The sequence below is a fragment of the Novosphingobium sp. SG707 genome (assembly GCF_012275515.1).
In the GTDB taxonomy this organism is placed as follows: domain Bacteria; phylum Pseudomonadota; class Alphaproteobacteria; order Sphingomonadales; family Sphingomonadaceae; genus Novosphingobium.
Window position 1 is genome coordinate 114,331 of sequence record NZ_JAAZQL010000007.1, and the last position, 56,529, is coordinate 170,859.

The 56,529-nt window shown below is 64.2% G+C and carries 51 protein-coding genes (2 of these 51 cut by a window edge); 23 read left to right on the forward strand and 28 right to left on the reverse strand.

Translation table 11 applies throughout. The annotated features are described in order from the left end of the window. From FHW92_RS18845 to FHW92_RS18875, 7 genes are all read left to right on the forward strand, one after another. Positions 1-1,049 carry the 3' end of a catalase gene (locus FHW92_RS18845; protein ID WP_168604821.1) on the forward strand. The gene continues 1,063 nt to the left of window position 1, outside the view, so the window shows 1,049 of its 2,112 coding nt (coding positions 1,064-2,112); its start codon lies beyond the left edge, outside the window; the stop codon is at positions 1,047-1,049. A gap of 12 nt (positions 1,050-1,061) precedes the next feature. Then, positions 1,062-1,367, forward strand: a complete 306-nt coding sequence (locus FHW92_RS18850; RefSeq protein ID WP_168604822.1) for a plasmid stabilization protein — start codon at positions 1,062-1,064, stop codon at positions 1,365-1,367. Between the two features lie 253 nt (positions 1,368-1,620). Then, positions 1,621-1,971, forward strand: a complete 351-nt coding sequence (locus FHW92_RS18855; protein ID WP_168604823.1) for a hypothetical protein — start codon at positions 1,621-1,623, stop codon at positions 1,969-1,971. A gap of 161 nt (positions 1,972-2,132) precedes the next feature. Next, positions 2,133-2,888: a trehalose-phosphatase gene (gene otsB, locus FHW92_RS18860; protein ID WP_168604824.1), complete on the forward strand. Its 756-nt coding sequence runs from the start codon at positions 2,133-2,135 to the stop codon at positions 2,886-2,888. Beyond that, positions 2,885-4,681: a glycoside hydrolase family 15 protein gene (locus FHW92_RS18865; RefSeq protein ID WP_168604825.1), complete on the forward strand. Its 1,797-nt coding sequence runs from the start codon at positions 2,885-2,887 to the stop codon at positions 4,679-4,681. The genes otsB and FHW92_RS18865 overlap by 4 nt, the downstream gene beginning before the upstream one ends. Continuing rightward, positions 4,678-6,090: a trehalose-6-phosphate synthase gene (locus FHW92_RS18870; protein WP_292689824.1), complete on the forward strand. Its 1,413-nt coding sequence runs from the start codon at positions 4,678-4,680 to the stop codon at positions 6,088-6,090. The genes FHW92_RS18865 and FHW92_RS18870 overlap by 4 nt, the downstream gene beginning before the upstream one ends. A 34-nt stretch (positions 6,091-6,124) precedes the next feature. After that, positions 6,125-7,177: a PHB depolymerase family esterase gene (locus FHW92_RS18875; RefSeq protein ID WP_168604827.1), complete on the forward strand. Its 1,053-nt coding sequence runs from the start codon at positions 6,125-6,127 to the stop codon at positions 7,175-7,177. On the opposite strand, the gene FHW92_RS18880 is transcribed toward FHW92_RS18875, so the two are convergent. The 7 genes from FHW92_RS18880 to FHW92_RS18910 are packed head-to-tail and all read right to left on the reverse strand — an operon-like array spanning position 7,152 to position 16,997. Next, on the reverse strand, positions 7,152-7,607 hold the full coding sequence (locus tag FHW92_RS18880) for a DUF126 domain-containing protein (RefSeq protein WP_246870276.1): 456 nt from the start codon (positions 7,605-7,607) through the stop codon (positions 7,152-7,154). The two genes, FHW92_RS18875 and FHW92_RS18880, sit on opposite strands and share 26 nt — an antisense overlap. Continuing rightward, on the reverse strand, positions 7,604-8,890 hold the full coding sequence (locus FHW92_RS18885; RefSeq protein WP_168604828.1) for an aconitase X catalytic domain-containing protein: 1,287 nt from the start codon (positions 8,888-8,890) through the stop codon (positions 7,604-7,606). The genes FHW92_RS18880 and FHW92_RS18885 overlap by 4 nt, the downstream gene beginning before the upstream one ends. A 58-nt stretch (positions 8,891-8,948) precedes the next feature. Further along, positions 8,949-9,656, reverse strand: coding sequence for a MarR family transcriptional regulator (locus tag FHW92_RS18890; RefSeq protein WP_168604829.1), 708 nt, complete (start codon positions 9,654-9,656; stop codon positions 8,949-8,951). Positions 9,657-9,663: 7 nt separating this feature from the next. After that, positions 9,664-11,340 carry a dihydroxy-acid dehydratase gene (ilvD, locus tag FHW92_RS18895; protein WP_168604830.1) on the reverse strand — a complete coding sequence of 559 codons (1,677 nt, stop codon included), beginning with the start codon at positions 11,338-11,340 and terminating at the stop codon, positions 9,664-9,666. 11 nt (positions 11,341-11,351) lie between these two features. Then, the gene (locus FHW92_RS18900) at positions 11,352-12,719 is read right to left on the reverse strand and encodes an MFS transporter (RefSeq protein ID WP_168604831.1); all 1,368 of its coding nucleotides are present in this window, start codon (positions 12,717-12,719) and stop codon (positions 11,352-11,354) included. Between the two features lie 39 nt (positions 12,720-12,758). Beyond that, on the reverse strand, positions 12,759-14,054 hold the full coding sequence (locus FHW92_RS18905) for an FAD-dependent oxidoreductase (RefSeq protein ID WP_168604832.1): 1,296 nt from the start codon (positions 14,052-14,054) through the stop codon (positions 12,759-12,761). Positions 14,055-14,087: 33 nt separating this feature from the next. Then, complete coding sequence (locus FHW92_RS18910; RefSeq protein WP_168604833.1) at positions 14,088-16,997, reverse strand: TonB-dependent receptor; 2,910 nt, start codon at positions 16,995-16,997, stop codon at positions 14,088-14,090. A gap of 383 nt (positions 16,998-17,380) precedes the next feature. Here FHW92_RS18910 and FHW92_RS18915 point away from each other — a divergent pair, with 383 nt between their 5' ends. After that, positions 17,381-17,707: a DUF1153 domain-containing protein gene (locus FHW92_RS18915; RefSeq protein WP_168604834.1), complete on the forward strand. Its 327-nt coding sequence runs from the start codon at positions 17,381-17,383 to the stop codon at positions 17,705-17,707. A 40-nt stretch (positions 17,708-17,747) separates the two neighbouring features. Here FHW92_RS18915 and FHW92_RS18920 read toward each other — a convergent pair whose 3' ends face one another. The 3 genes from FHW92_RS18920 to FHW92_RS18930 form a co-directional block, all read right to left on the reverse strand. Beyond that, positions 17,748-18,188, reverse strand: coding sequence for a BLUF domain-containing protein (locus tag FHW92_RS18920; protein ID WP_168604835.1), 441 nt, complete (start codon positions 18,186-18,188; stop codon positions 17,748-17,750). A gap of 19 nt (positions 18,189-18,207) precedes the next feature. After that, entirely contained in the window at positions 18,208-18,876 is a 669-nt protein-coding gene (locus tag FHW92_RS18925; RefSeq protein WP_168604836.1) for a LuxR C-terminal-related transcriptional regulator, read from the reverse strand. Positions 18,877-19,014: 138 nt separating this feature from the next. Continuing rightward, positions 19,015-20,934, reverse strand: a complete 1,920-nt coding sequence (locus FHW92_RS18930) for a mechanosensitive ion channel domain-containing protein (RefSeq protein ID WP_168604837.1) — start codon at positions 20,932-20,934, stop codon at positions 19,015-19,017. Between the two features lie 228 nt (positions 20,935-21,162). Here FHW92_RS18930 and FHW92_RS18935 point away from each other — a divergent pair, with 228 nt between their 5' ends. The 4 genes from FHW92_RS18935 (at position 21,163) to FHW92_RS18950 (ending at position 25,004) form a co-directional block, all read left to right on the forward strand. After that, positions 21,163-21,678, forward strand: coding sequence for a ferritin-like domain-containing protein (locus FHW92_RS18935; RefSeq protein WP_246870277.1), 516 nt, complete (start codon positions 21,163-21,165; stop codon positions 21,676-21,678). Between the two features lie 342 nt (positions 21,679-22,020). Next, positions 22,021-23,019, forward strand: a complete 999-nt coding sequence (locus FHW92_RS18940) for a PAS domain S-box protein (protein ID WP_168604839.1) — start codon at positions 22,021-22,023, stop codon at positions 23,017-23,019. Positions 23,020-23,053: 34 nt separating this feature from the next. After that, positions 23,054-24,046, forward strand: coding sequence for a methyltransferase (locus FHW92_RS18945; protein ID WP_168604840.1), 993 nt, complete (start codon positions 23,054-23,056; stop codon positions 24,044-24,046). 55 nt (positions 24,047-24,101) lie between these two features. Then, on the forward strand, positions 24,102-25,004 hold the full coding sequence (locus FHW92_RS18950; RefSeq protein WP_168604841.1) for an iron-containing redox enzyme family protein: 903 nt from the start codon (positions 24,102-24,104) through the stop codon (positions 25,002-25,004). A 22-nt stretch (positions 25,005-25,026) separates the two neighbouring features. Here FHW92_RS18950 and FHW92_RS18955 read toward each other — a convergent pair whose 3' ends face one another. The 4 genes from FHW92_RS18955 to FHW92_RS18970 form a co-directional block, all read right to left on the reverse strand. Further along, positions 25,027-25,827 carry a cyanophycinase gene (locus tag FHW92_RS18955; protein ID WP_168604842.1) on the reverse strand — a complete coding sequence of 267 codons (801 nt, stop codon included), beginning with the start codon at positions 25,825-25,827 and terminating at the stop codon, positions 25,027-25,029. Then, positions 25,817-26,692, reverse strand: a complete 876-nt coding sequence (locus FHW92_RS18960; protein WP_168604843.1) for an isoaspartyl peptidase/L-asparaginase — start codon at positions 26,690-26,692, stop codon at positions 25,817-25,819. Before FHW92_RS18960 ends, FHW92_RS18955 begins: the two co-directional genes overlap by 11 nt. After that, positions 26,689-29,439, reverse strand: a complete 2,751-nt coding sequence (cphA, locus tag FHW92_RS18965) for a cyanophycin synthetase (protein ID WP_168604844.1) — start codon at positions 29,437-29,439, stop codon at positions 26,689-26,691. Before cphA ends, FHW92_RS18960 begins: the two co-directional genes overlap by 4 nt. A 117-nt stretch (positions 29,440-29,556) precedes the next feature. After that, entirely contained in the window at positions 29,557-30,189 is a 633-nt protein-coding gene (locus tag FHW92_RS18970; RefSeq protein WP_168604845.1) for a Crp/Fnr family transcriptional regulator, read from the reverse strand. A gap of 161 nt (positions 30,190-30,350) precedes the next feature. On the opposite strand from FHW92_RS18970, the gene FHW92_RS18975 reads away from it, so the two are divergent. Next, positions 30,351-30,779, forward strand: coding sequence for a BLUF domain-containing protein (locus tag FHW92_RS18975; RefSeq protein WP_168604846.1), 429 nt, complete (start codon positions 30,351-30,353; stop codon positions 30,777-30,779). A 91-nt stretch (positions 30,780-30,870) separates the two neighbouring features. On the opposite strand, the gene FHW92_RS18980 is transcribed toward FHW92_RS18975, so the two are convergent. Together FHW92_RS18980 and FHW92_RS18985 are read right to left on the reverse strand one after the other, a co-directional pair. After that, on the reverse strand, positions 30,871-31,299 hold the full coding sequence (locus FHW92_RS18980; protein ID WP_168604847.1) for an organic hydroperoxide resistance protein: 429 nt from the start codon (positions 31,297-31,299) through the stop codon (positions 30,871-30,873). 82 nt (positions 31,300-31,381) lie between these two features. Then, the gene (locus FHW92_RS18985; RefSeq protein WP_168604848.1) at positions 31,382-32,128 is read right to left on the reverse strand and encodes a glucose 1-dehydrogenase; all 747 of its coding nucleotides are present in this window, start codon (positions 32,126-32,128) and stop codon (positions 31,382-31,384) included. A gap of 118 nt (positions 32,129-32,246) precedes the next feature. On the opposite strand from FHW92_RS18985, the gene FHW92_RS18990 reads away from it, so the two are divergent. Beyond that, positions 32,247-33,143 carry a LysR family transcriptional regulator gene (locus tag FHW92_RS18990; RefSeq protein WP_246870278.1) on the forward strand — a complete coding sequence of 299 codons (897 nt, stop codon included), beginning with the start codon at positions 32,247-32,249 and terminating at the stop codon, positions 33,141-33,143. A gap of 58 nt (positions 33,144-33,201) precedes the next feature. Here the strand turns inward: FHW92_RS18990 and FHW92_RS18995 are convergent, their stop codons facing one another. From FHW92_RS18995 to FHW92_RS19005, 3 genes are all read right to left on the reverse strand, one after another. Continuing rightward, a complete protein-coding gene (locus tag FHW92_RS18995; protein ID WP_168604849.1) occupies positions 33,202-33,903 on the reverse strand; it encodes a hypothetical protein in 702 nt (233 codons plus the stop codon). Positions 33,904-33,953: 50 nt separating this feature from the next. Next, entirely contained in the window at positions 33,954-34,796 is an 843-nt protein-coding gene (locus FHW92_RS19000) for a transporter (protein ID WP_168604850.1), read from the reverse strand. A gap of 105 nt (positions 34,797-34,901) precedes the next feature. Further along, positions 34,902-36,245 carry a S8 family serine peptidase gene (locus FHW92_RS19005; protein WP_168604851.1) on the reverse strand — a complete coding sequence of 448 codons (1,344 nt, stop codon included), beginning with the start codon at positions 36,243-36,245 and terminating at the stop codon, positions 34,902-34,904. A 114-nt stretch (positions 36,246-36,359) separates the two neighbouring features. On the opposite strand from FHW92_RS19005, the gene FHW92_RS19010 reads away from it, so the two are divergent. The 3 genes from FHW92_RS19010 to FHW92_RS19020 all read left to right on the forward strand — a co-directional run bounded on the left by FHW92_RS19010 (position 36,360) and on the right by FHW92_RS19020 (position 39,241). Continuing rightward, positions 36,360-36,863, forward strand: coding sequence for an RNA polymerase sigma factor (locus tag FHW92_RS19010; protein WP_282599804.1), 504 nt, complete (start codon positions 36,360-36,362; stop codon positions 36,861-36,863). Then, positions 36,860-37,588, forward strand: coding sequence for a hypothetical protein (locus FHW92_RS19015; RefSeq protein ID WP_168604853.1), 729 nt, complete (start codon positions 36,860-36,862; stop codon positions 37,586-37,588). The genes FHW92_RS19010 and FHW92_RS19015 overlap by 4 nt, the downstream gene beginning before the upstream one ends. 216 nt (positions 37,589-37,804) lie before the next feature. Then, positions 37,805-39,241, forward strand: coding sequence for a glucan biosynthesis protein D (locus FHW92_RS19020; protein WP_168604854.1), 1,437 nt, complete (start codon positions 37,805-37,807; stop codon positions 39,239-39,241). Between the two features lie 38 nt (positions 39,242-39,279). Here FHW92_RS19020 and FHW92_RS19025 read toward each other — a convergent pair whose 3' ends face one another. After that, a complete protein-coding gene (locus FHW92_RS19025; protein ID WP_168604855.1) occupies positions 39,280-40,473 on the reverse strand; it encodes an MFS transporter in 1,194 nt (397 codons plus the stop codon). A 95-nt stretch (positions 40,474-40,568) separates the two neighbouring features. On the opposite strand from FHW92_RS19025, the gene FHW92_RS19030 reads away from it, so the two are divergent. After that, a complete protein-coding gene (locus FHW92_RS19030; protein WP_168604856.1) occupies positions 40,569-41,345 on the forward strand; it encodes a helix-turn-helix transcriptional regulator in 777 nt (258 codons plus the stop codon). A gap of 3 nt (positions 41,346-41,348) precedes the next feature. Here FHW92_RS19030 and hmpA read toward each other — a convergent pair whose 3' ends face one another. Together hmpA and FHW92_RS19040 are read right to left on the reverse strand one after the other, a co-directional pair. Continuing rightward, a complete protein-coding gene (gene hmpA, locus FHW92_RS19035; protein WP_168604857.1) occupies positions 41,349-42,515 on the reverse strand; it encodes an NO-inducible flavohemoprotein in 1,167 nt (388 codons plus the stop codon). Positions 42,516-42,536: 21 nt separating this feature from the next. Next, positions 42,537-42,962 carry a group III truncated hemoglobin gene (locus FHW92_RS19040; protein WP_168604858.1) on the reverse strand — a complete coding sequence of 142 codons (426 nt, stop codon included), beginning with the start codon at positions 42,960-42,962 and terminating at the stop codon, positions 42,537-42,539. Positions 42,963-43,050: 88 nt separating this feature from the next. On the opposite strand from FHW92_RS19040, the gene FHW92_RS19045 reads away from it, so the two are divergent. Next, positions 43,051-43,476 (forward strand): Rrf2 family transcriptional regulator, encoded by a 426-nt coding sequence (locus FHW92_RS19045; protein WP_168604859.1) that lies wholly within the window; start codon positions 43,051-43,053, stop codon positions 43,474-43,476. A gap of 215 nt (positions 43,477-43,691) precedes the next feature. Further along, positions 43,692-44,687 (forward strand): aromatic ring-hydroxylating dioxygenase subunit alpha, encoded by a 996-nt coding sequence (locus FHW92_RS19050; protein ID WP_168604860.1) that lies wholly within the window; start codon positions 43,692-43,694, stop codon positions 44,685-44,687. A 16-nt stretch (positions 44,688-44,703) separates the two neighbouring features. Here FHW92_RS19050 and FHW92_RS19055 read toward each other — a convergent pair whose 3' ends face one another. Next, a complete protein-coding gene (locus FHW92_RS19055) occupies positions 44,704-45,996 on the reverse strand; it encodes an MFS transporter (RefSeq protein ID WP_168604861.1) in 1,293 nt (430 codons plus the stop codon). A 330-nt stretch (positions 45,997-46,326) separates the two neighbouring features. Between FHW92_RS19055 and copC the strand changes: the two genes are divergently transcribed. Together copC and copD are read left to right on the forward strand one after the other, a co-directional pair. Then, the gene (copC, locus tag FHW92_RS19060; protein ID WP_168604862.1) at positions 46,327-46,716 is read left to right on the forward strand and encodes a copper homeostasis periplasmic binding protein CopC; all 390 of its coding nucleotides are present in this window, start codon (positions 46,327-46,329) and stop codon (positions 46,714-46,716) included. Next, the gene (gene copD / locus FHW92_RS19065) at positions 46,716-47,621 is read left to right on the forward strand and encodes a copper homeostasis membrane protein CopD (RefSeq protein ID WP_168604863.1); all 906 of its coding nucleotides are present in this window, start codon (positions 46,716-46,718) and stop codon (positions 47,619-47,621) included. Before copC ends, copD begins: the two co-directional genes overlap by 1 nt. Before the next feature lie 37 nt (positions 47,622-47,658). Here copD and FHW92_RS19070 read toward each other — a convergent pair whose 3' ends face one another. Further along, positions 47,659-49,866 (reverse strand): xanthine dehydrogenase family protein molybdopterin-binding subunit, encoded by a 2,208-nt coding sequence (locus FHW92_RS19070; protein ID WP_168604864.1) that lies wholly within the window; start codon positions 49,864-49,866, stop codon positions 47,659-47,661. Next, the gene (locus FHW92_RS19075; RefSeq protein ID WP_349237717.1) at positions 49,863-50,327 is read right to left on the reverse strand and encodes a (2Fe-2S)-binding protein; all 465 of its coding nucleotides are present in this window, start codon (positions 50,325-50,327) and stop codon (positions 49,863-49,865) included. Before FHW92_RS19075 ends, FHW92_RS19070 begins: the two co-directional genes overlap by 4 nt. A 189-nt stretch (positions 50,328-50,516) precedes the next feature. On the opposite strand from FHW92_RS19075, the gene FHW92_RS19080 reads away from it, so the two are divergent. Further along, positions 50,517-51,365, forward strand: a complete 849-nt coding sequence (locus tag FHW92_RS19080; protein ID WP_168604866.1) for an aldose 1-epimerase — start codon at positions 50,517-50,519, stop codon at positions 51,363-51,365. Here FHW92_RS19080 and FHW92_RS19085 read toward each other — a convergent pair. The 3 genes from FHW92_RS19085 to FHW92_RS19095 form a co-directional block, all read right to left on the reverse strand. Continuing rightward, positions 51,356-52,732, reverse strand: a complete 1,377-nt coding sequence (locus FHW92_RS19085; RefSeq protein ID WP_168604867.1) for a putative 2OG-Fe(II) oxygenase — start codon at positions 52,730-52,732, stop codon at positions 51,356-51,358. The genes FHW92_RS19080 and FHW92_RS19085 overlap by 10 nt on opposite strands. Continuing rightward, a complete protein-coding gene (locus FHW92_RS19090) occupies positions 52,729-54,243 on the reverse strand; it encodes a tryptophan halogenase family protein (RefSeq protein ID WP_168604868.1) in 1,515 nt (504 codons plus the stop codon). Before FHW92_RS19090 ends, FHW92_RS19085 begins: the two co-directional genes overlap by 4 nt. Positions 54,244-54,353: 110 nt before the next feature. Further along, positions 54,354-56,529, reverse strand: the 3' portion of a protein-coding gene (locus tag FHW92_RS19095; RefSeq protein ID WP_168604869.1) for a TonB-dependent receptor. The gene runs 317 nt beyond the window's last position; only the last 2,176 of its 2,493 coding nucleotides appear in the window; the start codon falls outside the window, past its right edge — the gene reads right to left on this strand; the stop codon is at positions 54,354-54,356.

Genomic DNA, 56,529 nt, shown 5'->3' on the forward strand with positions numbered 1-56,529 from the left:
ACATCGTGCCCGGCATCGATTTCACCCCCGACCCCCTGCTGCAGGGGCGGCTGTTCTCTTATCTCGACACCCAGAAATCGCGGCTGGGCACGGCCAATTTCCACCAATTGCCGATCAACGCGCCCAAATGCCCGATGCGCAATTTCCAACGCGACGGCATGATGCAGATGGACATTCCCAAGGGCCGCGCCAATTACGAGCCCAACAGCCTGAACGAAGCGGGCGAGCCCACCGGCCCGCGCGAATGCCCGGCCACCGGCTTTACGACCTTTGCGCGCGGCATGTTGCCCAACAATGGCGAACAGCATCTGCGGGTGCGCCCCGCCCTGTTTGCCGACCATTATTCGCAGGCCCGCCTGTTCTATCGCTCGCAAACCCCGGTCGAACAGGCCCATCTGGCCAATGCCTTTGTGTTCGAATTGTCCAAGGTGGGGCTGGAACATGTCCGCCACCGGATGCTGACCCTGCTGGGCGCGGTGGACGAGGATCTGGCGCGGCGCGTGGCGGGCGGGCTGGCGATGGAATTGCCGCCGCCCGCCGATGTGGCGGCCCCGATTGTCGAGATGGAGCCCTCACCCGCGCTTTCCATCCTGAACCATGGCCAGCCGCCGATGGAGGGACGCAAGATCGGCATCCTGTTTGCCGAAGGGTCTAGCCTGAAGGGCATCGAAGCAATGAAAGCCGCCATCGAGAGCAAGGGCGGCAAGGCCGTGCTGGTCGCGCAAAAGGTGGGCGGGATTCCGGTCGATGACGGCATGCTCAAGGCCGATGGACAGTTGATGGGCAATCCGTCGGCGCTGTTCGATGCGGTCGCCTCGATTATCCATCCCGATGCGCTCGATCATCTGCGGTCGGACCATACGGTTCATGCCTGGTTTGCCGATGCCTATGCCCATTGCAAAACCATTGGCGCCTGTCCCGCCACGAACCGCCTGCTGGAGGAATGGGGCATCGCCCGCGATGACGGCATCGCAAGTCTCGAAGAATTCCCCGAGCTTGCCCCGGCGCGCCACTGGGACCGTGAACCCAAGGTCAGCCTGCTGCCATAAAGGAGACACGATATGCCGCGTGGAGACAAAAGCGCCTATACCGCCAAGCAGAAGCGTCAGGCCCGCCATATTGCCGAAGGCTATGAAGAGCGCGGCGTGCCCCATGACGAGGCCGAAGCGCGCGGCTGGGCCACGGTGAACAAGGAGACCGGCGGAGGCAATCTGTCGGGCTCCGGCCGGGGCAAGCCCGATACGCATGTTTCCTCCTCACGCGGGGGTCGGGCGCATAAATCGGGTTCGCCCGAACAGCGCAGCGCGGCGGCCCGCAAAGGCTGGGACACGCGCCGCGCGCGCGAACGCGCCGCCCGGCACGCATGATTGGGCATGAGCGGCAAAGGTCATCGTTCCGCCTCGCAAATTTCCGCATTTGCGAAGGAACCTTTCACCGCCGCCGACCATTACATCCATGAACCATCTGAAGAAATTCAGATTATGTCCCCGCCGCTCCGGCCCGCGCCTCGTCATCCACCCGTGACGCCAAGGCAAGGCCAGAGCCATTTGGCACCGCCCCCCCGGGGATACCGGCAACAGGTTCTTTCCATCCGGGGGGACAATAACCGGAGAAACGACGATGAAAATCTTCCAATATGCGATCGCTGCGGCCTTTGTTGCCGCGATGCCCCATGGCGCGCTGGCCCAGACCGTCCCGCAGACTGCGCAACCGTCGCAGGAAACCGCGCCGGCCGAGGCGCCCGCCCCTCAGGCGGTCAAGCCATTGGTAGGCGATATTGTCTATGACAAGAACGCTGAACAGATCGGCACCGTGGCCAGCACCAACGGCCAGCAGGTCGTAGTGACCACCACCAAGGGCAAGGTCACGATTCCGCTGGCCTCGCTGTTTGCGGGCACCAAGGGTCTGGCCATCAACATGACCAAGGAAGAAGTGGACGCCGCGATCCAGTCTGCCCATCCGGGCGCCTGACGGCGGCGGACCACAGGGATGGTCCACGGATAATGCTGGGCCTGCGGGCAGGACCGCCCCCGGATGAATGTCCTGCCCCTCCCTTTGCAACCGCCCCTTCCCTCCATCGCAAGGCGCCATCTGCGCGCCGCGCATCGGAGAAAGCCGCTCTGGAGACAGTGATGCCGACAGCCCCGATTGCCGATCTGCTGGCTCCGCCCCCGCCTTTGCCCGGGGGTGCCAGCCTGTTTCTTGATTTCGACGGGACGCTGGTGGAAATTGCCGACAGGCCCGACGAAGTGGCTGTTCCGCGTGGACTGGCGGATCTGCTTTTCGCCATGGCGGCCCGCCTTCACGGTCGCCTCGCTCTGGTCAGCGGGCGCTCCATTGCCCAGATCGACACGCTGTTCGGCCGCTCGATGCATGGGCTGGCCATCTCGGGCAGCCATGGTTGTGAATACCGCTGGGAGGACCAGCTGGTCCATCCCCCCCGCCCGGTCGAGGAACTGGAACATGCCGCGCGCAAGTTCGACGATTTCGCCTTTGGCCATCCTGGCACGCTGGTCGAGATCAAGACTTATGGCGTCGCGCTTCACTATCGCGGCGATCCCACCTGCGCGCCCTATGCACAGCGACTGGCCGAGCATCTGGCCACGGAAAGCGGACTTGTGGTGGAAAATGGCAAGATGGTGGTCGAGCTGCGCTTTGGCGGCGGCGACAAGGGCACGGCGGTGCGCAACCTGATGGGATGCGCGCCGATGGTGGGGGGAACGCCGGTCTATCTGGGCGATGACCTGACCGATGAATCCGCCTTTTCAGCAGTCAACGCGCTTGGCGGCCTTTCGGTTCTGGTCGGCCCGGCGCGGGCGACCAACGCGCAATTCAACCTGGCCGGTCCGGCCGCCGTGCTGGCCTGGCTGGCAAGGCCGGCCGCATGAGTGCGACGCTTGACCTCTGGCCCATCGGTAATTGCCAGATCTCGGCGCTGATCGATCGCGACGGCACTTTCCTGTGGGGGTGCCTGCCCCGCGTCGATGGCCCTCCCGCCTTCAGCGCCCTGCTCGACGATGGCGTCAGCCATGCGGCGGATGGGCATGGCTTCTGGGCCATTGATCTGGATGGCCGCACCAAGACCACGCAGCGCTATCTGCGCAACACGCCCGTGCTGGAAACCCGCTATGAGGATGAAGCGGGCAATGCCATCGTGGTGACCGATTTCTGCCCCCGCTTTCATCGGCATGGGCGGATTTACCGGCCGGTGGCCTATGCCCGGATTGTGCGCCCCGTGGCGGGCAGCCCGCGCATTCGCATACGCCTGCGTCCGACGCGCGACTGGGCCCGGCGAGAGGTGGAGCGCACACGCGGCTCGAACCACATCCGCTATATGCTGGGCCATATGACGCTGCGCCTTTCCACCTCGGCGCCGATCGGGTGGATCGAGGACGAGCAGGTGTTCCGGCTCGAACGTCCGCTGCATTTCTTCCTTGGCCCCGATGAAGGTTTTGAGGGCAATATCGCCACCACAGTCGAGGAAATGCTCGATCTGACCGTCCGCGAATGGCGGCATTGGGTGCGCGGTCTGGCCATCCCACTCGAGTGGCAGGATGCGGTGATCCGCTCGGCCATCACGCTCAAACTGTGCCAGCATGAGGAAACGGGCGCGATTGTGGCCGCGCTCACCACCTCGATCCCCGAACATGCCGGGTCGGGGCGCAATTGGGACTATCGCTTCTGCTGGATCCGCGACGCCTATTACACCACACAGGCGCTCAACCGGCTGGGCGCGCTCGATGTGCTGGAATCCTACCTCGAATATCTGCGCAACATCGTCGACAATGCCCGATCAGGCCATATCCAGCCGCTCTATGGCGTGGGCGGCGAGGCGCGGCTGGAGGAAAGGATCGAGGTCGGGCTGGCGGGCTATCGCGGCATGGGGCCGGTGCGCGTGGGCAATCAGGCCTATGCCCAGATGCAGCATGATGCCTATGGCCAGATCGTCCTGTCCAACGTTCAGGCATTCTTCGACCAGAGGCTGTATCGCATGGCGGGCGAGGAAGATTTTCGCGCGCTTGAACGGGTGGGCGAAAGGGCGTGGCTTTCCTACGATCAGGCCGATTCCGGCCTTTGGGAATTGCGCGGCCGGTTTCATGTCCACACCTATTCGGCGGCCATGTGCTGGGCGGCCTGCGACCGCTTGGCCAAGGCGGCGCATCATCTGGGCCTGCATGACCGCCAGACCTTATGGCAGGAGCGAGCGGATCGCATGGGCCGGGTTATCGTCGATGCGGCATGGCGCCCGGATACCCAAAGAATGTCGGCCACCTTCGACGCCGATCTGCTCGACGCCAGCCTGATTCAGTTGCTCGACCTGCGCTTTCTCGCGCCCGACGATCCGCGCTTTCTGGGCACGCTGCGCGCGGTCGAACACGGGCTGCGCCGGGGATCGCACATGCTGCGCTATGCCGATGAGGACGATTTCGGCCTGCCGCACAGCGCTTTCAACATCTGCACCTTCTGGCTGATCGAGGCGCTTCACGCCACTGGTCGCCATAGCGATGCGCGAAACCTTTTCGAGGAAATGCTGGCCCGCCGGACCCCGGCGGGTCTGCTGTCGGAAGACACCAATCCACACACGGGGGAACTATGGGGCAATTATCCGCAAACCTACTCACTCGTCGGCCTGATCAACTGCGCGACGCTGCTCAGCAAACCATGGAGCGCGGTCAGGTGAACCGCCTGATCGTCATCTCAAACCGAGTGTCGCCGCCAACCGGCGATGGCCCCGGCAATCAGGGCGGCCTGGCCGTCGCGCTGTCGGCGGCGCTGCGGGAAAGCAGCGGTATCTGGTTCGGCTGGTCGGGCGAGGAAACCGAGGCCTTTACCGGCCACATCAATTTCCAGCGCAGCTATGGCGTGACCACCGCCACCGTCGATCTGGAGGCGCAGGACGTTGAGGAATATTACAACGGCTATGCCAACTGCACCCTTTGGCCGCTGTTTCACAACCGGCTCGATCTGGCCGAATTCGAGCGCGGCTTTGCGGGGGGCTATGAAAGGGTCAATGACCGTCTGGCCGAAACCGTGGCGCCGCTGATCGAGGACAGCGATCTGATCTGGGTGCATGATTATCACCTCATGCTGCTGGGGCGAAACCTGCGGACGCGGGGCGTGAAAAACCGCATCGGCTTTTTCCTGCATATCCCCTGGCCCCCCGCGCGGCTGCTGGAATCGCTGCCCGGGCATGGCGAATTGTTCGATGCGATGCTGGATTACGACGTCATCGGTTTCCAATCGGAACATTGGCGCGAATCCTTCGTCAGATATGTTCAGACCCATACCGACGCCACGATCGACCAGGACGGCACCATCACCCTTGGCGAGCGTCGCTCTCGGATTGTGGTATGCCCGATCGGCATTGATTTTGCCGAATTTCACGAGGCCGCCAATGGTCAGACCGCGCGCGAATTCTGCGAACGCATGGGGCGCAGCGCGAATGGGCGCACGATGATCGTGGGCGTCGACCGGCTCGATTATTCCAAGGGCCTGCCCGAACGCTTTCTGGGCTATGAGCGCCTGCTCGCCTCGCGCCCGGATCTGCATGGACAGCTCTTCCTGCTCCAGATCGCCCCGCCCTCGCGCGAACAGGTGCGCACATATCAGCAGATACGCGCCACGCTCGACAGCCTCTCGGGGCGTATCAACGGCGAATTCGCCGATGCCGAATGGGTGCCGCTGCGCTATATCAACAAAGGCTATCCGCGCGATGCGCTGGCGGGCATTTACCGGGCCTCGCGCATCGGTTTGGTGACGCCCCTGTGCGACGGAATGAATCTGGTGGCCAAGGAATATGTGGCGGCGCAGGATCCGGAAGATCCCGGCGTCCTCATCCTGTCGCAATTCGCGGGGGCTGCGCGCCAATTGACCGATGCGCTGATCGTCAATCCCCACAGTCCCGACGAATTGGCCGAGGCCATCGACCGGGCGCTGCAAATGGATCTGCAGGAGCGCAAGGACCGCTGGCATTCGATGATGGACAGCATCCGCCACGAGGACGTCCGCTGGTGGCAGGAATGTTTTACCAAAGCGCTGGCGGGCGGCGACCATCATGCCCAGCCGGAGGACGATCCGCAGCTGTCCTAGTGGACACACATTCGCCCGGCGCTGCGCAAAGATCATGACGAATTTCCTCAAGACCCTTGCCAAGGCCTCGCGTCTGGCGCGCAAGGCCCGCCCGCTGGCCGCCGCCGCAAAGGTCCAGCAAGCGCTTTTAAGCCTCGCGCCAGCCAGCCTCGCGCCAGCCAGGGCCAAAAAACCTGCGCCGCGTACCCGATCGAATTTGCCCCGCCCCGCCCCGGGTAGTTTCATCAGCGGCGAGTTTCAAAACCGGCATGGCGCGCTCGCCTATCGGCTTTACACGCCGGTGGGCTCGCCGCGCCGCCGCATGCCGCTGGTGGTGATGCTGCACGGATGCGGCCAGACTGCCGCCGACTTCGCATTGGGTACCCATATGAACCGTCTGGCCGATCAACTGGGTTTCCTCGTGCTCTATCCGCAACAGAACCAGGGCGCGAACCTTGCGCGATGCTGGAACTGGCACGATCCGCAGCATCAGTTGCGCGGACGCGGAGAGCCGGCGCTGATCGCGGGATTGACCCGCCATGCCGTCGCGCTGGCCCGCGCCAACCCGTCGCGCGTCTATGTCGCGGGGCTTTCGGCGGGGGCCGGGGCGGCGGCCATCATGGGCTCGGCCTATCCGGATATTTTCGTGGCGGTGGGCATTCATTCGGGCGTGGCGCTGGGTCAGGCCCATTCGCTGGGCTCGGCCATGTCGGCCATGCGCGGTCAGGCCACACCAAGACCGGCGGCCAAAATGCGCCGCCCCTTGCCCATGATCGTTTTTCAGGGCGACCGCGACCGCGTGGTCCATCCTTCGAATGCGGCTGAATTCCTTGCCAATCTGGAAAATTCGCGCCCCGGTCCGCTCGTCTCCCAAAGCTTTTCCGGCCAATCGGCCAAAGGGCGCGATTTCACCCGCAAGGTTTACAAATCCGCCGCCGGAGATGTCCTGCTCGAAGTCTGGACCATTCACGGCAGCGGCCATGGATGGTCGGGCGGCCATGCGGCGGGTTCCTATACGGACCCCGCCGGGCCGGATGCGTCGCGCGAAATGCTCCGCTTCTTTCTGGCGCGAAAACGCAAGATCACGCCATCGGGCGCCACCCGCTGATCTGCCCCTGCGTCGCATCAACGCGCAGCAGATCACCGCTGCGGATGATCTCGAGCGGATCGCGGTCGAAATCGGTGAGCGTGGGAACCCGCAGCACAACCGCGCCCAGCGCCGCCTTGGTGGTCATCACATTGAACAGCAGCGCCAGCGGCGCGGTTCCGGCAAGGCGCGTCATGTGGAATATGCTGGACCAGCCCGAGGAACCCTTGGCGCCGGGAAACACCAGCACCTTGCCCGCGAAGCTGACGCCGTTCAATTCGTGCCTGCTCTCGATGATCTTGCCGGTCATCGGGCTGACCCCGCCCCAGCCCGAGATCGTGTCGCGCGTCACCAGCGCCTCGCCCTCGACGCAGCCGGGCACGACGCAGCGGCCGCGGATGATGTAATCGGGGGTCTGGCCCCTCGCCTGCGCCATGGCCGCCCCGCTCATGCCAGCCTCCCGCGCCATTTGCCGCTGCAGGCCGCGTCGATGCAATCGGCGGTCGTGCCGTACCAGCCCTCTATCCCCATCATCGCGGGCAGGTAATGCACCTGTTTGGCGCTGTCGAGTGCGGCCACGCGGGTGCCTTCGGGCACGGCCTGAGAGATCGCGGAACAGGTGTCGGTCATCAGCAAAGCCCCGGCCTTGCGCAGGGTTTCGGTATGGCCATTGGCATCGGCCAGCGCCTTGACCGAACGGCTGGTGAATATCCACAAGGCGCTGTTGCTGTGAACCTTGCGCCCCTCGATCAGGCTGGCAGCGTGGGCGATCTGTTCGATAGAATAATGCGGACAGCCCAGCATGACATAATCGACATCCTCGCATTGGCCCACGCTGTTGAGCGTTTCATAGGTGCGCCTGCGCGCAGCCGCGTCATAGCGGAATGTCTCGCCCCGCCGCGCGCCGCCAAAGGCCGCCTCCACGCCGGGCGCCTCGGGGGTGATCCCGACCATGTGATACATTTCCACCCCGCCCGACGAGGCCGCCGCCGCACCGAAATGCTTGTGCCGGATCAGCGATGGCGCGGCGATGGCGCCCTCGATCACGGGTATCGTGTCCTGCACCTCCCCACCCACGAAATAGCCCAGCATACCCCATTCAAACACATCATCGACCGGTACGGCGACATTCACGCTGTGCTGTCCCTTGCGATATTCGTCGCGGTGAAAGCCCCAGTTGGGAATGCGCCGCGCCAACATGGCCGCGCTGGTGGATTCGCGGCCCTCGCAATTGGTGCGCCCGCCGATCACCGAATTGCAGAAGATCACCGCGCTCGATTCCATCCATGCGCAATGTTCACCCATCACCGGCACATTGCCCGCCAGATAGGGCGTGCAGGTCTTGAGCAACTGGATGCCATGCTCGGCCACCTGCTGCTCGTCGGAGCGGAAATTGTCGAAGGCGGCCTCGCTCATCCCCTGTTCGCGCCACAGCATCGGGTCCATGCCCCCTTGCAGATGGCAACTGAAGGCGTTCATGCGCGGAATATCGACCACTTCATCGGCATCAAGGTCAAAGCGCGAAAAGACCGCCCGGTAATCGCCGCCATCGGCCGCGTAATATTGCTTGATCCACGGCGGCGCGGAACCGGGCACACCGGCAACATTATTGGTCTCGACAAAATCCTCCGCGCCCAGCGCGTCGGCATAACGGATCAGCAATTCCATCGCCTTCTGCACCGCCGCGCCTTCTTCGCCCGCCAGCATGGCTTCTTCCCGGCCTGTCAATTTCACCACAGCGCATCCTCCTGTAATTTCCATAGTATCGCGCCGGGGGCCGGATCGCCCGCCCCTAGCGCATCTGGCCCAGCCGCTTGAGGATCTGACTCAGCACCTCATAGGTCACGGCCAGCCTCTCGGGTTCGATGTCTTCCAGTATCTCGCCGCGCAGATCATTGGTGATCGCCATGATCTCCTGGATGGCCTTCTCGCCCGCAGGCGTGATCCGGTTGACCGTCACGCGGCGGTCCTGCGCGCTCTGTTCACGGTCGATCAGGCCGTCGCGCGCCAGGGAATCGAGCATCCGCACCATCGTCGGCCCCTCGACATTGATCATGCGGGCCAGCTCGCTCTGCGTCAGGTCGGCGCCGGAATAGGCGACATGAAACAGCGTCTCCCACCGCGCCATCGTCTGGTTGAGCGGCTTGATCCGCTCATTGGCCACCTTGCGCCACAGCCGCGCGGCCACCACCAGCGAGCGGGTGATGCGGAAATGCCGGTCGCTCGACTGATCCCCGCTCGACCGGCGATAGTTCATCAGGTGCCGGTCCGCATCATCGGGCGAAAAGCTGGTGAGGCGCACCGGCTTGGGCGGGGCAACCTTGGGCGGGGCCGCCTTGGGGCCGCGTTTGCGCGCGCTGCGCCCGCTCTGCACCTCCTCGCCCTTATGCTGATCCGCGTGGTTCCCGTCGCCGTTCTGCTCGTCTGTCATGTCCCGATCCATGCCCGAGGCCGGATCGGAAGTATAGCCGGCAGGCCGTGCGGGAGAAGGCTTCACCATCGCCGCTTCAATCCAGATCGATCAGCACGGCGCCGGTCGACATCGGCTGAACGTCGCGGCGATAGACCCCCAGCCAACCCGAGGCGGGCACGGCAAAGGCATTGCCCGGCCCCGGACGCCGGGCCAGTTCCTCGGCGGGGATCATCACATCCATCCGCCGCGCCGCCACGTCGATCTCGATGGGATCGCCATCGCGCAACCGCCCGATGGGGCCGCCCACCGCCGCCTCGGGCGCCACCTCCGCAATGGTCAGCCCTTTCAGGCACAGGCCCGACAATTGCCCGTCGGTGACAAAAGCGACGTCCTTGGCCAGCCCCGCCGCATCAATCGCGAACAGCACCAGCGAGGCTCCGCCGCCCATCGCCGGGCCGCCCTTAAGGCCCTGTCCGCGTAGGACCAGCACGTCGCCCTTGCGCAATTGGCCATCGGCAATGGCCTTCATCGCGCTGGCCGTATCCTCGAACACGCGGGCCTTGCCGGTGAAGGCTTCGGGCCGCGAACCATCGCGGATGCCCAGTTTCACCACCGCGCTTTCGGGCGCCAGCGATCCCTTGAGAATGGCGATGGAAGGCCCGTCCGAAATCGGCCGGTCAAGCGGACGGATGATCTCGGCATCCTCCACCCCGGCCTCGCCCAGATCGTCGCCCATTGTCCGGCCCGAGGCGACCAGCACATCGCGGTCGAGCAGGCTCTCAAGCTGTTTGAGCATCGCACGCGCGCCGCCCGCATCCTCAAACCCTTCGATCCGCACCGGCCCATTGGGGCGCACAGCCGACAGGACAGGCACCTTGCGGCCCATCTCCTCCCAGATCGCGAAAAGATCGATGTCGAGTTCGCCCTCGACGGCAGTGGCCTGAAGATGCTTGATCGCATTGATCGAGCCCGACACCGCCAGCACCATCGCCGCCGCATTGCGAAAGGCGCCCGCCGTCATGATCCGGCGCGGGGTCAACCCTTCATGCACCATATCGACGATGCGCGCGCCCGCCGCGCGGGCCGCTTCAAACATCTTGCCGCTGTTGGCGCGTACCGGGGCCGATCCGGCGATGCACATGCCCAGCGCCTCGACCACGCAATGCATCGTGTTGGCCGTGGCCATTCCCGCGCAGACGCCGGGGCCGCGAATGGCTTGTTTGGCCACTTCCTCAACCGGATGTCTGCCCGGCTTGCCCAGCTTTTCGCCCACGCCGCCCGAGAACAGGTCCTCGATATCGACCGGATCGCCGTCGATCTCGCCCGAGGCCTGATAGCCGCCGATGACCAGCAGGGTGGGAATATCCAGCCGCATCGCCGCCATCAGATGGCCCGGCGGCGTCTTGTCGCAACTGGTCAGGCACACCATGCCGTCTAGCATCGCGGCCTCGACCTGCGCCTCGATATCATTGGTCACCAGATCGCGCGCGGCCAGAATATAGCTGCCCTGTCGCCCGGCGCCGGTGATGAAATCGGAGGGCGCGGTCGTACGCACCTCGAAAGGCACGCCGCCCGCCGCGCGGATCGCTTCCTTCACCACGCGCGCAACGCCGTCGAGATGGGCAAAGCAGACCGCCAGTTCGGACGAGGAATTGACCACAGCAATCTTGGGCTTGAGCATGTCCTCCTCGCTCAGCCCCAGCGCGAGCCAATGCGCACGGCGGACGGGGGAATTGGCGGCAAGACTGCGCAGAGGGGCAGGATGGGGCATGGGACGACCTTTCACGAAGCGGGAACAGGAAGGGGAGCACGAGCGCCATCGCCGCGCCGCCGGACCGTGACGGCAATGCCCAGCGCGCAGAGCGCCAGCACGATGGGGCAGATAGCCAGAATGGCAAAACTCTTGACGATGGGCAGGCCCGAGCTGAGCACCCAGCCGCCGATCAACGGCCCCGCGATCCCGCCGATCTTGGCGATGGATGTGGCCCACCCCGCCCCATTGGCGCGGATCGCGGTGGCGTAATAGATGCCCGCGATGGACAGGATGCCGAAATGCGCGCCGCCCACCAGACTGGTCGAAAGCACCGAGAGGATCAGGAACGTATCGCGCCCCACCGGCGCCAGACCGATCAGCAGCAAAGCGGGCGCAGCAAGAGCCGGAAAGAAGGCCACCGCCAGCGCGCCCTTGCGGTCGGTATAGCGCATCAGCGCCAGCCCTAGGACCGCCCCCAGCAGCCCCGAAAAGGAGGAGACATAGGCCGCCGTGGCGCGCGGGAAATGCAGATCCTCATAGACGATGGGCCCCCAGTTGGCCTTGAAATAGACCGCCAGCGTGCTGGCGATATAGCCGAGCCAGAGCAGCGGGGTGATCCAGCGCAGATCGCCTTCGAACAATTGCGGCAGGGTGAAATGGCGCGGCGCCTGCGCCTCGTCGCCCAGCACGAAGCGGTCCTGCATGCGCGCCTCCAGCGCCGGATCGAGGCGATTGAGCGTGGCGGCCAGAAGCGGCGCATTACCCCCGCGCGCCACCAGAAAGCGCACCGATTCAGGCAGCCATGCCAACAACCCCGCAGCAATCACCAGCGTGGCCAGCCCTCCGCACAGGAACACCGCCCGCCAGCCGAAACCGGGCGCCAGCCAGACCGTGACCGGCCCCGCCATGGCCGTGCCCAGACTGTAGCCCATCATGATGACCGTCACGACAGTCGCGCGCAGGCGCACGGGCACATATTCAATATTGAGCGCCCAGGCGAGCGGCAGCATCCCGCCGATCGCGCAGCCATCGAGAAAGCGCAGCAGCAGCAACGCCTCATAGCTGTGCGCCATCGCCGTTGCCGCCGTCAGCAGGCCAAAAGCCATGGCGGCCAGCGTGATCGTCAACCGGCGGCCATAGCGGTCGCCGATATAGGCCAGCACAAACCCGCCCACCATCATGCCGAACAGGCCCGAAGAAAACACATTGCCCAGCATCGGCTTGGACAGGCCCAGCTCATCGCGCATATAGGGCGCGGTAAAGCTGATCATCATCATGTCGAACCCGTCGAAAACGGTGATCAGCCATGACAGGACGATCAGCCGATAATGGAACGGGCCAAGGCCGCGCTGGTCGATTATCCGGGCAACATCGATGGTTCTGGGTGCCTGACTCACAGGGGTTTCCTCTCGCGGCTGGGTTGGCCTTTGCGGCGCTTATCCCTCTAGGTTTGCGGCGATTTTCCGGCGCAATTGCCCGATGTCAATCTGATGCACGCTGCCCGATCCGGCCAGGGTCAGCGCATGGGCGGCCGCGGCCCCCATCGCCATGCACGGCCCCATCACCCGCACCGAGGAAAGCGCGGCGGAATCGGCATCTATGCACCGCCCCACCGCCAGCAGATTATCCGCCCCCGCCACCGTCAGCGAACCCAGCGGGATGGTGTGAACATGATCCTCGGGGAAGACCTCCCAGACATAGCCCTCGCGGTTGTGATGCTGTTCAAGCGGCCACGAACAGCGCGCGATGGCATCGTCGAACTGCACCGCATCGCGCACCTCCTGCGTGGTCAGATGATGCGTGCCCACGATCCATCGGGTCTGGCGCACCCCGGGCAGGCCATAGACGCGCACCTTCGCCTTGCCGAAAGCATCGGGGAATTCATGGCGCAGGAAGACCAGCGTGCGGTCGGCCTGCTCCTTGCCGTCGATCTGCTTTTCGGCGGCCTCGAACGGGTCGAGCGGAGTTTCGATATGGGTCATGTTGACCATGGCGATGTCGGTTCCGGGGAAAGTCGCGGCAAAGCCGTCGCGCCGCATCATGCCGTAATGCTCGCCGCGCTCGGCAATGCGCTTGGCCATCGTGTCCCAATCGGGTTTGTGGGCATCATTGATCCCCTCAACGATCAGCATCTGCGAGCCGTAGATCTGTCCATTGCCATGCACGCGGCAATCGAACCCGGCCTGCCATGTCAGCGCCGCATCGCCAGAAGCGTCGATGAAGCCATTGGCGGTGATGCGCACGTCGCCGTGGCGCGTGGCCACATCGATCGAACGCACCCGCCGTCCGTCCAGATTGACCTTGCGGATGATCGCCCCGGTCAGCGGGCGCACACCGGCCTTGATCACCGCATTTTCCACCCAGCGGCCCAGCGCCACCTCATTATACATGACCACCTTCATCACTCCGCCCTGGATGATGTGGGCATCGCCCTGCGCGGTCAGTTCGGCGATGATCTCATCGGCGATGCCATGGGTGAGTTGGCGCCCGTTCAGCCCCGGCGCATAAAGGCCGCAGAACATGCCGATGATCGAATTGACCGCCTGACCGCCCAGCGTGGGCAGGCCATCGACCAGAATGACCCGGTTGCCCGCGCGGGCCGCCTCAATGGCGGCCGAAATGCCCGAGGCGCCGGATCCCACGACGCAGATGTCGCATTCCTGCTCGATGACGGGGGGCGCGTCGCGGCGCGATACGATACGGGTTTCCGGGTCGAAGGGGCGATCAAGCATGAGCAATATCCGTTGATGGAAGGAGGAAAAGGATCAGAAACTGGCCCGCACGCCGGCCTTGAAATACTGGCCGACCGGGTTGAACAGGATGTTGTTGCCCGAACCGTTGGCGCCGGGGAAATTGGGCGGATCGACGTCGAAAACATTGTCGACGCCGACATAGAAGTCGAACTTGCGCCCTTCCCCAGCCTTCACCTTGAAGGTGGCCATCAGATCGACATAGGTGCGCGAGGGCACGCTGTTGGTGTTCGAACTGGTGGCCGAGGCGATCGAATAGCCGCTTTGATCCGGGCCGACGAAGGCGGAGTTGTAAAAGCCTGCGTTGATCCAGCGCACATGGGTGGAAAAGCTCATCCGCTCACCCAGATCGAGGGTGAGCATACCATCAAGCGTCCAGTCGGGAATGCCCGGCGGCGTGCCCGCGCGCAGGCCCGTCTGGCCCGCGCGTTCGGTCGGGCCGATGGCATCGACGGTGATCAGGTTCATCACATTGCTGGCCAGCAGGCGCGCGCTCAATGCATTGTCGCGGCCCAATGGCTGGCGATAGGATGCCTCGATATCGATGCCGCGCACGATCAGCCGGTTCACATTCTGCTGCGTGTCGGTGATATTGGTGATGATGCCCGAGGCGTCGCGCGTCACCAGCGAGCAACTGAGCGGATCGCCCTGATAGCAGCGGGTAACGATGTTCTGTTGGCCCAGCGTGCTGATAGCATCCTTGATCTGGATATTGTAATAATCGACCGAGGCGCGGAACCGGCGCGCAAAACCAGTCTTGGGCTGGACCACCATGCCCACGGTAAACGTATCGGCCTTTTCAGGCTGGAGTCTGGGGTTTGATCCGGAGGTGATCGGCGCCACGGTCTGTACGCCGCCGCGCGCCGGGTCGGTCAAAATACCCTGACTTTGCGTGGTCGGGCCGAAGAGTTCGGAGACATTGGGCGCACGGATGTCGCGCGATTTGGTGATGCGGAAACGGAGGAAATCGAGCGGCGCCCAGACGCCCCCCACTTTCCATGTTGTCACGCCCAGTGAACTGGAGGCGAAGAAATCGCTCGACCGGTTGTACTGCGTGCGGCGCACCGCCCCGTTAAAGCTCAGCTCATGGATGAAGGGCAGATCGCGCAGGACCGGCGCCTCCAGTTCGCCATAGCCTTCGAGCACCCCGATCCGGCCCGAAATGAGCGAGCCGCCTCCGGAGAAAAACTGATTGGCCTGCGAGAGCGCATCGGTGCTGCCCCTCACGCTGTCATGGCGATATTCCGCGCCAAAGGCCACGCCCAGCGGCCCGCCCGGCAATTGAAACGGCGAGCCGGTGATATTGGCCGCCACGACATGCTCGGTGGTGATGTTGGTCTGATAGCCGTTGGCGGTGACATAGGCGCGGGCGGCGGCAAAATTGGGCCCGTTGGCATAGCCAAAGGGGTTGAGCGCGACGCAGGCCGGATCGTCATTGGCGGTGCCGGCATCGGCATTGACGCGGCAGGTGGGCGTGCCGTTCACCGAAACCGCATCAATCGCCTTGAGCAGGCGCGAGGTGACGGTGCCCCCGGTCAGATCGCTGCGGAAACTGTTGCGGCCGAACTGGTAATAGGCATCCGCCTTCCATCCGCCGCCCAGTTGATAGGATGCCTGAAGCACCGAGCGAATGACATCGTTGCGCACGCGCAATTGTCCCGGCCCGATATCGTCAAACCCCTTGCCCAGCGTAAAGCTGGGCAGTCCGCTGTTGGCAAGGATGGTGGGAATATCCAGCGTCGGATCGCTTGATCGCGGCAGGAAGGGGTTGTCCGAACGGATCGTGAGCGCTGTATTGCGATAGGCGACTGCCCGGTGATAGCCCTCGCCATGGCCGTAATTGGCGGTCCATTCCACCGTCAGCGCCGGGGTCACATCCCAGCTCAGATGCGCCATCGCATTATAGCGCGTGGTGGGCGAAACGATGGGAAAGTCGAAATAGACATTCTGTCCCGGCCCGTCGCTTTCGCCGCCCACCTGATAGAGCGAATTGGCCATCGAGCCGAACTGAAAGCGACGCGGTGTGCCGTCGCGGTTGAAGGTGATGCCGTCGATGGCGCGCAAGGTGGGCAGCAGATTGCCGGTATAGGCCGAGGACGGCGGCGTGGTGACGCCATTGTACGAGGCCGTCCAGGGGTGGACGTTGGACAGGATATTGTTGGCGGGCATGTTCGAAATGCCCGGATTGCGGCCCCAGTTGATCAGGCCGTTGGCGCACCAGTCGCGCACCCGACAGGCCTCGACGCCGGTGTTCTTTTCATATTCGCCGCCGATGACCAGATGCGCGTTGCTGCCCAAATTCCACCCGCCCGCACCGCCGATCTGGGTGGTGCGATTGTCGCCATATTTGGAAATCCCAGCCTGCATATTCATGCGATAACCGGTCAGCTTCTTGTCGATCAGCAGATTGACCACGCCCGACACCGCATCCGACCCATAGACCGCCGAAGCCCCGCCGGTGACCACTTCGGCCCTTTGCAGCAGGATCGAGGGGATCATGTTGGTATCGACCGTCGCCTGCGTGGTGGAGGGCACAAAGCGCTTGCCATCGACCAGCGTGAGCGTGCGCACCGAGCCAAGGCCGCGCAGATCGAGAATGCGCCCGCCAATATAGCCCGCCGCCGCCGACAGGCCGGTCGAGGCAGGCGTCTGGGTAGAACGGAAGGCGGGCAATTCGTTGAGCGCGTCGCCGATATTGGCCGCGCCGCGCTCGGCCATGCGTTGGGTATTCAGCACCGAAACCGGCGTTGGCGCATCAAATCCGGTGGCGATGCGCGAGCCGGTGACGACGATGGGTTGGGCCGGTTCCGCCGCCTCGGGCGGATTGGGGGCCGCCTGTTGTGCATGTGCCGCGTTCGACGCCCAGGCCAAAGCCAAGGCCGACACGATCCTGCCGCAGGGCAGGCCGCCTTTCGCCTTCCTCATACCTCTTCCTTTATGTTTTTCTGGATTCGTTGGACGCAGGCTACTAATTTTATTTTTTAGTAGCAAGGTACTTTTTATCAAAGATCTGCAGATAGAGATTTTTATATAATACGTTGAAATACAATAAATATCATGAAAGACGCCCCAATGTCGGCCGCCATCTCAATCAGCAAATCCCAAAACATAAAGCCATCGCCAGCGAACAATCGACTCCGGCCCCCACCGATGCGGCAACTGTCCGGCGCAAAATCGCAACGCTTGGTGGCACGCTGCGCCGCCGTTCAGGCACTAAACGGCGACTAGGTGGTATACCGTATATGCCGAATGCCCGGCTTAGGCATGAATGAAGCATTGCGACTGCAGAATATCCCCGGAGGTGCCGCATGGTCGAAAATCAGAAAATCCGTCCGGGCACGGTGCTGGGTCCGCTGGGCGAACCGCTCACTCTCGAAACCCTGCCCTCGCCCGATACCCGCCGCTGGGTGCCCCGCCGCAAGGCCGAGGTTGTGGCGGCGGTCAATGGCGGTCTGTTGACGGTTGAGGAGGCGTGCCGCCGCTATTCCCTCTCGCTGGAGGAATTTGCCGGTTGGCAACGCGCTGTTCATCGCAATGGCCTGAGCGGGCTGCGCGCAACGCGGGCGCAATATTATCGCGACCTCTACACGCGCCAGCTCCGCAGGGAGAACCATTGGGAGCACGACGAGCCCTGACAGGCATGAGCGAGCACATGGCCCCGCACATGGCCCCCGATCAGGGCTTGTTGGCCTCGGAAATAATGACAAACTGTTCCAGCAGGTCGATGATCTCCGCCGTGTGCCGGATGCCGATATGGAAGAGGTTTTCCACCTTGTCGGCCACGAACAGCGAAGGCCCGGCATAGGCCAGCGACCAGTTGCTGAAAACCCTTTCGGCCCGGCCGCCGCTCAGGAATGTCACAATGTCATGATGCCGCCTGTCGGCCAGAATATTCTGGCGGATGGCCACTATGCTCTCGGCGGGCCCCTCCAGAAACTGGACGAAGCGGGCGCCGGTGAAAAGCAAAGCCCCCGTCACATCCAGCGCCGCATTGCGCGGGACCGATTTGGCCACAATGTCATCCACGGCCCGTTGCGCCCATGCCGAGGGCAAAGCGCAACGACTGGCATAAAGCCACCCGGCCAGCCCGGTGCCTTGCAGAGGCAGTTGTGTCATGGGATGAACAATCCTCTCTTCATGCAGCATCTTCATCGGAACCGGCAATCCCCGCCAGCGTGGCAAAGCGGATCAGGGCGACAAGATTATCCATGCGCAATTTCTGCATGATATTGCCGCGATGCATTTCCACGGTCCGCACGCCGATCTCCAGATCATGGGCGATTTGTCGATTGGTCATGCCCGCCACGATCCTTTTGAGCACATCCTCCTCTCTGGGAGTCAGATGGGCGCGCAGGGCGGCCGCTTCGCCGATGAACTGCTGATGGGCAACCTTGGCCGGAAGGATTTCATAGGCATAATCCAGAGCCAGACGGACCTTGGCCATGGGACAGGGAATGGCGAGGCAATCGACCGCCCCCGCCCGCAAGGCCTGCACAGCCTCGCGGATGGTGGGATCGACGCGCATCACAATGACCGGCATGTCGGACCTTTGCGCCAGAAGAGCGCGGATCGTCTCCAGCCCGTCGCCCTCACCCGCGCGCACGGCCAGCAGGACGCAGCCGGCCGGAAGATAGGATGCCTCCTCGATCAGATCCCCGCCGCCGGAAAAGGCGCGCGTTTCCAATCCCTGATGCCGCAAAGCCAGAGCGAACCTTCGCCGATAGGACGCATCACTATCTACGATATAAGCCACGCGGTTTTTGAACACGATGCTGCTCGTTTCACGCCCGGATCGCTCGGGCATACTGATTTGCACTTAGCTGCAAGGTTAAATCCCGCTTACCCTACACGATACCGTAGCATTACGGTATCCTTGCCTGTCAGCGGCCGCGCATTCTGCACGCCATGGCGCGCAGGCGCGCCGCAATGGCGCGATCGCGCTCTAGCTCGACCTTATCCTGATATCCCTGCCCTGCTGCTGCCCCGCCAGCCAGAAGAGGAGATCGCTGCGGGTTTGCGCCACGCTCATGCCCGGCTTCGCATAGGCGACCAGATCAAAAACCCATTCCGCCTCGCCCAAAGTCTTGAGATAGATCTGCGGCGCGGGCTGATCGCGCAGGGACATGAAGCCCCTGACCAGTTCAAGCACCACATCGCGCGCCGCAGCCACGCTCTGGCCTCCCGAAACCGTCAGCGTCAGGTCGAGACGGCTGGACATCAGCGTATCGGCGCGATTGGCGACATTGGAGGAGATGAAGGAGGAATTGGGCACAATCGCGATGCCTCCGTCGGCGGTGGCCAATTCGGTGGCGCGCACACGGATCCTGCGGATGGTGCCTTCCGCGCCCGATACCGAAACCCAGTCGCCCGGCTTGACCGGCCTCTCGATCAACAGGATCACGCCCGACACGAAATTCTGGATGATCGACTGAAGGCCGAAACCGACCCCGACCGACAGGGCGCTGGCAATCAGCGTGACCTTTTCCAGTTGCAGCCCCAGCATATTGGTGGCGCCGAGCAAGGCGATCAGCGTGCCGACATAGGTCAGCCCGGTCACCAGCGATGTGCGCACCCCGATATCAAGCGAGGTGGAGGGCAGGAACCGGGTTTCCAGCCATCGCCGAAACACCCGCGTCAAGGCTATGCCCGCAATCAGGACAAACAGCGCCATGCTCAGACTGCGCGGCGAAAGATCGAGCGAGCGCAGCGAATTGAGCAAGGGCAGCGGCCTGATCTGCTCGACCACCACGGCATTGTCACCATGCAGCGGCGCGGCAACCAGCCCGATCGCAAACAGCCAGACAAGGACGGTGAAGGCGGCGCTGGCCAGCAAGGCAAGCTGCTTGGCACGCATACTGCGCGCCGTCACCACCGCTTTGCCCGAGCGCATACTGTCAGACCATTGCGCCAGCGCGGCGTCGATAAACCCCGTCACCAGCCAGGCCATGGTCAACACCAGACCAGCCCAGAGCAATTCCTGAAGAATCAGCATGGAAAGCCGGATATGCCCGGCCAGAAACGCCCCCGCGCCCACGGCCAGAATGACCCACAGCAGCGCTGTTACCCCAAAGACCGCGGGGCCTGCAGGGTTTTTGCCGGGGCCTGCCTTCTCCTCTTCGCGCGGTTCGCGGGAATGGGCAATCGACAGAAGAAAATGGCCGATGATCATGGTTTCGATGATGGCGATCACCCCCTGCGCGATCGTCCAACTGCTGTTGTTGGCATGGATCAGGCGGGCGGTCTGGTCGATGACATTGGTGGCGCCCAGCATGATGCCCGCCGCCAGCGGATATTTGCCCAGAGACACGCCACAATCCACAGGGCGCCACGCCGGGTCCTCCGGCGATTCCAGCGCGCGCCCGACCCCAAGGCCCAGACCGGCCACCCCGATCCCCATGGAAAGCGCGGCCACCATCACCTCGCTTTCCGGCAAGAGCGGCAGAGCCAGATCGAGCCCGCCGAAACCGATCTCCTCGGCCAGATAGAACAGCATGGTGGTGACAAAGACCGTCGCCACGGCCTTGAGGCCAATGGCCACTCTCAGATCCAGCGACAGGCCCCGCAGCCAGAAGGCAAGGCGATGCAGCATCCGTATCCGCAGGGGCCAGGCCAACAGCAGCGCCATCCCCACCGCCACCAGCAAAGTGGGCAGGCCAAAGGCAGTTCTGAACGGCTGGGTGATCTGGCGTTCGAAAAGGGCCCATATTCTTTCAAGATCGCGCTGGGCGGCCAGAAGGACCGGCAGATTATCCCCCGCCCCGCTGATGGTGGCGGCAGACAGGGGAGCCTCGGCAAGGCCCATCAGCGCAAAACCGGCCAGCCTGCGGGCGCGACTGGATAAGACACTGGAAATTTTCAACATCCCTACGCTCTTATGCTGCCGGGGAAAGACCGCTCCCCTGTTCAAAGACATAATGGTTTGCGGCCCGTAAGGTTCGGCCGGGAAACGACAAACCGGGGTGAAGTTCCGGCCGGAGCCGGCCGTCATGCCGCGATGATGCTAACCTGCATTAGGCCGCGGGGCCTTTGGGAGGAACAGCGGTCCCCTCGCCTGCTTTCCTTGTCGAACCCGACAATCAGGAGACAGGCTTTGACCAAAACCCCCAGCATCCGCGAAATCTTTCTCGCAGGCCTGCGCGATGCCCATGCCATGGAGCACGAGGCGCTGGCACTGATGGACCGTCAGATCCAGCACCTTGCCGAATATCTCGATGTTCAGGCGCGGCTGCGCAGCCATCGCGGCGAGACCGAGCGCCAGATTGAGCGGCTCGACATCATTCTGGCCAGTCTGGATGAGAGCGCCAGCACCTTCAAGGATATGGCCATGTCATTGAGCGGCAATCTGGCGGCCTTGGCCACGATGCTGGCGCCGGACAAGGTTCTCAAGAACAGTCTGGCCAATTTCGCCTTCGAGAATTTCGAGGTGGCCAGCTATCGTGCGCTGATCGAAATGGCGCGGGAAGGCGGTTTTCCCGATGCGATACCGCTGCTGCAGGAAACGCTGCAGGAGGAACTGGCGATGGTCGAGTTTCTGGAAAAGACGCTGCCTGCGGTCGTGCAGCGCTATCTCTCAGCGCACAGGGTCGCCAAACCGGCCGATCATTGACGGCCGCCCTTGCGGCGGATCGCGCAGATCTTTGCGGCAAGGCGATATGTTGCGCATTGTTGCTGAAATCGTCCTAACCCATGTTAGAAACTTCCATGCGGAAGCGGGATAAAATCTTGCGGCCTGCGCGAAATCCTTAAATTTAATCCTTTTATTTCAATACACTAAAAATCCAAAAATCTCGATACCCGTCAAAATCCATTCAGGACGCCCACAGGCGCAGTGTTTCATCTGTCTTGAAATGGTGCGCCGCCCTTTTCATATTCGCCCCGCGATCAGCCAAATTCGCAGGAAGATGGCCCGGATCCAGCGCAGATGTTGCAAGGGGCGTCATACCACCACATGAATACCCTTCCCCACACCAGTCTTGAACCAAGTGCGTGGCTTGCCGCAATCATCGAGGGTTCCGAGGACGCCATTGTCAGCAAGAGCCTCGAGGGCAAAATTCTCAGTTGGAACAGCGGCGCGCAAAAGCTCTTCGGCTATAGTCCGCAAGAGGCGATCGGCCAGCCGATCACGCTGATCATTCCCGAGGATCGCCGGCACGAAGAAGACGCCATCATCGCCAACATAAAGGCGGGCATCATGACCCGCCATTTCGAAACAGTGCGCAAGCGCAAGGATGGCAGCCTGATCGACGTTTCCCTGACCATTTCGCCGGTCCGCGATGCGACGGGCCGGTTGATAGGGGCGTCAAAAGTGGCGCGCGACATCACCCAGTCGCGCCGGATGGCCGAACAGCGGCAACTGATCCTTCATGAAATGAACCATCGCATCAAGAACCTCTTCATGCTGGCCAACGGACTGGTGGCGCTGTGCAGGCGCGAGGCCGAGACGATCGATGGTTTTGCCGCCGATCTGCAATCGCGCCTTGTCGCCCTGGCGCAGGCCCATGAGGCCAGCGCCCGTCTGCCTCAGGAAGATCATCGCACCGGCACCATCTCGCTGCGCGATCTGCTCGAGACCATCCTCAAGCCTTTTGAGAGTCGGTCAAACCAACGCATAGAAATCCGCGGCACCCATGCCATGATCGGTCCACGCAGCCTGCCCTCCATCGCGCTGCTGCTGCATGAACTGGCCACCAATTCGGCCAAATACGGGGCGCTGCGGTCCGTTGAGGGCCTGTTGCGGATCGAAATGGCAATCATCGGGCCCAGGGTCCGGCTGATCTGGGCCGAAACAGGGCTGCCCGCCCCGCTCTCGGCGCCCCTGACCAAAGGTTTCGGCACCCGTCTTGAAACCATGGCGACGCGCGTGCTCAATGCCGCCATCCATCGCGACTGGCAGCCCGACCGTCTGGTGATCGACATGTCTTTTGACGGGGAAACACTCTCCTTCTGATGGCACTATTTGCCCGGCCGAACGTTGGGCTTTTATGTCGATCTTTTCACCAGCCAGCGCATTTTCCGCCGCCGACGGGGTTCGGGACGAAGCACTCGTGGAGCTGCTTGCCTGCCTCAAGGCGCAGCACTATCGCTTCATTACCCCGACCCCGGCGACCCACAGCCGCGTGCTGGCCAACAGGTCCGGGCAACAGGCGCTGAACCTGCGCGATGTGCTGGGCTGGAGCCTGCCTTTCGAGCCGGAAGTGCTGCCTTCACCTGTTCTGGCCCTTCTCCAGACCGCGCAGGCTCTCGACAGCCTGCCCGATGGCCGCTTCCAGTCGCGCTATCGCGTTTCCAGCCTTGGCAAGGATCTGCTGCTGCATTCGGCCTATCCCACATCCTCGGCCGACGCGGTGTTCTTTGGTCCGGACAGCTATCGCTTTGTCGATTTCGTGCTGGGCGAGATGACGCGCCATCCGCCCCGGCCGGGCGAAAGTCTGGTCGATATCGGCACCGGGGCGGGCGCAGGGGCCATTGCGGCGGCGCGGGCCTTCCCCGAACTGCGGATCACGATGACCGACATCAATCCGCAGGCGCTGATGCTCGCGCAGGTCAATGCCCATGCGGCGGGTCTGTCCTGCGACATGGCGCTGGGGGCCTATCTGGATCCCATCGCGGGCATGGTGGACCGCATCATCGCCAATCCGCCCTATATGGCCGACGATGAAAAACGCGCCTATCGCGACGGGGGCCAATGGCATGGCGCACAGATCAGCGTGGAAATCACCCGCCGCGCGCTGCCCCGATTGCGGCCGGGCGGGCAATTGTATCTCTACAGCGGCAGCGCGATTGTCGCGGGCGAGGACCGGATGCGCGCGGCGCTGGAAAGGCTGGCGCGCGAGCATGGCTGCACCATGCATTACCGCGAAATCGACCCCGATGTGTTTGGCGAAGAACTGGACCGCCCCCTTTACCGTCATGTCGAACGCATTGCCGTCATCGGCGCGGTGCTCGCCTTGCCAAAAAGTCCTAACATGGGTTGAGGGCAAGGTCCTCTCCGCGCGCGGAACATCGCCATAACGGCGCCGTTTCATCATCATGCAGACCATGACCTTCTTGCCCCCGCCCAAGGCCCAGCCATGCTATACGGCGCCGTTTCAGCAGGATCTTGCCTGCTGGAACCGCCGCCGGCTCAGCCCCCAGTTCCCCATTGGCGACTGGGACGACCATTTCGAGCAGGAGCGCCATTTCCGGCTCATGGAAACTAGCTTTCTCGAAGAATTGCGCGGCGCGGTTGCCGAACGGGCATCCCATGCGCCCCGCACCGCCGATGGCTTTGTCGCATGGTTCGAGGATCTTTGCCTGACCGGGCCGGGGCAAGGCGATCCGCTTTTCCCATGGCTGGCCCAGCACGCGACCTTTGAGCAGATGCGGTGGTTCTTTGAACAGGAAGCGGCCGGGGAAGCCGGTTTTGACGATCTGGTCGCCTTTACCCAGGTCAAGCTGCCGGTGGCCGCCAAACTCGAACTGGCGCGCAATTACTGGGACGAGATGGGGCGCGGCAATGCCAAGGGGATGCATGGGCCGATGCTGGATGAACTGGTGCGCACCTTGCGCGTCGATCCCTCCATCGAAAACACGGTCTGGGAAAGTCTGGCGCTGGCCAATGCGATGACCGGGATGGCCACCAACCGCCATTTCGCGTGGCATTCGGTGGGCGCGCTGGGGGTGATCGAACTGACCGCGCCGGGGCGCTCGGCGCTGGTGGCGCAGGGGCTGCGGCGTCTGGGCCTGAGCGGCAAGGAGCGCCATTATTTCGACCTCCACGCCGTGCTGGACGTCAAGCACAGCGAGGACTGGAACCGAGAGGCGCTGCGTCCCTTGGTCGAGGAAGATCCGCGCCGCGCCACCGCCATGGCCGAAGGTGCGCTGATGCGGCTGCTGTGCGGCGCGCGCTGTTTCGAGCGTTATCGCGATCACCTGTGGCGGCAAAACGCCTGATGCGGACGCATGACGGGGGCGCCTAGCACGGAGGCAGAGCGGGCTGGCGCGTTTCCAGATCGAAACAATCGCCCCCGCTCAGCACATGCAGGCGCACCTCATGCATGGACAGTGTCTTTTCCGGGCTGGCCTCGGCAATATTGGAATGGGTTACGCCCGCGCCGTCAATCACATAGATGGCCCCCGATCCGATCACCCGAAACCGGTTGCCGGTCAGCACCATCGCCGTATCCTCGTCAATGCCCAGCCCCAGCACGCGCGGATTTTGCGCCACCGCGCCCAGCAGCCGCCCGATGCGCCCGCGCTCGGCAAAATGCTGGTCGATGATGATATCGCGCACCAGCCCCAGCCCCGGCGCCATGTGCAGATCGCCGATCCTGTGCGATTCCCGGTTCGTCCCGCGCACCAGCATTGTCTCGCTCATTACCGAGGCGCCCGCCGACGTGCCCGCCACCACGCCGCCGCGCCGGTGCATGTCGCGCACCAGATGCTCGACGGGCGTGTCGCCGATCTGCGAGGATATGCGCAACTGATCGCCGCCGGTGAAAAACACGCCGCCCGCTCCGGCAAAGATGTCCGCAACATGGGCGTCCAGTGTCTCGGCTCTTTCGTGCAGATAGAGTTCGACCAGATCATGCAGGCCAAGATCGGCAAAGGCTCGGGAATAGGTTTCGAAATAGCCCTCCGGCTCGCGGCTGGCCACCGTGGCCAAAACCAGTCGGCGCGACCCGACCCGCTCGGCCACCTCGCGCAGGATGAGCTTGTCGCCCTCCTTGTCCTCATGCCCGCCGATGATGATCAAGGGGCCGGGTTCATCGGCCATGGCCTTGCGCCTCCCATTCTCCGGCGTCGATCAGGCCGATAGGGCCCGCCATGTCCGCAGTCTGCAGCCCAACGGCGAAATGGCGGCTGTTATGCGCCAGACCAAGCGCCCCGAAACGGTCGATGACAATCGCCCCCGCCTCGCCGCCCACCCGCGCCATCCGCGCGGGCAGCAGGCACGCTGCCTCCATCGCCCCCATGTCGGCCAATCCCTGCAGGATATGCGCGGCCAGCGTGACCCGGATCATAACCTCGCCCTCGCCCGAGAGAGCCACCCCGCCCAGCGTATCGTCGGCCAGCAATCCGCATCCCGGCAGCGGCGAATCCCCGATCCTGCCGGGCCGCTTGCCCGACAGGCCGCCGGTCGATGTGCCCGCCGCAATATGGCCTCGGGCATCGATGGCCACCGCGCCCACCGTATCATGCCCTTGCCCCGCCGCCCGCTCCGGCGCGATCATCGCCTCGGGCGGACAAAGGGCCATACCGGCCTCGACCGCGAAATCCTCCGCGCCCTGTCCGCACAGAAACACGGGGCCCGCGCGCAACAGCGCTCCGGCCGCGCGAATGGGATGGCGCAACCGGCTCACGCAGGCCACCGCCCCCAGATCCAGCGTCTGCCCATCCATCAGCGCGGCATCCATTTCCACCGTGCCCGCGCTGGTCAAAACCGAGCCATAGCCCGCATTGAACGCCGGATTGTCCTCCAGCGCGGCAATCGCGGCCGCCACCGCCTCGACCGCCGATGCACCCGCGGCCAGACATGCCGCGCCCAAGCCCGCGGCCGCGGCGCATCCGGCGCGGTTGCGCGCCTGCATCGCCGGGGCAAGGGTTCGCGCCCCGCCGTGGACGATCACCGCCCAGTTCATGACGGCGCCAGCGCGGCGGCCATGTTCGGGCGATAGGCCAGCACCTGTTCCCACACCGCCTTGATCGAGGTGGGCAGCAGAACCACCAGATCGCCCGGTCGCGCCATCGCGATCAGCCTTTGCGCGGCAATGTCTTCATCCAGCACCCGCCGCACCCGGCAAGGGTCCATGCCCGCCTCCAGCGCGCCCGCCGTCATGATGGCGTTGATCTCGCCCCGCGCCCGCCCGCGCCCGTCGGGTGTCTCGCGAAAGACGACCTCGTCGAACAGACCGGCGGCCAACCGGCCCATCTCGGCAATATCGCTGTCGCGCCGGTCGCCCGGAATGCTCACCATGCCCAGCACCCGCGTATGGCCGCCCCGCATATGGGCAATCACATCACCCAGCGCGCGCAGGCCCGCCGGATTATGCGCGTAATCGACCAGAAAGCGGATGCCATGGGCGTCATGGATATTGAGCCTGCCCGGATTGTCCTCAAACGAACTGGCGAAGGAGGCCAGACCGTCGCGGATCAGCGCGGGCGGCACCCCGCGCGCGCTGCATATGGCGGCGGCGGCCAGCGCGTTGGCGATGTTGAAATGCACCGTCCCGCCGTGGGTCGCGGGTATGTCGGCCGCGCGGATCAGCACAGTGCGCCGCCCGTCGCGGTAAAGCACCAGATCCTCGCCATCGCGCAGCGCCGCCATGCCGCCATCGGCCACATGATCCTTCACCGGACCCGGCATGGCGCCCTCCTCGCACATCGAGAACCAGACGACCTGCCCCCCGGCGCGGGCGGCCATGCGGCGGCACATCGGATCATCGGCATTGAGCACCACATAGCCATGGCGATGGACGGCGCGCGGCACCACGGCCTTGAGATCGGCCATCTGTTCGAGCGTGTCGATACCTTTCAGCCCCAAATGGTCCTCGGCCACATTCAGCACCGCGCCCACATCGCAGCGGTCAAACCCCAGCCCTTCGCGCAGAATGCCGCCCCGCGCCGTTTCCAGCACCGCCACATCCACCAGCGGATTGGCCAGAACCGCACGCGCGCTTTTCGGCCCGGTGGCGTCATAGGGCTTCATCAGATGCTCGTTATGATACAGGCCGCTGGTGGTGGTCATGCCCACATTATGTCCGGCGCGCCGCAGGATCCGGCCCACCATGCGCACGGTGGTCGATTTGCCGTTCGTGCCGGTGATGGCCACAATGGGGATGCGCGCCATGGCGCCGCCGGGAAAGAGCGCGTCGATGATCGGCCCGGCCACATCGCGGCTTTCGCCCTGTGTGGGCGCCAGATGCATGCGCAAGCCCGGCGCGGCATTGACCTCGACAATGCCGCCCCCGGTTTCATGGATCGGCCGGGCGATGTCGGGGCACAGAAAGTCTATGCCGCAGACGTCCAGCCCCACCATCGCGGCGGCCTGAAGCGCAATCGAGGCGTTGAAGGGATGGATCTCGCCCGTGCGGTCCGTCGCCGTGCCGCCCGAGGACAGATTGGCCGTATCGCGCAGCATAACGCTCTGCCCCGCCGGGGGCACGCTGTCGAGATCCATGCCCGCGCGCGCCAGAACCATCGCCACCGTGTCATCACAGGTGATGCGGGTCAGCATGTTTTCATGGCCCTCGCCCCGCGCCGGATCGGCATTCACGATCGCCACAAGATCGCGGATGGAATGGTACCCGTCGCCCGTGACATGAGGCGGCTGCCGCTGCGCCACGGCGACGATTTTTCCGGCGACCACCAGAATGCGGTGGTCCGATCCGGGCAGATGCTGTTCGACAATCACCCGGCGGCCTCGCCTCGCGGCCAGCGCAAAGGCATCCTCGAGCATCTCCGGGGTGGTGACGCAGGTTGTCACGCCCCGCCCGTGATTGCCGTCCAGCGGCTTGACCACCACCGGCCAGCCCAGCCGCTGCGCCAGCAGGCGCGCCTCGGCCAGATTGGCCGCCACGCCCCCGCGCGGCACCGGCAGTCCGGCCAGCGCCAGCAATTCGCGCGTCAGTTGCTTGTTGCCCGCGATCTCGGCGCCCAGCAGCGAAGTCTCGCCGGTGATGCTGGCACGGATCCGCTTCTGGCGGCGGCCATGGCCAAACTGGATCAGACTTTGATTGTCGAGGCGTTGGACCGGGATGCGCCGCCGCTTTGCCGCATCGACCAGCGCGCGGGTGGTGGGGCCAAGCGGCACCCTTTTGCAATGCCTGCGCAATTGCGCCCTGATCCGCGCAATATCGAGCGGATCCTCCTCGACCGCCACACCCAGCCGGTCAAGCCCGATCACAGAGCGCAGATCCGGAGGAAGCAGCGCAGCGGCGATCTGGATCGCATAGGAACCGGCCGCCAGACCGCATCCTTCATCCTCATAGGCATAAAGGACATTGTAACAGCCCGGATGCCGCAAAACCGACCGGGTCTTGCCCCTGCTGGTCCGGTATCCGGCCATGACCTGAAGTTCGAGCGCGACATGTTCGATCACATGGCCCAGCCATGTTCCGGCGCGCAGCCTTTCGACAAACCCCAGCGGGCGACCATAACAGCAACCATGCCGCGCCAGCCCCGGCAACAGCGCCAAAAGGCGGTCGGCAAAGTCGGGCAGACGGTCGGTGGGCCATTCCTGCAAGGCGCCCAGATCGAGCTTGATGCGGATCATCGGCCGGTCGGCGTGGAGACTGGGGCCGCGATAGATATTGTGTTCAAGAATGGCCAGCGGCAGCGGCGCAGCCTGCACCAACGCTTCACCGCCCGTATTTCCAGTCGCGATCATGGGACACCCGATCAGCGCCCTGGGGATCCATGCGCCTGTGTTCATGAAAGCGCGGCAAACCGGCGAAGTTCCATGACCGGCGCAGGGAAATTACCCCCGTCGGCCAGACAGGCCGGTTCAGTTCCGGACGGCCTCAAGATGAAGATATTGCGGGTTGAAATCGCCAAGCGCGGCCAACCGGTCCCAGTCATTGACCTTGACCATGCGCCGTTCGGTATGGATCAGGCCGGTTCGCCGCATTTCCTGCAGGGTGCGGTTGACATGGACAGCGGTCAATCCGGTCGCATCGGCGATCTGATCCTGCGTCATGGGCAATTCATAGGAATCGCCCTCCAGCAATCCGGCCGAGCGCAGCCGCATGGCAAATTCGCAAAGCAGATGGGCAATGCGACCGCGCGCATCCCGGCGCCCGACATTGGCAACCCATTCTCCGCAGATCGACGTATCGATCAGGGTTTCTCGCCAGAGCGCATCGCGTATCGCCGGTCGTTCGGAAACAAGGCGCTGGAGATCATCGGCGCGAAACAGCGCCAGCCTGCCGGGCGTCAGCATCTGCAACGTATGGATCGCCGTGCCCAGCAGCCCGCTTTGCAAATCGGGGAAGTCACCGGGGACATGGACGGAAATGATCTGGCGCGCGCCATTGCGAAGCGTGCGGTGGCGATAGGTAAAGCCCGCGAGCAGGCCTATGCAGCCCGTCGAATGCTTTCCTTCATCAAGGATGATCTGGCCAGCTTCCACCTCTTTCACTCTGAAAGGAAGAGCCAGAAAAGCATCCTGATCTTCCTGTCCAAGCGGTTCCAGCTGATTCAGTTTATTCAGCAGCGGGGCAAGCACCGGCCTTGTTCCCTACGATACTCATACCGAATGTCGGACTACCCCCCTAAACGATCAACAGCTATAAAAGCTCCATGCTGAGATCTCTTCTTTATGTAAGCAAGAGCACCTTATCGCTTCCCGAGCAAGGGTGGCAAGTTGAAGAAATCGTTAAACTATCCCGACACTTCAATGCAAAGGCCAATATAACCGGCGCGTTAATGTTCACAGAGCTGCATTTTGCCCAATTTCTTGAAGGGCCGGGCGATGAAATTGACGCTCTGTTCAAGAGAATCCGCCGCGATCCGCGGCATGAGCGCCTCGATATTGTTAGGGAAAGCGTGCAGGAATTTAGGGTATTTCCGGGATGGAGCATGGCCTATTCCGGCCCCCACCTTTTCGTCGGCAGCCAGTTTTCCGCTTTTACCGCCTTGGCCGGGCAAAGGGAGAGAGCGCGCGCGGCCGACCATCTGATCGCAACCATGGCGGCTTTGGTTCAGGCTGGACGTTCAACATTTAACTGATTGCGCAAAAGCATCGCCGGTTTTCAGGGACCACAACGCATCAGGGGCGCAAAGGATACCCTTCGCGCCCCTGAAAAATGCTCGAAACGTGTCAGGCCAGTTTCAGACTGACGCTGATATTGCCGCGCGTGGCATGGCTGTAGGGACAGATCGTGTCCGCCTCGGCAATCAGCGCCTCACCCGCCGCGCGATCGACCCCAGGCAAGGACACCGCCAGTTCGACCGTCAGGCCAAAGCCTTTGTCATCGCGCGGGCCGATCCCCACCGTGGCCCGGACACTGGCATCGGCGGGCACGCGCGGCAGGGCCTTGTCCTGCGAGGCGGCAAATTTCATCGCGCCCAGAAAGCAGGCCGCATAGCCCGAGGCGAAAAGCTGTTCGGGATTGTTGCCCTGTCCATTGCCGCCCATTTCCTTGGGCACGGCCAGCGTCACGGAAAAGCTGCCGTCATCGGTTGCGGCCTTGCCGTCGCGGCCGCCGGTGGCTGTGGCGCTGGTCGTGTAACGGGGGGTGATCGTCATGGAATGCTCCTTGTTGGGGGGCGAAATCGGGCTGCCCGCATCCCCTGCCCGGTCATCGGGATGCGGGCCTTTGGCCAAGGGTTCAGATCTGTACCTGTCCGCCATCGACGAAGAGTTCGATGCCATTGATATAGCTTGCATCGTCCGAGGCAAGGAACAAGACGGCTTTGGCGATCTCCTCGGGTTGGGCAACGCGCCCGGCCGGAACCAAACTGGCCAGATAGTCCTTGGTTCCCTCAGCATTCTCGCCAAACAGATGGGTGACGCCGGGCGTGTCGGTCACGCCGGGGCTGATGGCGTTGACGCGGATGCGGCGGTCTTTCAGATCAAGGATCCAGTTGCGGGCAAAGCTGCGCACCGCCGCCTTGCTGGCTGCATAGACGCTGAAGGCCGGATTGCCCGAAATACTGACAGTCGAGGCGGTCAGCACCACCGAGGCCCCATCGCGCAGCAGCGGCAGCGCCTTTTGCACGGTGAAGAGCACGCCTTTGACGTTGGTGTCGAACGTGCTGGCGTAATGCTCCTCGCTGATCGCGCCCAGCGGGGCAAATTCGCCGCCGCCCGCATTGGCGAACAGGGCGTCGATCTGGCCATGCTGCTGCTGGACGGCATCATACAGGCGGTCGATGTCGTTCAGGTCGGCCATGTCGCCGCGCACGCCCGTCACCCGGCCACCGATCGCCTTGACCGCCGCGTCCAGCGCTTCCTGACGGCGGCCGGTGATGAAGACCGAGGCCCCCGCATCGGCAAACGCCTTGGCCGTGGCCAGACCGATGCCCGAGGTGCCGCCGGTGACCACCACCACCTTGTTGTTGAAATCCTGTGCCATGGTTCATTCTCCTGTTGCTTGGTGCGGCACCCTTCGTGCCGGTGAGAGAGGAGATGCACCCGGAACGATCTTGGCTGTAGTCGGCAAAAATGATACTTATCGTTCCACCAAAGGAACGATGATGCGCGCCGACCTCAATGACTATGCCTATTTTGCCGCCGTGGTGGCCCATGGCGGCTTTGCCCCGGCCGGGCGCGCCCTGCGCGAGCCCAAGTCGAAACTGAGCCGCCGCATCGCGGGGCTGGAAACGCGGCTGGGCGTGCGGCTGATCGAACGGTCCAGCCGCCGCTTTCGTGTGACCGAGGTGGGGCAGAGTTTCTATGAACGCTGCCGCGCCATGCTGGAGGAGGCCGAGCGGGCCGAAGCCGCCGTGGCCGAGGCTCAGGCCGAGCCGCATGGCCGGGTGCGCTTAAGTTGCCCCACCGGCCTGGTCGAGGTGGTCCATCCGCTGATCACCACCTTTCTGGCGCGCTATCCCAAGGTGCGGCTGCAGTTGCTGGCAACCGACCGCGCGGTCGATCTGATCGAGGAGCGCATCGATCTGGCGCTGCGCGTGCGTGTGGCGCTGACCAGCGATGCGGCCCTGACGATGCGCTCGCTGGGCCATTCCTCGCGCATTCTGGTGGGCAGCCCGCAAATGGCCGGTCGCATCGGCGGCGATATTGCCGCGCTGGCCGGGCAACCGACGCTGGGCACCGGCGACGAGATCGGCGAGGTGGACTGGCATCTGGAGCGCGGCGATGGCGCCACCCACCATCTGCGCCACGAACCGCGCATGACATGCAGCGATTTTACCGCCGTGCGCGCCGCCGCCATTGCGGATCTGGGGGTGGCGCTGCTGCCCGATCATGTCTGCGCCGAAGCGTTGGACGATGGTCGGCTGGTGCGCCTGTTGCCGCCATGGCGCGCGCATCGCGGCATCGTCCAACTGGTGTTCACCACGCGGCGGGAACTGCCCCCGGCGGTGCGGGCGCTGATCGACCATCTGGCCGCCCGGTTTCCCAAGGAACCGTGAAACAGCCTGCCCCGGCCAGGGCACACCCGGCCGGGGCAGGATCAAAAAGGCCGATGCCTTACAGGCCCAGCAGCTTGTTCAACCGACCGATCACCGATGTGTTCAATGTGGTATGGGTCGAGGTCGCCAGTTGCGTTTGAGCCGCCAGCAATGATTGCCGCGCGGCGGCAAGGCCCGCCTGATCGGAGGCCAGCCTTGTCTGATCGGCGGCCAATTGGTTCTGGGCGGCGGTCAGATTGGCCTGCGCGGCGGCGATGGCGGCGGCATTTTGCGGCGAGGCGCTTTGCGCGGCGCTCAACGCTGCCTGAGCATTGGTCAGCGCAAGCTGATCCGCCGAGATATTGGCCTTGTCCGCCGCAATCGCGCTGGAATAGCTGGTGATGGAAGCGCGCGCGCTGATGGTCGAGGATTTATAGAGCGCCAGCGCCCCCACGACCGATTTGGACGAGGCATGCGCCAGCGCCGTATCCGATGCATGGGCCGCATTCAGCTTGCCCAGCATGGCGGCGGCCCTGTCCATCGAGGCGGCACCATTGGCATTGGCGGCGACACCGGCATGAACACCCGCAGACGCCGCCGCAGGCAAACCGGCCGCCGCCGGAACGCCTTGCGGAATATGGGCCGTGGCCACGCTGGGCGGCCCCATGGTGACAAAGGCGGGCGGGCCATGCGGCACATTGGCGGGCGGCGCGGCAAAAGCCGATGGCGCGGCCAACAGGGCCAGCATGGCGGTGCTCATGGCAACAGGATTGTATCGCATGTCGAACTCCTTGAACGATGGTTTCGTGACTGCCCCCTTGCTTCCCCCTGTCAGCGCATCAGGCTCAGCCGCAGCCCCGCGCCCACGCGCGGACTGGCCCGGTTGAGCCCGCCCATGGCATAGGCGGTGATCCCCAGCCCGCGCCCGATCCGATAGGTCATGTAAGGTGAAGCGATGGCCTGTCCCGGCAGGCCCGCGACGACCGGATCGCGATAGGCAAGGCTGAGCCCGTAATTCGCTCTGGCCGAGGGGCGGAAATTCAACCCCGCCGAGGCCATGATCCCATTCTGAAGCTGATAGAGGGCCGGGCTGCCCAGCCAGGAATAGCCCACCGAACCAAACAGCATCACCCCCGGAACCAGCGTTTTGTAAAGGTTCGCGGTCAGGGTGTAATCGGTCTTGCCGGTGCCGATATAGGTGGGCGCGGTGGGCAGTTTGATGCTCCCGCCCAGTTCGAGCGAAGGCAAAATCCCGCTTTCCCGCACCACCATATAGGCCCCCGTCAGCGCCAGATCGCCCAGCCCAGAGCGGCGGGTGGTGGCCGTGGCGGAGGGCGAGGAGACGATCACGCCGCCCACCATCTGGCCCGGCCCGTTGATGAATTCATAGGGCAGGCTGGCCTGAAGCCGCAGGCGGCCCAGTTGCGCCTTGGCGTCTATCGGAATGCTCCAGACCGTCGTGTCGGCGGCCGCGCCGTAATGGCCCGCCGAATAGTCAACCCCGGTGGCCAGTTCAAAATGCGGCGCAGGCAAGGCCTCGCTGTCCTGCGCGGGCAAGGCCGCCGATGATTTCACACCCGTTTGCGGATCGGCGGCCCCGGCATGGGCCCCTGTATGCACCGATGCCGCCATGCCGATGCAGCCCAGTGCGGCCGCCAGTTTCAATGTCCTCATGTCCCACCTATTTCGACTGTGATGGTTTAACCGTGTCGAAGGGGAAGACGCGCGGAGGGTGTGGCTTCTTTCAGCGGGCGGAAAATTTTTTCAAAATGGGGCGGCTCAGGGCGTGTCAATGATCCCCTTGCCGTAACCGGACGCGCGGCCATGGGGATGGCGGGCAGAGGCGGCCAGAGCGGCCAAGGCGCGATGGGCCAGCGCCGGATCCGGCCGGGGCAGAGCGGCCGACAGCCGCCCGCTGATGATGGGCGCGGCAAAGGATGTGCCGCGCACCATATCGATCCGCCCGGCGGCATCGGGCGCCGAAGCGATCCCTTTGGCCACGAAATCAACGCGCGGCACATGGCTGGCCTCGGGCAGGAGCCGGTCCTGCATATCGACCGCCGAAACGGCCACGACGCCGGGATAGGAAGCCGGGAAGAGCGGGCGGGCCTGCGGTCCGTCATTGCCCACCGGGGCCACGATCAGATAGCCGCGCCCCACCATGATGCGAATGGCGGCCTCCACCATCGCATTGGGCGGCCTGACCATGCTGACATTGACCACCGGCACCTGTTCGCGCGCCATCCAGTTCAAACCGCGCACCAGCAATTCGGCCGAACCGCCGGTGGGCGATGTGCCATAGACATCGGCCACATAGAGCTTTTTAAGCGGCATCCGCCCCTGCGCATCACGCGATGCCTGAAGCATGAGGGCGGCGACCGAAGTGCCATGATCGGCCGGTGTGGGCGATGGTCCGGCGAAGGGTTTTTCCAGAACCGCCACCTGCCGCAGGCCGGTCACGCTGCGCGCCACACCGGTGTCGATCATACCGGCCGCCTGCTTTCCGGCGGATTGAAAAGGCTGGGGCGACAGGGCCGGTCCGGGGCGGCGGCCTGATGGAAAAAAGACATGGTTCTGGTCGAATGTTCCCTCCGGCGCGATCTGGCGCAATCGCCTGATGGCGCGCGGCGTGTTCTCATCCGGCTTGGTCAGGACCAGCATGGCCAGATCCAGCCCGTCCAGCCGGTTCTCGCGCAGGATGGTGAAACCGGCCTTGCGGATCGCCTCAAGGCGCGAGGCGGGGATGTTGTAGGCCAGGATCTCGGCCCGAACGGCCAGCGCGCCGTTGCGGTCGGTTTCAAACACATCCGGGCGTGCCTTGGCGATTTTGCGAGCCTCTTCAACCCGGCCGCTGGACAGGCGCTGGCTGCGCGCCTCATTGGCGATAGCCTGCGCCGCCGCCTCGCCCCCGCGCAGCAGGCCCAGATCCGCCGGAGGCCCATGCGCCACATCGGGCAGGTTGGGAAAGGGATGCATCCCCATACCCATACCCATACCCATGCCGCCATGCCCCTGCGCCATCGCTGCCGGAGTCAGGGCGACAGAGCAGGCCAGCGCGGCCGCCAACAGCCGCACCGCGCTGCGCCTGCCGCAAGCCGCCTTGTCGACAATACTCGCCATCATCGGATAGGGTCCATTTTCCATCTTCCTGCGCATCGCGAAAATTTTTGCGCCTGGCGCGCGTCTACCGGAAAGAAACGTCCGGCCCCAAGCGTCTCTTTCACAAGGGGATGAAAATTGGACGAGTTACGCCGAGGAATTGCCGCTCTATTGCCGAAATTGCGACGGGTGGCCTGGGCCTTGACCCAGCATGAGGCCGACTCGCTCGATCTGTTTCAGGCGGCGGTGGAAAAAGCATTGAGCCACGAGGCCGGGGCCCCCGGTTCCGACCGGCTGGGTTATTGGATGTTGCGGATCATGAAAAACCTCTGGATCGATGAAATGCGCAAACGGCGGCGTTGGCAAAGGATCGTGACGCCCCTGCCCGATGACAATGACCCTTCCGATGAAGGAGACGCCGTGACCGCCAGCGAGCGCCGCGTCGAACTGGCGCGGGTGCGTCAGGTGCTGGAAACCATGCCCGAGGATCATCGGCTTCCGATCCAGCTCGTGGTGATGGGCGATCTGTCCTATGGCGAGGCGGCCGAGTTTCTCGATATTTCGGTGAGCGCTTTTGCCAGCCGTCTGGCGCGTGCGCGCTCGGGCCTGCTCCAGACCCTCAAGGCGCAGGAGGCATCATGATGCTGGGCGATGTGAACGAACTGGTTGTGCGCTATGTCGACCGGGAAATGGAAGAAGAGGAAAAGCGGGCCTTTGAGGCCATGCTGGCGGCACGCCCCGAATTGCAGGCGCTGGTGGCCGAACACACGGCCCTGCGCGCCGGCCTGATCGAGGCATGGGGTCCGGCGCCGGGCGAGGATGATCTGGTGCGCATTCACCGGTTGCTGGAGGCGCCGACGGATGCCGCCCAGCCCTTGCCGCCTGCGCGAAAGTTTCAGGCGGCTTATCGTTTCTGGCCGGTGGCGGCCATGGCGGCCTCGCTCGTGCTGGGGGTGATGATCGGCGGGTGGAACGGCTCGCCTTCCGGGACAATGCTGCGGGTCGAGAAGGGGCAATTGATGGCGTCGGGCGCGCTGGATTCGGCCCTGTCGCGGCAAGTGAGCGCGCAGGCCGACAATTCGCCGGTAACGATCCGCCTGAGCTTTCGCACGCAGGATGGCATTTGCCGCATCTTCTCGATGGCCGGAGGCACCGCCGGGCTGGCCTGCCGCCAATCGGGCCAATGGCGCGTGCAAAGCACCGTGCAGCAGGAGATGGCCCATCGGCAGAGCGAATATCGTCTGGCGGGATCGCCTGTTCCGCCCTCGCTCATGGCGCAGGTCGATGGCATGATCGCGGGCGAGCCTCTGTCAACCGAGGATGAAAACCGCGAAATCGCCAAAGGATGGGCCGGGCCGAAATCGTAAAACCCTGCCCCTTTCCCCCTGCAAGGCACGGTTCATCGCCTCACCCGGTCCGTTCGCCCCGGAACATCTTGGGCACCCGTCACATTCTATTCGCGTAAATCCGCCGTACAGCGGAACAGCGCGAGTTTTGCCCCCATGATCCTACAAAACGCATCCACCGTCTGTTCACGCCGAGGCGTTTGCGGCGGCATTCTCGGGCTCCCGTTCCTTGCGCTGATGCAGGGGGCGGCCGCCGGCGGCCAAGGCAGCCCACGCTTTGGCCCGCCCCAGAGCTTTTCGTGGGAGGCGCTGATCGAGCGCGCAAGGATGCTGGCGGCCAAGCCCTATGAGGCGGAGCGTGACGCGCCCGGCGCGCATGGGATCGACTATGATGCCGCGGGCAGGCTCACTTACGGCCCCGCCACGGCGCTGGGCGGAACGGTGCGCCTGCTGCCGGTCAGCCGCTATGCGCCTGTGCCGGTCCGGCTCAACTTCATTCAGGGCGGCCAGGCGCGCCGCCTGCTCTCCGGCCAAGGGTTGTTTGCCGGAGGGCGCGATGCGGCCCCGGCTGGTTTCCGCGTGCTCAACGCCCGCGCCGATGGCGATTGGCTCTCCTTTGTGGGCGCCTCCTATTTCCGCAGCGCCGGGGCGCAGAACCAGTATGGCATTTCCGCAAGAGGCGTCGCGGTCGATACGGCGCTGGAGGGCGGCGAGGAATTTCCACGCTTCACAGAGTTCTGGATCGAGACCGCAGGCGATGCCCATGTCCGCATCCATGCTCTGATCGACGGTCCCAGCCTGTCGGGCGCGATGCGGATCGACAGCACCAACGGGCCGGACGGGGTGATACAGGATGTGACCGCCGCCTTTGCCATGCGCCGCGACATAAGACGGCTGGGCATTGCGCCAGCCTCCAGCATGTTCTGGTATGACCAGAATGGCGCCACGCGCGCGACGGACTGGCGGCCCGAAATCCATGACTCAGACGGTCTGGCGATTGTCGCGGCCAATGGCGAGCATCTCTGGCGCCCCCTGCGCAACCCGCGCCATGCGCGCACCAACGCCTTTGCCACCACCGATCCGCGCGGCTTTGGCCTGATGCAGCGCGATCGCCGTTTCGCCAATTATCAGGACGATGGCGCCTTTTATGATCGCCGCCCCAATCTCTGGGTGGAGCCCTTGGGCGATTGGGGGCCGGGCGCGGTGATGCTCTATGAATTTCCCACCGATTCCGAAACCACCGACAATATCGCCGCCTTTTGGGTCAGCGATGCGCCGATGCGGGCGGGCGGCTATCATGAATGGCGCTATCGGCTGCACTGGATATCGCATGATCCCTCGGCGGGCGCGGGGGCTCATCTGGTCGATCAATGGAACGGCGCGGGCGGCATACCGGGCTCTGAGGCGCGGCAGGACACGCGCAAACTGGTGTTTGATTTCGAAGGTGACAATCTGGCCGGGCTGGACCGGTCGAGCGGGGTGGAGGCAGTGACCAATCTGCCCCCAGCCGCCGTGGTGGCGCAGGCCGCCTATCCGGTGGTGGGGATGGCGCGGCGGTGGCGCGTGACGCTGGACGTGCGCCCCGCCGCGATCACCCAGCCGGAATTCCGCCTGTTTCTGCGGCACAAGGGCGCCGCCTTGTCCGAAACAATCATCGAGCCGATGATGGCCTGAGGGCGGCCCGTTGGCATGGCGGATGCCAAGCGGCCTGATCAGCCCCTTTTCGGATTGGGCAGGAACACCGCCAACAGGCCGATTGCGGGCAGGAAAGCACAGATCGCATAGACCGTCTCGATCCCCGCACGGTCGGCCACCTCGCCAAGGACAGCCGCGCCCAGCCCGCCCATACCAAAGGAAAAGCCGAAGAACAGACCCGAGATCATGCCGATCTTGCCAGGCACCAGATCCTGGGCAAACACGACAATGGCGGGAAAGGCCGAGGCCAGGATCAGGCCGATCGCCACCGTCAGCGGCCCGGTCCAGAACAGGCTGGCATGGGGCAGCAGCAGCGTGAAAGGCAGCGCGCCAAGGATCGAGAACCAGATCACATATTTGCGTCCAAACCGATCGCCCAGCGGCCCGCCGATGATCGTGCCCACCGCCACCGCGCCCAAAAAGACGAACAGGTGGAGCTGCGCCACCTCGACCGAGACGCCGAAACGGTGGATCAGGTAAAAGGTGAAATAGCTCGTCAGGCTGGCCAGATAGACATATTTCGAGAAGATCAGCGCCAGCAGCACCGCAATCCCGCCCAGCACCCACCCGCGCGGCAGGGGATCGGCCGATTTGCGCGCGCCATTACCGGCCGAAAGGCGGGCCAGACCGTGATGGCGATACCATTGCCCGACATTCCACAGGATCGCGCAGGACAGCAGCGCCAGCAAGGCAAAGGCCGCCAGACTGGTCTGGCCCCAGCGCACGACGACTATCGCAGCGGCCAGCGGCCCCAGCGCGGAACCGGCATTGCCGCCCACCTGAAACATCGACTGGGCCAGCCCATGCCTTTGCCCCGCCGCCATACGCGCCACGCGCGAGCTTTCGGGGTGAAACACCGACGACCCCATGCCCAGCAGCGACGCGCCCACCAGCAGCAGCCCGTAACTGTGCGCCACCGACAGCACCAGCAGCCCCGCCAGCGTGAATAACGTGCCGCCCGGCAGCGCCAGCGGCGTGGGGCGTTTATCGGCATAAAGGCCAATCAGCGGCTGAAGGATCGAGGCGGTAATCTGATAGGCCAGCGTGATAAGGCCGATCTGGCTGAACGAGAGGCCAAGCTCATCCTTCAGATTCGGATAGATCGCGGGCAGCAGCGATTGCAGCATATCATTGATAAGATGGCAGGCGCTGATCGCGGCGATGATGCCGTAGGCGGTGGTTTGAGGGGTGGTGGATCTGGTCCCGTGCATGGTTGATTTCCAATTGTGTTACCCGCCCGCTATAGCGCCTCGCGCCTTGGCCCGCATTCCTGTATGGGTCTTTCCTTTTCGCGATTGGGACAGGCATGCCTTGGAATAATCCCGAAGCGGTGGACCATATCGACCGGCCCATCATCGGCGTCGGCAATGAATATCCGCCCGCCTTTGAACTGGACTGGCATCAGCATCGGCGCGGGCAATTGCTCTATGCGGCGCGCGGCGTGGTGGTGCTTTCCACGCCGCAGGGCGCATGGGTGGCCCCGCCCGAACGCGCGGTGTGGACGCCGGGGGGATGCCCCCATGCCGTGCGCATGGTCGGCGCGGTCAGCACACGCAGCGTTCTGGTCGAACCGGGGGTGCAGGGCTCGCTGGGCGGGGAAACCAAGGTCATTCAGGTCTCGCCCCTCTTGCGCAGCCTGCTGGAGGCGGCCTGCGAGATTGCGCCCGAATATGACCGCGACGGGCGCGACGGCAAGCTGATGGCGCTGTTGCTGGCAGAACTGGCGCTGGCGCCCACGGTGCCGCTGGCGGTGCCCTTTCCCCAGACGCCCGCGCTGGCGGCCAAGTGTCAGGCCTTTCTGGAGCAGCCCACCCCGCGCGACAGCATCGACCAATGGAGCGCAGATCTGGGCATGGGGCGGCGCGCCTTCACCCGCGCCTTTCGTCGGGAAACGGGCCTCAGTTTTGGCGAATGGCGGCAACAGGCCTGCGTGCTGATCGCCCTGCCCCGTCTGGCGCAGGGCGAGGCCGTGACGGGTATCGCCTTCGATTTGGGCTATGACAGCGCGGCGGCCTTTACCACCATGTTCAAACGCCGCCTTGGCGTCCCGCCCAGCCGCTATCTGCCGGGCGGGAGCCTATAGGGATCAATCGAGCGCTTCGGCCGGGCCAAAGAATTCGAAATGGCGGCGGGTTTCGGGCAGGCCGATCTGCGCCAGCGTGCGGTTTACAAAGCCCATGAAAGGCTTGGGGCCGAGGAAATAGGCATCGGCCTCAACCGGCACCCAGGCCTGCAATTGCTCGACCGAAGGGCGGCCCGAGGGGCCATCCTCATGCCCGCCCTGTTCATAGACGATATGCGCGGTAAAGCGCGGATAGTTGCGCGCCCAGCCGTCGATCACATCGCCAAAGGCATGGACATCGCCATTGCGGGCATAGTGAATGAAAGTCACGTCGCGCTTGCCTTCCTCGAGCGCGGCCTGCGCCATGGCCAGCGTGGGCGTCACGCCGATGCCGCCCGAGATCAGCGCCAGCGGAACCTCGCTCGATGCCAGCACGAATTCGCCCGCCGGGGGGAACACGTCCAGCACATCGCCCTGCCCCACATGATCGTGCAGATGGTTCGAGGCCACGCCGCCCGGTTCGCGCTTGACACTGATGCGCAGGGTGCGGCCATCGGATTTTTGCGAGAGCGAATAGTTGCGGCGCAATTCCTGCCCGTCGATGGTCAGCCGCAGGCCCAGATATTGGCCCGGTTGATAATCAACCACCGGGCCGCCATCGACGGGTTCGAGATAGAAGGAGACGATCTCAGCGCTCTCCACCTGCTTGCGCGCGACGCAGAAGGGCCGCGCCCCGCGCCACCCGCCCGGAGCCTGCGCCAGGCGGTCATATTCGGCGCCCTCGGCCCCGATCAGGATGTTGGCCAATTGCCAATAAGCCGCCCCCCATGCGTCGATCACCGCATCCGTGGCGATTTCCTCACCCAGCACTTCGCGGATCGCGCGCAGCAGGCAGGTGCCGACGATGGGATAATGTTCGGGCAGGATCTGCAGCGCGACATGCTTTTGGATGATCTGAGCCGGAAGCGCGCCCAGCGCCCCCAGATTGTCGATATGGCGGGCATATTGCAGCACCGCATTGGCCAGCGCGCGCGGCTGGGTGCCATGGGCCTGATGCGCCTGATTGAACAGCGGGCGCACCTCGTCATATTCGGACAGCATGATGCGGTAGAAATGGGTGGTCAGCGCCTCGCCGCCGGTTTCAAGAATGGGAACGGTGGCCTTGATGATGGCGGTCTGTTCGGGGGTCATTACAGGCTCCTTTTGGGGGTTTCAAGCAGCGTTTTGAAAACGGGGCAGACGGAAGAAGAGCGCCAGTTGCAGGCTCTCGGCAATGCGGCGCGCCTTGGTCTGTACGGCCAGCGCGTCCTGGGGGCTGAGGCACTGGCGCGCGGTATCCTCCCACAGGGTCAACCAGCGGGCGAACATGGATGGGTTCATCTCCGCGCGATGGCGCATATGGGCGGCCACGGGATTGCCGTGATAGGCCCCGCTGCCCAGCATCACCGAGGACCAGAATTGCGCCATGCGGCCAAGGTGCGCGGGCCAGTCCTCGGGCGCGATCGCCCCGTTGAACATCGCGCCCAGTTCGGAATCGGCGCGCACGCGGGCGTAAAAAGCATCGACCAGACCGGCCAGCGCGGCATCGTCAAGCGCGGGCGTTGGCACCGGATCGGGACGGTTTTCGGGGGAGGTCATGGAACGACTCCAAATCATGCATCTTGGATGCTATATATGGGGGCGAAATATATCATGCAAGTGAAATGCATCTTTAGGATGAACCCCTATGCGCCTGACCCGCTTTTCTGATTACGCTGTGCGCGTGATGCTCTATCTGGCCACGCATCCCGATCGCCTGTGCTCGATCGGCGAAGTGGCAAAGGCCTATGATATCTCGCAAAATCACCTGATGAAGGTGGTCAGCGATCTGGCCGCACATGGCTATGTTCAGGCGCTGCGCGGGCGCAACGGGGGGCTGCGGCTGGCCCGCCCGGCGGCGGAAATCAACATCGGCCGCCTGATCCGCCATACCGAGGGCGAGATCGATCTGGTCGGCTGCGGCACCTGCAAACTGGCGGGCGCGTGCCAATTGCCCGGCCCGCTCGATCTGGCGCTCGATGCGTTTTTTGCCGTGCTGGAGCGCTATACGCTGGCCGATGTGATGGGGCCGCAGGGCGAGAAATTGCTGGAGCGCCTTTCGATCCATGAATGATTCTTGACTCGAATCGCCGTTCCAATTTATCCCGTCCACGCCCGTTCTGCGGGCACAGCCTGGTGGCCGGTGCAAACCGGTCTGGGAAGGCGCCCATGGCGTCATGCTGCAGGCCCCACAGCTTAAGGCGGGAAAGTCCCGCGCGTGGGTGCGGGCATGCAGCGATCAAAGACAACAGGCATGGCCCGCTCCCTCGTTTGGAGAGGAGAATTGCAATGGCCGCCCAGTCTTATGTCCGCAACGCATGGTATATGGCCGCATGGGCCGACGAGGTGCCTGCCGATGGCTTCCTCGCGCGCACCTTGCTGGACGAACCATGGCTGATCCTGCAGTCGGGCGATGGCGCTTGGGTGATGATGGCCGACCGCTGCCCCCACCGCTTCGTACCGCTCAGCCGGGGGCGCCGCGTGGGCGACAGCATGGCCTGCGGCTATCACGGGCTGACCTATGGCATGGATGGCGCCTGCATTTTCAACCCCTTTGGCAAGGCGCTCCCGCCCGAGGCGCGCGTGGCCACCCGTCCGCTGGTCGAGCGCCACGGGGCCTTGTGGTTCTGGCCCGGCGATGCGGAGCGGGCCGATCCCGCCACGATCCCCGATTTCTCCTTCATCGACGATGCCAAGGATGCCCGCGACCATCTGCTGATGGATGTGAATTACGAGCTGATCGCGGACAATCTGCTTGACCTCAGCCATGCCGAATTTCTGCATACCGAAACATTCGGAGTGAATGGCGCGCTGTTCGAATTTGGTGAACAGGCGGTTGAGAGCGACGACACCGGCGCGGTGTGGAACAAGTGGGACATGAACGGGTCGCGCCCGCCCGCATGGGCCGTGCCTATGGTGGGGGACGCGCGGGTCGATCAATGGCTGCATATGCGCTGGCACGCTCCGGCCTCGCTGGCGCTGATGATCGGCGTGGTGCATTCGGAAACCCGCGCGCCGGTGGTGCCGCCCATGGCCAACCCGCATATCCTGACCCCCAAGAGCGCGCGCGAGACGCATTATTTCTTCACCCGCGACCATGGCGAGGAAGCCGCGCAAATGGCGCGCCGGGTCTTTCTGGAGGAGGATGAGCCGATGATCCGCGCCCAGCAGGAGGCGATGGGCGATCAGGATTTCTGGGCGCTGCGCCCGGTCATCCTGCCATCGGACGCCGCCGCGATCCGGGCGCGCCGCCGCCTGATGCAGATGCGGCGCGAGGAAGCCTGAACGATAAGGGCGCGCGTTAGGCCGCGCGCCCCTGCATCCCGATGGCCAGCGCCGCAAACAGCGCCGGGATCGCCAGCAGCATCAGGATCGAGGAATAGCCCAGCCCCAGCCCCAGCAAGGCCCCGCCCGCCAGACTGCCCGCAATCGAACCGATCCGCCCACAGGCATTGGTCCAGCTGACCCCGGTGGCGCGCACGCGGGCCGGATACCACCCGGCGGCATAGGCCATCAGCCCCACCTGTCCGCCCGAAACCGTGGCCCCCGCCATAAAGATCAGCACGGGCAGCACAGCGTTCTGCGCCGGAACCCGCCCGATCAGCACGACAAACACCCCCACCAGCGCAAAGGCCACCGCCAGCACCCGGCTGGGCCGGAAACGGTCCATCAACAGGCCCAGCACCACCGCCCCGATGGTCCCGCCCACCTGAAACATCGCGGTGGCCAGCGAAGCCTGCTTCATCGAAAAGCCCTGCGCGGTCAGCAGCAAGGGCATCCAGCTGGTCAGCAGATAGACGATGGACAGGGTGATGAAGGACGTGACCCACAGCAGCAGAATACCCCCCGCAGGGCGCGAACGGAACAGATCGCCCAGGATCGATCCTTGCGCGCGCGGCTGTGCGACAGCATGGGCCGACCAGTCCTCAACCCGCGCGATGCGTCGGGCGATGCGGTCCAGCGCGCGGGCATTGCCGCCGCTGCGCTGCAGATAATCCACCGATTCAGGCACCAGCATCCACGCCACCGGCACCAGCAGCAAGGGCGCCACCCCCGCCCCCATGATAACCATCCGCCATCCCACCAGCGGCTCGGCCCATGCCGTGATGAAACCGCCCACCGCCGAGCCAAAGGTAAAGCCGCAGAACATCGCCGTGGTCAGGCTCGCCTTCTTGCCATCCGGGCAATATTCCGAGGTGAGCGCGGTGGCGCAGGGCAGCGCCCCGCCGAGGCCAAAGCCGGTCAGAAACCGCCACAAGGACAGCGAGGCCAGATCCGGCGCATAGGACGAAATGATCGTCATCACCGCAAACCACAGGGTCGAGGCCACCATCATCCGCTTGCGCCCGAACCGGTCGGCCATCGGCCCGATAATCAGCGCCCCCGCCACCGAGCCGAACTGTCCAGCACCAAACACCGATGCCAATTCAGGCGGCGCCAGATTCAGCCCTTGCCGAATCGCAGGCGCCAGAAAGCCCATCAGCGCGACATCGAAACCATCGAGCGCAGCCACCAGAAAACAGACCGCAAACAGTGTGATCTGCAAGGCCGACAGGCGGTGGGCATTGACCAGCGAAGGGAAAGTGGTTTCCATGAACGAGCCTTTGTTGCGCGGTGCAGGCTCCATTGCAGGCCATGGGCATGCGTGCCGGGCGGCCATGGCCGCCTGACTGCGTTCTTCTCCCCTGTGGCCCGGTCGGGAAGCCCTTGCCGGATCTGTTGCGGGGATAGGGTGGCGGGCGGGCCGGGTCAAATGGAGGCGGCGTGAATACGATGCCAGACCATGGATGCCAAAGCGGCGCGGCGAAACGGCATAGTGTTGCGCGCCGCAAGGCCGAAATGCCCTTTCACTCCTGCGCCCGATGATCGTATGACAGGATCGGGCAAAAGCCTTTACCAGTTCCTATCCGGGGAGTTCGATCCGATGCGCCATATTCTCGCCTCCACTCTGGCCGCCTGTGTTGCGGTTGCCGGTTTTGCCGCACCCGCGCTGGCCCATCCCAAGATCGTTTCCGCCAACCCGGCCGAAGGTTCGACCGCCGCCGCCAAGGTGACGCAGGTTTCGATCACGTTCAGCGAGCCGCTGATGGCCGCGATGTCGGGCATGGATGTGGTGATGACCGGGATGCCCGGCATGGCCAATCACGAACCGATGAAGATGACCGGCGTTAAAACCGCCCTTGCCGCCGACAAGGTGACGCTGGTGGCCAAGCTGCCCCGCGCGCTGCCCGCCGGCACTTATGAGGCCAACTGGCATGTGGTTTCGACCGACACGCATCGCGTGGCTGGCAAGCTGAACTTTACCGTCAAGTGATGGGCGAAACGCTGGTCTGGCTGCGCTGGCTTCAGTTCATGGATCTGGGGCTGGTGTTTGGTGCTGCTCTGACGGCCCGCCTGCTGGGCCAGCGTGTCGCTTCGCCTTGGGGACGGCGGGTGCTGGGGCTGGGCTGCGTTCTGGGGCTGGCGCTGGGGGCTGGCGAATTTGCCTTCATCCTGGCCCGCATGGCGGCCGGCACGGTTGCCGATCTCGATACCGAGATGGTCTCGACAATGCTGACCGACACGGCCTTGGGCTGGGCGGCGATCGCGCGCGGGGTGTTTCTGACGCTGGCGCTGGGCCTGATCCTGTGGCGGCGGCGCAATACGCCTTTGCTGGCGGTCGCGGTGCTGGGCGGGCTGGCAACGGCCTGTCTGGCTTGGGGCGGCCACGCGGCGGCCTCGATGGGTTTTGCCTCATTGGTCCGGCTAGGCGGCGATATGGCGCATTTGTGGGCGGGCCTGACATGGCTGGGCGCGTTGCTGCTGTTTACCGCGCTGGTGTGGAGCAGCGGGGCCGATGATCGCACGGCGCTGGCCCGTCTGGGGCGGCAATTAGGCGGATTTGCGCTGATCGGCACGGTGCTGGTGGGCGTGCTGGTGCTCAGCGGCTTTGGCAATCTGCTGTTTCTGGCCCCGCCGGGGCAATGGGGCGCGATGGCGGCAACGCCCTATGGCCGGTTGCTGCTGACCAAGCTAGGCCTGTTTGGCGCGATGTTCCTGCTGGCCGGGCATAACCGGTTCCATCTGGTGCCTGCTCTTGAGCGGGCGATAGACCCGCGCGCGCGCCATCGCGCTCTGGCCGCGCTGCGGCGCAGTGTTACGCTCGAAACGCTGCTCGCGCTGGGCGTAATCTGGTGCATTGCGGCGGCGGGCACGATGGATCCAATGGGCGCCGCATAAAGGAAGCGGCGGGTTTTAACCCGCCGCTCCGCTTCATTCAGGCAAAATTGGCCAGCGGCATCTTCCGCATCCGCTTGCCCACCAGACGCGAGACCGCATTGGCCACCGCAGGCGGCACCGCGGGCAGGCCCGGTTCGCCAATCCCGCCCATCGGCGCGCCGCTTTCCACGATCCGCACATGCACGCGCGGCATTCGGTCGGGCGTCAGGATCGGATAGCCGTCGAAATTGCGCGCCGCGCGCAACCCGTCCTTATACACGGCCTCCTCGATCAGCACTTCGGACAGGCCCAGCGCCGCGGCGGAATTGACCTGCGCCTCGATGATCGCGGGGTTGACGATGCTGCCCGGATCAATCGCCTGCCAGACATCGTGGACCTTGATCTGACCATCGGCGATGGAGACCTCGGCAATCGCGGCGGTTTCGGTGCCAAAGGGCGAGGCCATGGCGATGCCGCGCGCGCGCTTGCTGCCATCGGGCGCGGTAAAGGGACCAGCCTTCCAACCGCCCGACAGATCGACCGCCGCCTTGATCAGATTGGTCAGCCGCGCATTGCCCTCCAGCAGTTTCAGACGCAGCGCATAGGGGTCCTGCCCACCCTTGTCGGCCAGTTCGTCAAGGAACGTCTCATAGAAGAAATCGTTCATCGAATTGCCCACCGAGCGCCAATAGGCCAGCGTGGTCGGGCTTTTCACGAAAACCTGCGCGATGCGCTTGGCGGGCAAAGCATATTTCTTGCCGGTCAGCCCTTCCAGAGCGGCATCATCCAGCTTGGCCGCGCGCTTGTCGGCAATGCCCTCGGTCGGACCTTCGGTCACGCTGATCGCCTCGATGGCCACCGGCATGCCCTTAGCGTCCAGCGCGCCGCGAAACCGCACCGCCGCCATCGGCCGCAACGGATCGCGCAGGAATTCCTCCTCGCGCGTCCAGATCAGCTTGACCGGTCGCCCCACCCGCTTGGCCAGTTCCAGAGCCTGCGGCCAGGGCGTGCCATGGGGATAGATGAAGTGGCGGCCAAAGAACCCGCCCAGCAGCGGCGAATGGATGTTGATCTTGTCCGCCGCCAGACCCGAGGCCTTTACCACCTCGGCCAGGAACATTTCGGGCGCCTGATTGGGGAACCACATGTCCAGCGTGCCATCGGCATTATACCGCGCCAGCGCCGAGGGCGGCTCAAGCTGGGCATGGTTGACGAACTGGCTGTGATAGGTGGCGGTCACCGTGCTGGCCGCCCCGGCAAAACTGGCGGCCATGTCGCCTGCGGTTTCGGCAACCTCTTCCTTGCCCTGATAATTGGCGAGGTATTGCGCGAAAGCCTCGGTCGAGAAATCGGCGGGCATCGGGCGATAGGTCTCGCCGGTTGCCTCGGCCCAATCGACCTGCGCTGCCTCCACCGCGCGGCGCGCGTGCCAGAAACGCTCGGCCACCACGGCCACCGCGCCGGGCAGGACGTGCACCGAATGCACGCCCTTCATCGCCTTCACCTCAGCCTCATTGCGGATCTTGCCCACCGTTTGACCCAGACGCGGCGCGTGCTGAACCGCCGCATGGAGCATCCCCTCGACCTTCATGTCGATGGAGAATTGCGCCTTGCCGGTCGATTTGGCGCGCACGTCGATCCGCGCCTGACGCTTGCCGATCCAGCGGAAGTCCTTGGGATCCTTCAACGCCACATTGGCGGGCGCAGGCATATCGAGCGCGGCGGGCGCCAGCTCGCCATAGGTCATCACCTTGCCGCTGGCCTTGTGGATCACGCGGCCCGGCTCGGTCGTCAATTCGCCCGCCGGAACGCCCATTTTCTGCGCAGCGGCCTGCACCAGCATGGCGCGCGCCGTCGCGCCCAGCTTGCGCATCGTGGCATAGGAACTGCGCACCGAGAAAGACCCGCCGGTGATCCGCATCTGGCCAAAGACCACCTGATAATCGGGGCCGGGAGGCGCGTTTTCGACAGTGAAACTGGCCGGATCGGCGTCCAGTTCCTCGCCCACGATCTGGGCCATCGCGGTCCACACGCCCTGCCCGCCCTCGGCAAACGGGCTTTGAAACAGGATGGTGTTGTCAGGCCGGATCGCCAGAAAGGCCGGGACCCGCGTGCCCGGCACCACCTTGGCGGCCCCTTGCGCCCGCGCCGCGCCCATCGGCACACCAAAGCCCAGCACCAGCGCGCCCACGCCGGCGCCCGCAATAAAGCCGCGCCGCGAGACATTGACCGGATCATTCACCGGCGTTTGAAACGGCAGGTTCATGCCTTCTTCTCCAATCCGGCCACGTCGCGCACCGCCGCCTTGATGGCGTTATAGGTGCCGCAGCGGCACAGGTTGACCATCGCGGCCTCGACATCGGCATCGGTGGGCTTGGCGTTCTGCTTGAGCAAAGAGGCCGCCGCCATCACCTGTCCCGACTGGCAATAGCCGCATTGGGGCACCTGATGCTTGACCCATGCCTCAACGACCTTCGCGCCCACGGGGTCCTTTTCCATCGCCTCGATCGTGGTCACCTTGCGGCCCGCCACGGCCTCGACCGGCGTGACGCAGGAACGCATCACCGAACCATCGACCAGCACCGAGCAGGCGCCGCATTGCGCCACGCCGCAACCATATTTGGTGCCCGTCATCCCCAGATCATCGCGCAGGACCCAGAGCAAGGGCGTGTCGCTCTCGGCATCGACTCGGCGTTTTTGGCCGTTGATGGTCAATTCGATCATGATTTTTCCTGAAATCTCGGCAAGTTAAGGGCCTTGGCGGGGGTGCTTGGCCCATTATCGCATGGGGCGATATTAACGGCTTGGCCTATAGCATTCATCATGAAATTCATTCAACGGCAACGGAGCATAATTTGCCATTCCATCCGTTTGCACAGCTCTTCTCTTTTCCCGGCATCCGGCTAGAACCCGCCCATGACCGATGACACGCTGATCCATCTCGCCAAGGGCGATGCCATTTGCCAGATCGCGCCCGCGCTGGGCGGCTCGATCCGGGCGCTCGATTGCGGCGGGGTGCCGGTGCTGCGTCGCGCGGCGGGGGACAATCTGCTCGATATGGCGTGTTTTCCGCTGGTGCCCTTTGCCAACCGGATCGCGCATGGGCGGATGGCGCTGAACGGGGCGGATCATGCGATTGCGGTGGATCCTCTGGGCGCCCCCCATGCGATCCACGGCAATGGCTGGCAGCGGGCGTGGCGCGTGGAACAGGCCGGGACCGACCATGCCACGTTGCGGCTGGATGAGGCCGCCGGCGACTGGCCCTGGCCCTATGCCGCGTGGCAGGCCTTTACGCTGGAGGAAAATGGGTTGTGGGTCGAACTCACCATCGAGAACCGGCATGAGAGCGAAGCCATGGCCGCAGGCTTTGGCCTCCACCCCTATTTCCCGCGTTCACTGGAAAGCACTGTGACGGCCAGCGCCGAGGTGATGTGGTTCAATGATCCCACCGGTCTTGCCGTTTGTCCGCAGGAATCGGGCTTGTTTTCCGGCGCTCCGGTCGGGATCGAGGCACTGGAGGGGCTGGACAATTTCTTTGTCGCACCCGATCCGCAGATCGTGATTGCCGGGCCGGAAATGACCGTCACCCTGTCCGGCCCCGGCGCGGGCTTTCACCTCTATTGCCCCGGCGACCATGATTTCTTCTGCGTCGAACCGGTCAGCCACGCACCCAACAGCTTTGGCCGGGGCGAATGGGGGCCGCAGGATATCCTGCCCGCCGGAGAGCGCCGCAGCCAGCGCTATCACTTTGCCTTTCAGGCTTGAACAGGCACAATATCAAAAGCGATATTGAGGCGCTCCCCTGAGGTGGTCGGCACCGTGCCATGCCACAGGGTGGAAGGGAACAGCACCAGATGGCCCCGCCGGGGGGCAATCGTGGCATAAGGCGCCAGGTCGAGGCCGAGTTCGGGCGGCGGCGCGCCATAGTGGAAATGACCGGCGGGCGCGGGCGCGTCCTCCTCGGGCAGGCTGACGTAGAAGGCGCTGCTGATCCAGCCCATCGGGTGTGAATGGGGGATGTTGTATCCCCCGCCCGTCAGGCGCACCGACCAGCTGCCGCTGATCCGCAGGTCATGACGCCGGCGCGAAAGCAAGGGATGCGCGGGATCGGGCGCGGGCAAAGCCGCGACATAATCCTTCACCGCCGCCATTAATGCCTCGCGGACGCGTTGCAGGATCGGCTCATGGCGCAGCAGGACAGAGCGGTCGGTCTGCGTGCCGCCACGCACCGATTGTTCGGGATAGGGCAATTGCGCGATATGGAGAGCACGCAAGCATTCGCCCAGTTCATCCAGTTCGCCCTCGCCCAGTCCCACGTCCATGCTGCGCACAAAATCGTCATCGAGCCAGCACCTGCGCGGATCATCCAGCAGGCGCCAGCAGGTCGAGACATAGGGCCACGCCTGCCCTGCCAGCGGCGATCCGGGAGCGACCTGCGCCAGAGGCAGCGCGATGGAGAGCGCGCGCGCAGGATCACCCGCCCGCAGGGCAGCGCGGATGCGGGCGATCTGGATAAAGGGATCGTCCCACGCCGATGTGGCGGCCAGCAGACGCGCGGTTTCGGCCCCATTCCCGCTTTCACTGGCGATGAACAGGCGCGCCTCGGTCAGGGGCTTGGTCTGGCCCAGATGGCGCTCGGCCTCGTCCAGAATGGCGCAGGCGCGGGGCCAGTCGCGATGCTGCGCCACGGCGGAAAACCAGCCCAGCCACAGGCCCTGCGCGCAGGGATGCGCGCGCGCGGCTGCGGCATAGGAAGCATCGAAATCCTGCGCATCGCCCGCCACCCAGCGCAGCGATGCCAGCACGCGATGCCCATCCAGCCATTGCGGATCTTGCCCCAGCGCGGCGGAGAGCAGATCGACCGCCCCGCCAACATCCCCCTCGCCGGCCCGCGCCATGGCCTGGTTGCGCAAGGCGTCGGGATTGTCGGGCCACAGGCGGCAGACCTGCGCAAACAGATTCGCAGCAGGGTAGCCCAGTTCATAGCGCGATTGCGCGTGAAGAAAGGCGATCAACCGATCATCGGGCGCCAGCGCATGGGCCTGCGCCATGGCCTCGTCGGCCTCGATCACGCGCTGCATCGAGCGCAGCACGCGGGCGCGATCCCGCCACTGGATCGCGATCGAACTCATGACATCGCGCAATGCTGGGCCAGAACCGCGCCATGCATCGACATACGCGCCGCCTCGGCCGCCATCGCGCCGCGCAATTTGCCCAGCCAGTCGCGCGCATCGATGCCGCGATAGTCGATCAGCGGATCGAGGCCCTCCGGGATATTCCCCTGCCCCACATGCACCGCCAGCCACGAGGGCGGCGCGAACAGATCAAGCTCACGCGCGATCAAACGGCCATGGCGGCCGAAATGCTCGATCTTCAGCGCCAGCGTATCGGGAATATCCATGGCCGAAACATAGCGCCACAACTCGCTGTCCTGCCGCTGGGTCAGCTTGTAATGCAGGATGATGAAATCGCGAATCCGCTCCATCTCGCCATGGGCGATGCGGTTGAATTCATCGCGGGTGGCGGGATCGAAATCCTTGTCGGGGAAAAGCGCGAGAATCTTGGAAATATTGGCCTGTATCAGGTGGATCGAGGTCGATTCCAGCGGTTCGAGGAAACCCGAGGAGAGGCCCACCGCGATGACATTCTTGTTCCAATGCTGGCGGCGGCGGCCTGCGGTGAAACGCACATGGCGCGGATCACCCAAAGCCTCGCCATCGAGGCGCTGGCTCAGCAACTCGGCGGCGCGGTCATCCTCCATAAAGTCGCTGCAATAGACATAGCCGTTGCCGATGCGATGTTGCAGCGGAATCCGCCATTGCCAGCCCGCCTCGCGCGCGGTGGAGCGGGTATAGGGCGTGGGGTTGGGATCGGCCTTGGGATGGGCGCAGGGCATCGCCACCGCACGGTCGCAGGGCAGCCAGTGCGACCAGTCCTCATAGCCGGTTTTCAGCGCTCCCTCGATCAACAGCCCGCGAAAGCCCGAGCAGTCGATGAACAGATCGGCCTCGATAACGCGCCCATCCGCCATCGTCACATCGCGCACATAGCCGGTTTCGCCGTTGAGCCCGACATCGGCAATCTTGCCCTCCACCCGCGTCACGCCGCGCTTTTCGGCATAGGCGCGCAGGAAGCGGGCATAAAGGCCAGCATCGAAATGATAGGCATATTCAAAAGTGGAGAGCACGCTGCGCTGATCGGGCGAAGGGTGGGAAAAGCGCCCGGCGCGCGCGATATGCCATGCCATCGAATAATCATGGAGCGGCGTGTCATCCCCCGCCATCCGCGCTTTCAGCCAATATTGATGCAGCGGCACCATATCGAAATTGCGGCCATGCGGGCCAAAGGGGTGGAAATAGCGGCTGTCCTCACGCCCCCAGCCAACAAATTCGATGCCCAGTTTAAAGCTGCCCTTGGTGGCGGCCATGAACTCGCGCTCGTCGATGCCCAGCGTTTCATTGAAGATGCGGATGGGCGGGATGGTCGCCTCGCCGACGCCGATGGTGCCGATCTCCTCGCTTTCGATCAGCGTGATCGCGCAATTTTGCCTGAGCGCATTGGCCAGCATCGCGGCCGCCATCCAGCCCGCCGAGCCGCCGCCAACAACCAGAATCCTGCGGATTTTCCGATCGGAATCGCCCATCGTCTTCTCCCTTGTTTCTCTGTTCTAGACCAAAAAGAAGGCGGGCCGGAAGTGTCCTTCCGTGCCCGCCTCCCCGTTTCTCTTGCTGCGGCCTGTTATGGCCGGTCAGATCAGAACTTGTACTTCACCGAGGCGGTCATCGTGCGGCCCAGCATGGCCGAATTGTCGAAGATCGCCTGATTGGCCGTCAACCCGCCGGCGCCGCGCGCCTGAAGGCTGCCATTGTTGGCGCGATAGCCCAGCGTGTTGAACAGGTTGTTGACGTTGAAGCCAACTTCCACATTGTCCATCGGGCGAACCTTGACATAGCCATTGGCAAAGACCGAGCCGGGCGCCGTGATCGTGCCGATCGAAAAATCGGACTGGCCCGAAACGCTTACACCAATCGCCGCCTTGCCCATGTCATAGCTGGGCGAGACCAGGAAGGTCCACTTGGGCATGGCCATCGGGGTCAGATTGGTCTTGGTGTCCTTGCTGTCGGTATAGACCACATAGCCGTTCATCGCGAAATCGCCGTAGCGGACATTGCCCGAAAGCTCGACACCGCTGGAGTGATAGATTGTGTCGGTGAACGGGTTCTGCCCACGGCTGATGGCGGTGAAATCGTAGTTCGATTCCTTCACCTGCGCGCGGTAATAGGTCGCTTCCACGTGATAGCGCGCGCCGCCGATGCTGCCGTTGTGCTTCACGCCCACTTCCTGCTGCGTCACGGTGTTGACCGCGAGGTGGTCGCCGCCCGCCGTCAGCTTGCCATCGGCGGTGAAGCTGTTGCCGCCATAGAGCATGCGGTCGGCATTGAAGCGGCCGCCGCTGCTGGCGCGGACGAAGACATTGGTGTTGTCGGTCAGCTTGTAGAGCGCGCCCAGCGACCAGCTGGAATAGCTCTTCGTGTAGTTCAGCCGGTCCGCCACCACCGAGGAGGTGTTCCAGGTCGGCAAGGTGGCGCTGCCCAAAGCATCGGTAACCGTGATCGTGCCGGTCTGCGTGGTGCCATAGGACACGCCGTCAGCCTGAAGCATATCGCGGCGATAGGAGGCCGAGAGGTTCAGGCGGCCAATATCGGTTTCGCCTTCGAGGTAGAGCGCATCGTCGGTGTAAGCCACATCATAGCTGCGCCCGCCGCAGCAGCCGCCCCACTGGTTGTTATAGCCCGTCACGCCATTGGCGGTAAGCTGGGCGCCGGCGGCGGTGTAAAGGTTGAGCGGAACCGGGTTGCCATTGCTGTTCAGCGTCTGGGTCGCGTTATTGATGCGCCAATCCATCGAGATGTTCTGGCGCATGTGGAACCAGCCCGCGCGGATATTGACCTTGGCGCCCTTCACATCAAACTTGCTCTTGAGCGTCAGATCGCTGGCCAGGCTGCCTACATCCTTCATGTTGACATAGGCCTGCGCGCTGTTCGACAGGAAAGCGCCGGTGTAAGCCTGTCCGGCCAGCGGACCGGCGGCATATTTGATCGCGCCGATCATGCGCGCATCCGCTGTGCCGTTCACGCTGCCGATGGTCTGGCCCAGCAGGCTGCTGGTGGCCATTTCGCCGGTCCACTGGTTGCTGAACGTGCCGCTCATATCGGTCCAGCGGATCTTTTCATCCAGCGTGAAGATGGGCGAGAATTCATAGTGAAACTCTCCGCCCACCGCCGTGGAGACGGGATGGATGCCCTGCATCTGGACATTCTGGAGCGAGCCATTGGCCGCCAGGACATTGAAATTGCGGTTATAAATGCCGGTGGAAGCATATTGGCGAGCGTCCACACCGGGCAATGGCGAGAAGCCGGTGATCGTATTGCCCGACAGCGTGGCCAGTGCGGGCATCGAGGTGAAGGTCGGCTCCTGATCATCAAGGCGCTTGAAGTTCAGGCGGATATAGCCCTTGCCGTCAGCGATGTCCTTGGTGATGTTGCCCTTGATCTGATAGCCCTTGCTGGCGGTGTAGGGCAGATGGGTCGGCCCGTTGCCATCCACCACATAGCCACCAAGGTGATAGCGCACGGTGTCGCTGATCTTGCCGCCATAATCGAAATCGAGACGGAATTCGCGATAGTTGAGCGCGGTGGAAAGGCCGATTTCGCCGCCTTCCTTGGTGCCGGTCTTGGACACATAGTTGATGACCGCGCCCGGCGCCTGGCTGGAGAAGGTCGAAGCGCTGCCGCCGCGCACCGCTTCTACGCGGTCCACATTGTTGTCAAAGCGGACCCAATAGTCATTGTTGCCGAACTGCATGTCGCCAAACAGCACAACCGGCAGGCCATCTTCCTGAAGGCCGACATATTCCGAACCGCCGGTG

What these genes read in the sequence shown, in the direction of transcription:
- FHW92_RS19015 (WP_168604853.1), top strand. Translation starts at nt 36,860, where the DNA reads ATGATGCTGGGCGATGTGAACGAACTGGTTGTGCGCTATGTCGACCGG.
- FHW92_RS18855 (WP_168604823.1), top strand. Translation starts at nt 1,621, where the DNA reads ATGAAAATCTTCCAATATGCGATCGCTGCGGCCTTTGTTGCCGCGATG.
- FHW92_RS19030 (WP_168604856.1), top strand. Translation starts at nt 40,569, where the DNA reads ATGCCTTGGAATAATCCCGAAGCGGTGGACCATATCGACCGGCCCATC.
- FHW92_RS19050 (WP_168604860.1), top strand. Translation starts at nt 43,692, where the DNA reads ATGGCCGCCCAGTCTTATGTCCGCAACGCATGGTATATGGCCGCATGG.
- FHW92_RS18875 (WP_168604827.1), top strand. Translation starts at nt 6,125, where the DNA reads ATGACGAATTTCCTCAAGACCCTTGCCAAGGCCTCGCGTCTGGCGCGC.
- FHW92_RS18930 (WP_168604837.1), bottom strand. Translation starts at nt 20,934, where the DNA reads ATGTTGAAAATTTCCAGTGTCTTATCCAGTCGCGCCCGCAGGCTGGCC.
- FHW92_RS19080 (WP_168604866.1), top strand. Translation starts at nt 50,517, where the DNA reads ATGACCGATGACACGCTGATCCATCTCGCCAAGGGCGATGCCATTTGC.
- copD (WP_168604863.1), top strand. Translation starts at nt 46,716, where the DNA reads ATGGGCGAAACGCTGGTCTGGCTGCGCTGGCTTCAGTTCATGGATCTG.
- FHW92_RS18880 (WP_246870276.1), bottom strand. Translation starts at nt 7,607, where the DNA reads ATGAGCGGGGCGGCCATGGCGCAGGCGAGGGGCCAGACCCCCGATTAC.
- FHW92_RS19055 (WP_168604861.1), bottom strand. Translation starts at nt 45,996, where the DNA reads ATGGAAACCACTTTCCCTTCGCTGGTCAATGCCCACCGCCTGTCGGCC.
- FHW92_RS19005 (WP_168604851.1), bottom strand. Translation starts at nt 36,245, where the DNA reads ATGATGGCGAGTATTGTCGACAAGGCGGCTTGCGGCAGGCGCAGCGCG.
- otsB (WP_168604824.1), top strand. Translation starts at nt 2,133, where the DNA reads ATGCCGACAGCCCCGATTGCCGATCTGCTGGCTCCGCCCCCGCCTTTG.
- FHW92_RS18960 (WP_168604843.1), bottom strand. Translation starts at nt 26,692, where the DNA reads ATGAACTGGGCGGTGATCGTCCACGGCGGGGCGCGAACCCTTGCCCCG.
- FHW92_RS18980 (WP_168604847.1), bottom strand. Translation starts at nt 31,299, where the DNA reads ATGACGATCACCCCCCGTTACACGACCAGCGCCACAGCCACCGGCGGC.
- FHW92_RS18985 (WP_168604848.1), bottom strand. Translation starts at nt 32,128, where the DNA reads ATGGCACAGGATTTCAACAACAAGGTGGTGGTGGTCACCGGCGGCACC.
- FHW92_RS18920 (WP_168604835.1), bottom strand. Translation starts at nt 18,188, where the DNA reads ATGACACAACTGCCTCTGCAAGGCACCGGGCTGGCCGGGTGGCTTTAT.
- FHW92_RS18905 (WP_168604832.1), bottom strand. Translation starts at nt 14,054, where the DNA reads ATGCTTGATCGCCCCTTCGACCCGGAAACCCGTATCGTATCGCGCCGC.
- FHW92_RS19025 (WP_168604855.1), bottom strand. Translation starts at nt 40,473, where the DNA reads ATGCACGGGACCAGATCCACCACCCCTCAAACCACCGCCTACGGCATC.
- FHW92_RS18925 (WP_168604836.1), bottom strand. Translation starts at nt 18,876, where the DNA reads ATGCCCGAGCGATCCGGGCGTGAAACGAGCAGCATCGTGTTCAAAAAC.
- cphA (WP_168604844.1), bottom strand. Translation starts at nt 29,439, where the DNA reads ATGATCGCGACTGGAAATACGGGCGGTGAAGCGTTGGTGCAGGCTGCG.
- FHW92_RS18975 (WP_168604846.1), top strand. Translation starts at nt 30,351, where the DNA reads ATGCTGAGATCTCTTCTTTATGTAAGCAAGAGCACCTTATCGCTTCCC.
- FHW92_RS18890 (WP_168604829.1), bottom strand. Translation starts at nt 9,656, where the DNA reads ATGGTGAAGCCTTCTCCCGCACGGCCTGCCGGCTATACTTCCGATCCG.
- FHW92_RS19045 (WP_168604859.1), top strand. Translation starts at nt 43,051, where the DNA reads ATGCGCCTGACCCGCTTTTCTGATTACGCTGTGCGCGTGATGCTCTAT.
- FHW92_RS18950 (WP_168604841.1), top strand. Translation starts at nt 24,102, where the DNA reads ATGCAGACCATGACCTTCTTGCCCCCGCCCAAGGCCCAGCCATGCTAT.
- FHW92_RS19040 (WP_168604858.1), bottom strand. Translation starts at nt 42,962, where the DNA reads ATGACCTCCCCCGAAAACCGTCCCGATCCGGTGCCAACGCCCGCGCTT.
- FHW92_RS19020 (WP_168604854.1), top strand. Translation starts at nt 37,805, where the DNA reads ATGCAGGGGGCGGCCGCCGGCGGCCAAGGCAGCCCACGCTTTGGCCCG.
- FHW92_RS19090 (WP_168604868.1), bottom strand. Translation starts at nt 54,243, where the DNA reads ATGGGCGATTCCGATCGGAAAATCCGCAGGATTCTGGTTGTTGGCGGC.
- FHW92_RS18915 (WP_168604834.1), top strand. Translation starts at nt 17,381, where the DNA reads ATGGTCGAAAATCAGAAAATCCGTCCGGGCACGGTGCTGGGTCCGCTG.
- FHW92_RS18940 (WP_168604839.1), top strand. Translation starts at nt 22,021, where the DNA reads ATGAATACCCTTCCCCACACCAGTCTTGAACCAAGTGCGTGGCTTGCC.
- FHW92_RS19085 (WP_168604867.1), bottom strand. Translation starts at nt 52,732, where the DNA reads ATGAGTTCGATCGCGATCCAGTGGCGGGATCGCGCCCGCGTGCTGCGC.
- FHW92_RS18945 (WP_168604840.1), top strand. Translation starts at nt 23,054, where the DNA reads ATGTCGATCTTTTCACCAGCCAGCGCATTTTCCGCCGCCGACGGGGTT.
- FHW92_RS18995 (WP_168604849.1), bottom strand. Translation starts at nt 33,903, where the DNA reads ATGCGATACAATCCTGTTGCCATGAGCACCGCCATGCTGGCCCTGTTG.
- FHW92_RS18990 (WP_246870278.1), top strand. Translation starts at nt 32,247, where the DNA reads ATGATGCGCGCCGACCTCAATGACTATGCCTATTTTGCCGCCGTGGTG.
- copC (WP_168604862.1), top strand. Translation starts at nt 46,327, where the DNA reads ATGCGCCATATTCTCGCCTCCACTCTGGCCGCCTGTGTTGCGGTTGCC.
- FHW92_RS19000 (WP_168604850.1), bottom strand. Translation starts at nt 34,796, where the DNA reads ATGAGGACATTGAAACTGGCGGCCGCACTGGGCTGCATCGGCATGGCG.
- FHW92_RS18865 (WP_168604825.1), top strand. Translation starts at nt 2,885, where the DNA reads ATGAGTGCGACGCTTGACCTCTGGCCCATCGGTAATTGCCAGATCTCG.
- ilvD (WP_168604830.1), bottom strand. Translation starts at nt 11,340, where the DNA reads ATGCCCCATCCTGCCCCTCTGCGCAGTCTTGCCGCCAATTCCCCCGTC.
- FHW92_RS18955 (WP_168604842.1), bottom strand. Translation starts at nt 25,827, where the DNA reads ATGGCCGATGAACCCGGCCCCTTGATCATCATCGGCGGGCATGAGGAC.
- FHW92_RS19070 (WP_168604864.1), bottom strand. Translation starts at nt 49,866, where the DNA reads ATGAACCTGCCGTTTCAAACGCCGGTGAATGATCCGGTCAATGTCTCG.
- FHW92_RS18850 (WP_168604822.1), top strand. Translation starts at nt 1,062, where the DNA reads ATGCCGCGTGGAGACAAAAGCGCCTATACCGCCAAGCAGAAGCGTCAG.
- FHW92_RS18910 (WP_168604833.1), bottom strand. Translation starts at nt 16,997, where the DNA reads ATGAGGAAGGCGAAAGGCGGCCTGCCCTGCGGCAGGATCGTGTCGGCC.
- hmpA (WP_168604857.1), bottom strand. Translation starts at nt 42,515, where the DNA reads ATGACCCCCGAACAGACCGCCATCATCAAGGCCACCGTTCCCATTCTT.